Genomic DNA, 57,671 nt, shown 5'->3' on the forward strand with positions numbered 1-57,671 from the left:
TCTTGGTTTGAAAAAGAGACTTCTTTTTCAAAAGAACGACTGTAACCAGGGATTTTCGGTCTAGTTTTAAATTTACTTGGATTCATTTTGTATTCTCGTAAACTAGCATAAAACGATTTCCAGTTTTGAAATACAGTTTTCATAACCCCTTGACTGGATTGCGTTGGAAGAGAGCGATAATCTTGTTGAATCATCGATTTAAAAAGAGCATCCAGAAAATTGTAGTGAACATATGGATTTTCTTTTGAAGGTTCTTCAAATAAATGACACTTGATTTCTTTGCGTTTCTCAACGGGTTTTGCTTTTTCTTTATCAACTTTCTTTTGATAAATTAAAAGTTGATGATCGTTTATTTTTGGGACATGCTTTTGGATATTTTTTAAAACTTCCCGTTGGAGAGGTTGCAACTCTTTTTCTTGAGTTAAACCAGTGAAAATCTGGCGAATATAAAAGTTTGTTGTGTTGTGCATATTCTTTGCGTTTTGACACATCTCTTTGAAATATCCGTGCATGCGATGGCCTTTTTTGACCCAAATTTGATGCGTTTGATACATACATTTTCACCTCCGAACATAAGTTCCTATAAGTATATATTACCAAAATCGTTACAATAATCCTAGCGAAAAAAGAAAAAACGCCAATTCACCTCCCACCTAACATTCTAACGAATGTTTGAGGAGGGAGTCCTCTTGGCTGTAATGATAGACAAAATACGGCCAAATTTATCTGACTATGATTTAATATTTATACCAGGTGGGATGGGAACTAGAACACTAATTCATGATAATAAGTTTATTCAGTGGTTAAAAACGGCTAAAGAAGTGCAATACAAAGTTTCTGTATGTACAGATTCCTTGCTTTTAGGAGCTTCTGGTTTCTTAGAAGGAAAAAAAGCAACAACTCATCCTAATGCTCTTGACTTGCTTAGGCTATATACCCAAAGTGTTAAAACAGAGAGGATTGTAAGAGATGGAAATACAATAACTGGTGGGGGTGTAGCAACTTCAGTAGATCTTGGGTTATATATGTGTGAACTTCTTGCCGGAAAAGAAGCCGTAATGAAAATCCAAAAGCAAATGGACTATCCTTATTATAATGTAGAAGTAGTTACTCAATAGGGTCTAAAACCTTATAAAAAAGGTTCTTCACCACGTTCTGTGGTAGACGCACATTTCCTCTCTGTAAAACTTTTCATACAGTTGAATTCTACTTTTAGATTCTCTTGTACTCATTTATACTTTAATACAGTTTAATGATAGCTTGTTTTGTAATCTTAACTTAAAGCGATTTTGAACTTTCAGAAGTAACCATTTCTATAATTGCCCATTAAGAAAAACCCTTCCACCACTTCGGAAGGGTCTAGACACTAAGGCAGCTTACTTTAATTTCCCCTCTCCAACAACGTCACACTCTCCACCTGCGCCGTCCACGGAAACATATCCACAGGCTGAACGGATTTCACCACATACCCTTTCTTTCTTAACCGTTCAACATCTTTTGCAAGTGTTGATGGGTTACAGGATACATAGACGACACGTTTTGGCTTTACGTTGATGATCGTTTGTAAGAGCTGCTCATCACAGCCTGTTCTTGGTGGATCGACGACAACGACGTCTGGCTTCCATCCTTCTTTTACCCAGCGTGGTAGCCATGTTTCTGCTTTTCCGACTTCATATATCATGTTGCTGTAGCCATGTTTTTTAGCGTTTGCTCGGGCATCTTCTATTGATTCTTCGATAACGTCCATTCCCCGTACTTCTCCTGCCTGGTCAGCAAGCCATAGCCCAATTGTTCCAACGCCACAATAAGCGTCAACGACTTTTTCTGTTCCAGTTAATTGAGCTGCTTTTTTGGCAAGGTTGTATAGCTTTTCCGCTTGCTGTGGATTGAGCTGGAAAAAGGCGCGGGCTGATAAGGCGAAGGAGATGTCGCCGAGCTTTTCTTCGATGACTTCCTCTCCGTCTAAATGAATCGTTTCTTTCCCAAAAATAATCGATGTTTTTTGGCCATTTATATTTTGAATCAGTGATGTGACTTCTGGGAGTCTTCTTTTGATTTCAGCTACAATCGCTTCTTTACGAGGCAAGTTTTTGTCTTTTGTGACAAGAACGACTTGAACCTCTTTAGTGGCAAAGCCAACGCGTGTTACGATCGTACGAATATCACCTTGGTGCTTGCGTTCATTGTAAATGGAGACATTTAAGTCAGTTAAAATTTGCTTCATGACTTGAGTGACCTTGTTTGTGGTCTTATGTTGGACCATGCATTCGGTTAAGTCGATTAATTTATGTGAATTCATCGCGTATAATCCAGCAATGACTTCATTTCCTCGCTTCGCTACTTGAAGCTGACTTTTGTTACGGTAATACCAAGGATCATCCATACCGATTGTTTCTTTTATATCCAGTTTCTCTACATTTAATGTAGAGTGTCGTTCGAATGCTTGCTTGACAATGTCACGCTTTTCTCTGAGTGTTGCCACGTAATTCATATGCTGAAGCTGGCATCCTCCACATTTGTCGTAAATCGGACAAGGAGGCGTCACTCGTTCTGGTGATTTTTTGCGTATTTTTTTCACGATTGCTTCAGCAAAACGAGGGTTTACCTTAATGACCTCAGCCACAATTTCTTCGTTTGGCAGTGCACCATGAACAAAGACGACCTGTCTTTTAAAATAGCCTACACCTTCACCGTTAATACCTAGTCGTTTGATTGTTAAAGGGAATTGTTGCCCCTTCTCTATCGTAACTGCTTTATTTGCTTGTTTTTTCTGTTGGTTCATTTGATTCAACTCCGTCCGTTATATGCGCACCCATTATAGCACATCCTCTGTATCTTCCTAAACTTACTAGACCGAAAATGGTTATGCATCTGTTAAAATAGATTAGTGAAACAAACATTAGGGGAGAGATTACGTTGTCTATACCAACAGACCTAGCGTCCTTGAAGATAATGGCTCACGTATACAAGCGGGCTAGCTTGCAATCAATTTTCGAAAAGACGGTCGAAAGCTTAGTTGAACAAGTCCCATACATTGATTGGGTCGGCATTTATATGTATGAAAACGTAAATTACAATCTTGTTGCTGCTTCTAGCCTTGAGGATGATTTAAGATGGGAGAGTAATGGTGAATTAAAGTTTCCGATCACAAACTCAAACAATGAAGAAATCGGGATGATGATTGTCCGCAGTCTCCAGCCGATTGCTTTTGATGTGACCGATCTCAGCACACTAGAAACCATCGCTGCAGCCATTGGTCAAGAAAGTTTTGCAAATTAAATATAACAAAGAGGTCGACTCATGATGGTATGGGTTGACCTCTTTTTCATCTTTTATGGAAATGGTAAAGTTTGAAGCTGCTTTGTGAGCATGAGATCATCTAAGCTTTTGAACACATAGCCTTGCTTACGCGCATCATCGATCACCCGAGGAAGAGCTTCTGCATTATCGCTTGAAATAGAATGGATGAGCATAATCGCTCCAGGATGAATTCGTTTCATGATTTGGTCATATGCGTACTGACCGCCTTTTTGATTATTCACTTCCCAATCCTTATAAGCCATCGACCAAAAAACATTCGTGTAGCCTAGTTTATTGGACAGCATTAAAGACCTCTCACTAAATTGACCTCGTGGTGGACGAAGGTAGTTCATTTCCTTAACACCAGTCAATTCATTAAACTTTGCCTTCACTGTATTCAATTCTTCCATCAAATGACCATCACCTACTTCAGCTAAGCTCGGATGATGATAGGAATGGTTTCCAACGATATGGCCTTCTTCAACCATCCGTTTAATTAAATCTGATGCTGTTTCCAAATAATGACCCGTGACAAAAAAAGTAGCAGGAACCTTCTTCTCTTTTAACACATCGAGAATCCTCTCGGTATAGCCATTCTCATACCCATTATCAAAGGTTAAATAAAGTTCTTTTTTTGATGTATCCCCTATAAATAAACCGTTTGATTTCTCAAGCATTTCTCTAAAATGGGGCTCAGTTGTGACTGGCTTATTGTCTTTTTCGGGCTTATAACTCCAATTATAAGTCTGGCTACTGGCAGAAACAGAAGTTGTACATACACAGGCAATAATTAGACTAACAAGCAGGATGAGTTTTGAGGCTGTTTGATACATATAAATCCATCTCCCTCATTTTTTTATTAGTCTTTCACTTCCTTTTAACCAATATGTATCTTCGTTTTATCTTCTATTTTCAACATTCATTAAGGTTCATTTTTAAACATAATGGGTAAATAGATGGATATGATTGTTTACTTTTTCTAAAGGAGAATGGGAATGATAAAAAAATGGCTAGTGAAATTACAGGATAAAATTTGGTTAATTCCTGCTTTATATAGCTTAATCGCCATATCACTTGCGAGCGCACTCGCCTTTGTTGACTTCTATTGGTCACAGAGTTTAACGAATGTTCTTCCGTCCATTTTCTTTACAGAGGTTCCGCTTGCACAAACGATATTAAGCGGTTTATCTACTTCCTTATTAACGATGACGACTTTTACATTTTCAACGATCATGGTCGTTCTCACTACTTATGCTTCACAGTTTTCACCACGTACATTAAAAAACTTTATTACAGACAAGATGACATTACATGTGTTAGGGATCTTTCTAGGTGGATTTATTTATCCAACTCTTTCACTTCTATTCATGAAAAATTCCTTAGATGGGCAATTGATGCTTTCAGCCACTGTCGGTGTCCTAATTGCCATCATGTGCTTGGCTTTCTTTGCCATTTTTATTCATCACGTTGCGACAAGTATTCAAGTGAGTAGTTTGATAGACAGGTTAACGACGGAGGCCGATGGAGTAATTCGCTATTATTGTGATCTCCAAGAAAAAGATGATATTTCATTTTTTTCAAAAGAATACGCACCCGTTGCAAAAACAAGGGTTGAGATAAAAGCAGGGACTAGTGGCTATATTCAATATGCTGATTATGATAAGCTTTTTAGTTTGGCAAAGGAGCATCAGATATATGTACATGTAAATTGTCCAATTGGTACGTATGTGAATGATTCAAACTCTCTACTTACAGTCACGACAAAGAAGGGTCAAACAAGCTTAATGAAAGATATAAAACATGAGCTATCTGGTTGTTTTAACATTGAAAAAGAGCGAGACATACGCCAAGATCCAGTGTACGCCTTGCAGAAGATCGTTGAAGTAGCATTACGTGCCATCTCACCTGGAATCAATGATCCTAACACAGCCAATGATTGCATTCGTCATTTAGGGAAATTGCTAGGTCAAATTAGCCAGCTTCCCGATGAGGGTTGGGTTTATATTAACGAGGATAAAGAGGCTTATGTCAGATTCTCATTGCCTCCATTTAAAGAGATCCTATATCGAACATTTTTTCAGCTTCGTCATTATGGGAAAGCAGATGTATCAGTACTTGAAGCGATGTTAGATTCTCTTCATTTTGCATTAGAGAATTCGTCGAAAAAGCACCATCAAGACATTGTTGATATGCAGCATTATGTAATGGAGACCATTGACTTAAGCAATTTCCCAACGCTTGATCAAGAGCTTATTAAGCAAAGAATGCAAGAGACCCAACGTTTGTGTTCGTTTTGATTGCTGACAATCTTCACACAAAAAGAGCGGCATCATAGCCGCTCTCTTATTAGTTATAAACTCTTTCTTTAAATTGCTCTAGCTTTTCAAGTGAGGTTTTTGCAACATCAGCATGCAAGCTATTGCCATGTGAATCCATTGTCACAATTGCGGCAAAGCCTTCAACTTCAAGATGCCACATTGCTTCTGGAATACCAAATTCCATTAAATCAACGCCTTGAACTTGTTTAATACGGTCAGCATAATATTGCGCTGCTCCACCGATTGCATTTAAGTACACGCCACCATGCTCTTGAAGGGCTTTCAGTGTTTTAGGACCCATTCCACCTTTACCCATGACTGCGCGGATACCGAATTTTTTCATAATGTCACCTTGGTAAGGCTCCTCACGAATACTCGTCGTTGGCCCAGCAGCCTTCACATGCCATTCACCTTGATCATCCTTTAACATAACAGGACCACAGTGGTAAATGATTTGACCATTCAAATCAATTGGCGCATCATGATCCATTAAGTGATGGTGGATCGCATCACGGCCTGTGTGCATGATACCATTGATGATTACAACATCCCCAACCTTAAGTTCACGAATCTTTTCTTCTGTAATTGGTGCTTCAAGAACGACTTCACGTACTTCCTCTTGTACTTCAGCAGCATCCGAAATTTCTTTTGATGATACGTTAAGGTCAATCGTCTCACCATCTTTATATAGCCACTCTTTGATATCACCTGTCTCAGGGTTAATTTCCACACCTAGACGGCGGTATGCCCAGCAGTTATAGGCAACAGAAACAAAGAAGCTCGCAGGTAAACGGTTCATCACTCCGACCTTACAGCCAAGTAATGTTGCTTCCCCGCCAAATCCCATTGTGCCAATGCCAAGCTTGTTCGCATTTTCCAAAATATAATCTTCAAGGTTACGCAATTCTTCAATTGGATTCACATCGTCAACTGTACGGAATAATTGTTCCTTTGCTAATGTGTAGCTTGTTGTACGGTCTCCACCGATTCCAACACCGATGAAGCCAGCACTACAGCCTTGTCCTTGTGCTTGGTAGACAGAGTGAAGAATACATTTGCGAATCCCGTCAAGGTCACGACCTGCACGACCTAACCCTTCAAGTTCAGCAGGTAGACTGTATTGAATATTTTTGTTTTCACAGCCACCACCTTTTAAGATCAGGCGAACATCAATATAATCTTTTTCCCATTGATCGAAATGAATCACTGGAGTTCCTGGTCCGAGATTGTTACCAGAGTTTTTACCAGTTAGTGAGTCAACTGAATTGGGACGTAGCTTACCGTCAGCTGTTGCGCGTTCCATCGCTTCGTGAATCGCTTTTTTAATTTCAAGCTGATTGACACCAACTGGCGTTTTAATCTTAAAAGTTGGCATTCCTGTATCTTGGCAAATAGGTGATACTTTATCATCAGCCATTTCAATATTTTCAGTAATAGTCGAGAGTGATAATGCCGCACGTGTACCTGAATTCTCTCTTGCTTTTGCCGCAACAATCGCACGACGTACATCATTTGGTAGATTCGTAGATGTTTCAACAATCAATTGATACATACTTTCTTGTAACTTTTGCATAATCTCCATCTCCCTTTCTTTGTAGAAAAGCTTGGCTAAAGCGCTCTATCTGTTACTATTCAACAACTATTATTATAACGCTAGTCTAAACATTCCGAAAGGGTAACGTGGAAGCGTATGCAAATCTATCTAAAAATCACATAGAAAAAGATACATCTGCCTCTTTTGAGGTAAACGTATCCTTTTTAATATCTAAAGTAATCCCATTTTCGGACTTATATCATTCATTGACTCTAAATGCTGCGTTCGATTCATATAATGAATGAGCGGCTTATTGCCTTCTGTCCATTCAATATGTGTAAAGCTCGTATTACCGATTTGAAAGGGTCTGTGGAAGGTTGACCATTGTTCACCTGTTAAAATATACATCAACAAAATACTAATGAAGCCACCGTGTGAAACAATCGCGACATGATCCTTTTTATGAACATGCAATAGCTGTTCAATAACGTGCTGACAACGTGCTGTTAATTGTTCCACTGTTTCCGTGCCTTCAACACCAGATGTTAAAATCGATTTCTCTTTTGTTACGGGGTAACGTTCATAAATTTCCGCACGAGTCAAGCCTTGAAGGGGCCCAAGATGGACTTCACGAATTTCATCCCAAATATGGACGGTTAAATTCTTCGCATGTCCAATAGCCTGTGCCGTGTCATAAGCCCTTTTTAAATCACTGCTGTATAAATAATCGAGATGAATATCCTTTGAATAAGTAGCCACAGAATGAATTTGCTTCTTACCAAGATCTGATAAGGGAAAATCCATCCATCCTTGTATCTTTCCTTCAAGGTTCCCTTGCGATTCTCCGTGGCGAATAAGATATAAGTTCACGTACTCAGCTCCTTATTCTTCCCAGTCACGGCGGAATTGCTTACACTTCATTTCGATATCATCTAAAATTGATAATAAACGGTCGATTTCTTCAACCCCTGCTTGTTCTGGATCGATTGATTCAAGAACATTCATCACCATATCAAATCGATTTTGTAAATATTTCATTTGTTCCTTTTTATCATGAATTGCTCCACCCAATTGCGTTCGCTCCTTAAAGACGTATTCTATCTAAAGTGTAACAGATTCACATACCCCAGACAATCAAGAGAAGGAAGTAGATCAAAGTCCTTTTGAATCTCAGCTAGATGCGTTATGATGATTGAAGGAATTAAAGAATCGGTAGACGGAAGGCACTTAATTCGCTGATCATGACCAGAAAGGCGACACATTTTGTTTGTCACTCTTTGCCGACCGCGCCCCGAATGATCTTTATTAAAGAAGGAGAACGATCTTTGTGATACACACATTACCACCAATAACGCCAACCTTCGACCCTTGGGAAGCGTATGAAGATATAAAAGAATACGGAAGACTTAAATTAACCAATGTTGAATTTACAACAACGACTCTTTGTAATATGCGTTGTGAGCATTGTGCGGTTGGCTACACTTTACAGCCTAAGGACCCAAACCCACTTCCTCTTGATTTGCTTATTCAGCGTTTAGAGGAAATTCCAACATTACGCGCCTTTAGCATTACGGGTGGAGAACCGATGCTTTCCATGAAATCAGTTGATAACTACGTTGTTCCGTTGCTGAAATATGCTCATGAACGAGGCGTACGTACTCAAATAAACTCAAATTTAACTCTTGATTTAAAGAGATATGAAAAGATTATCCCATACCTTGATGTTCTGCATATCTCTCATAACTATGGAAGTGTTGAAGACTTTGCAGAGATTGGCTTTGCAGTAATGGACCGTAAACCTAGCTTCGAACAACGAGCAAAATTATTTAATCAAATGGTTGAAAATGCAAAAGCCTTAACAAGTCAAGGTGTGATTGTTTCAGCTGAAACCATGATTAATAAACGGACATTGCCTCATCTTGAACAAATTCATGAGCAAATTGTCGAGATGGGCTGTCAACGTCACGAAGTACACCCAATGTATCCAAGTGACTTTGCTAGTAATCTAGAAGTTGCATCTCTTGCTGAAATCCGCGATGGCATTCATCGCCTTTTAGATGCTCGTCACAAAGATGTATGGATGCTTTTTGGAACGCTACCGTTTTATCCTTGTAGCGCAAATCAAGAAGATCTCGAGTTACAAAAACGCTTATTTGCTGAAAAAAATGTCACGGTTCGTAATGATCCTGATGGCCGCTCGCGTTTGAATGTAAATATTTTCGATGGAAATATTATCGTCACTGATTTTGGAGACACTCCTCCATTAGGAAATATTGCGGATACAACATTACAACAAGCATACGACACATGGAAGGAATCACCAATTTCCCAATCTCTAAATTGTCACTGTCCATCTGTGCAATGCCTTGGACCAAATGTTCTCGTCAAAGATGCTTATTATCAAGATGTTGATTTCACAAAGAGAAAGACGAATATATAAGAAAAAAGCTGACTTCAATGCACTCCCTTCTTTCTAAAAGGGGAGCACACTCATAAGTCAGCTTTTCCTATTTATCTTGGTTGGTTCGCTGCCATAAATGAAAATGTTAAATGATCTTGAACAGGAATCCAAGCTCCTACTCCTTGTTGTGTAACATTTTTCACTTCTAATTTCGGCTTACCACCCTTAAAAATTAAATACACTTCACCGTAAGTCACTTTCCCTTTTTCGTTCGCTGCGGGTACAAAGCTATACAAATAGCCAATTTGTTTTGGGGCAATATTATACGTATTTGTTTTACGCGTTCCCTGGCCAATCACTGTCTCAAAAGACAAAGGCAAATTCGTATGCTCGGTTGCTTTAATCATCATCATCTTTTTTACCGCTTCACTATTTGGAATTTTTGCCGTTAGACCTCCACTTACTTTCTTCTGCTGCTCTTGATTATAGTTTAATTTTTGAGGAGATCGCCCTCCGCGGTTATCAATATAATTGGTGTTCACTTTTTGATACTCCCAGTTCACTTCAGTACCAGCAGAATCATAAGATAAAGGCCACTCACCTAAGTAAATAGACGCACGAAAACCTAGTGCTAATTTCGAGTCATTAATCGTGGATTCATTTAAAATTCGTATTAAGTCAGGATTTTCAATTTTAACATCTGTTGACTCAAGAAGTTGTTTCGCAAGCGTACTAGGTTGCAAATAAGGTAAGTCTTGTGTTGGGTTCGTGTACGTATTTTCTTTTGAAATGTTTAAAACAGAGTCAGGAATTTTAAAAACCTTATTCTCTTTCTTATCGTCTTTTTCTGCAAATACATGAAAAGATGTTGTGAACAAAAGTAATGTAATGAGCATGATGACGATTCGTTTCATTTTCTCTACCTCCTCATATCTTTCGTTTCCTTTATTAGGCTTAGTATTTGTCTTCTGACAAATATTATCCGACGCTACCGTAAACAATATATTTCTGATAACGTAAGAGAGAATAACAAAAGGGGAGATACACAACATGAATAACGTACATATTCTTTTTATCGGAGCTGGCCGCATGGCTGAAGCGATTTTCTCTGGAATTCTTACTCATCAGCCAGAAATTATGATTACTGTTTCCAATCAATCGAACAGCGCTCATCTTGACCTTTTACAGTCAAACTACCCTATTCAAACAACATCAAGTTGGACAGAAGTAATCGATCAAGTAGATGTCATTTTACTTGCTTGTCCTCCTGGTGCTCATTCAGAGGTCCTTCAGAAGATGAGTTTACTATTAAAAAAGGGGCAGCTCGTTGTAACAGTTGCAGCAGGGATCGGACCATCTAAGCTAGAAGCTGCTTTGCCAAAAGGAACACCAGTTGCTTGGTTGATGCCTAATACAGCTGCAGATGTAGGAAAGTCAATGTCGATTTATGCTTATGGTTCGGCTATCACTGATACACACCGCAATATATTTGAGAAGGTAGTTTCAGCCATTGGACCGTCTGAAGAACTATCTGAGGAGCAAGTTCATAACCTAACTGCTGTCACTGGTAGTGCTCCTGCTTTTCTATATTCTTTTGTTGAAGCACTTGAACAAACAGCAACCAAATACGGGCTAACAGCTGAACAAGCACGAAAACTAGTCATTGAAATGGTCATCGGCAGTGCTGCGATGCTAGCTAAGCACCGTGATCCAGCTAAGCTAAGAGAACAAGTCACATCCCCTGGCGGCGCCACAGCTGCTGGCTTAACTTCACTTGCAAATGATCAATTTTCAGATAGTATTATTCGCGCAATCCATGCGACAAATGCCAGAGCAAAAGAACTCGGCTCCTAAGAAAAACGAATGCGTCTTGACCAGCGCGACAAGTGCTGGAAGACTGTCAATGCGTTGCTAGGTTTTAGGTACCCATTTACTGGCTGAAGTAACCTCGAGCGGCTAGGCGATGGAGCTAGACATCAGCGAATTTTATCCCTTCTTATCTTCTAAAAAAACAGCTCAATGATTTGATCATTGAGCTGTTCTCCAATTCACTCTCTTTTTAACATGTGGATAAAATAATTGAATAAGTGGACCAATTAAAAAGGTCACGACAACTGTTCCTATACCAATTGGACCACCAACTAGGAATGCTGCCAACAGCGCGATAACTTCTGCGACCGTTTTTGCAAGCATGACATTCACTCCAAGTAAATCCTTTAAGACAAACATAAAACGGTCTATCGGGATAACAGCAAACTCAGCTTGTAAATAAACCGCAATTCCAAATGCAATAATAACCGCTCCAATAAGTAGGACAACAATTTGTAAACCTAACCCGCTAAACAGGCTATTATCAAAGACGACTAACAACCAGAAATCAATAAAGTATCCCAAAATTATAACCGTCACAAGCGCCAGTAATTCAGGTTTTGATTTTGACAATAAGGCGTTTATCAGAATCAGTAGAATTCCGATAAAAATAACCCAATTTCCGACTGAATACACTGTCATACTAGCTAACCCGACATTTAACGCATCCCATGCCCCAGTGCCAAGTCCAGCTAATATTGTTAAGGTAATACCAAATGATAAAATGAGCAATCCACCAAGATAACTCATTATTCTAATCAAAACAGGCTTCATTCCTTACCCTCAATTCTGTTCTTGTTTTTTATTCACTTTCCTTCTCTTTTTTCTCTGTTTTTTCAGCGACTTCCTCACTCATTTTCCTCCAATTTCCGAGGAAATAATATCCTGCAGCAATGACACTACTCACGACAAAGCTAACGCCCATTCCAATCGCAATTCCGCGTTCTCCAAACCACATTGAGAACAACGCTGCTAGTGGATAACGGAGAATCCAAAATGAGACAATGTTTAACACTAAGACTGGTAACATAGCTCCAGCAGCTCTAGCTACTCCGTTTAAGACAAAATTCACACCAAGGAACGGATAAAAGAAGGCGATCGTTTTGACATACATCGTTCCAAAAGCAACTGTTTCTTCATCTTGCACAAACATTCTCACAAACGTTTCTGCACCAAGGAAAATGATCGTGCTAATTATTAGTGATACTCCCACAATAAGGATAATCGCTTGCTTAGCAATTTCGTTGACTCGATGCCAATGCTTCGCGCCAATATTTTGACCAGCCATTGCATTTACAGCAGATCCAAGTGTTAGTGCTGGCAGCATGATCAAGCTATCTAATCTTTGTGCCGCACCAAATCCAGCTACTACCTGTTCCCCGAAGCTTGTTACAACTGTCATGATCGCCAGAACCCCTGCTGAGATCGCCATCATTGACAAGCCAGCAGGTAGTCCCATTTTAAACAACACAATAAAGTATCTTCTCTCAGGAAGAGTTGGCATTTGAAAAGGAATCCCTACTTTTAAAATTGAATATAACAATCCATACAAAAAGGCAGTCCCTTGTGAGATGACCGTTGCAAAGGCCGCTCCTTCAATACCTAATTGAAAAACATGAATAAAAATCGGATCGAGTATCGCATTAAGAATTACCGCCAGCAAAATAAATCGAATCGGCGTTTTACTATCACCCATTGCCCTAAGTACGGTCCCGATAAAATTATAGCCAAATAAAAATAGAATCCCAACAAAGTTTATTTGCAAATATGCTTGCGCCATCGGCAAAATATCTTCAGGGGTTCCCATAAAACGAAGGATCGGTCCTGACAACAAAAAACCAACTATCCCAAGAATAATAGCAAGCGATCCAAGCACAACGACAAATGCATTCAAAGAATCTTTTAATCCTTCTTCGTCATTGGCCCCTCTTCTCTGACTTAGAACCGTTAATGTCGCTCCGTTTAATCCAATAATAAAGGAAAGAATCGTAAAAACGACTGTAGCCGAAATAGAAACAGCTCCAAGTGCACTAGCCCCAAGTAAATTCCCTACCCAAAGAGCGTCAACAAATTGGTAAGAGGCTTGTAATAGATTGCTTAAAAAGATTGGCCAAGAAAACAAAATCATTTTTTTGGCTATGTGACCTTCAGTAAAATCGATTTGATTTGAATGTGTTTTCATAAGAAGCTCCTTGTCCATTAAGCAAAAGAAAGACAAACACCATTTACATTGAATAGGAGGTGTCTGTCTGATGACTGTTCCTTTTATATAAGATAACCTGATTTATCACCTTTGAAGATATCCATTGTGTTCCAAGCGCAAATAGAAATAACTGCCAATCGACAATCATCGCAATGATCGCGAAGATCGATATATTCATCCAGAACATTGATTTACCAGGTAAGATACCTGTCACTTTATAAAGAATATGTGCAATAATTGCAAATCCACCCGAGGAAGCCCCGTGACGAAATAAGATCCCAACGCCTATTCCAAAAATGATAGCTCCAAATAAGCCACTTAAATAAATAGGAAATAATACTTCAAATTGAAAAGAACTAATGATTCCAACTGTGACGGATGTAACCGATACTGTCAAGATGGTTTTTAACGCACTCTGGTATCCAATCCATCTAACTGCAAGTATTAGAAAGAACGCATTTAGTCCCCAAAGTGACCAACTATGCTCCCAACCAAACCAGACCTCAAATAAAATCGCTAAACCCGCGGCACCGCCTGAAGCAATTCCATGCGGAAAGAGAAAGCATGCCATTGCAACCCCTTGTAACATTGCAGCAGCAGTTAAAAAAAAGAGTGAAAGGATTTCGCTCTTTTTCTTATTTTTTTTCAAATGACTCAGTCACCTTTATACTGTCTTTAACTGTTTGTACAATCGTACAATTTTTTCTCGTCACTTTAAGAGCTTTCTCGATTTTCTCATCAGTTGCATTTGTTCCAGTAATTATAAAATGAAGATGAATATCCGTTACTTCATTCACTCCTGCTTCGTTACGCTTTACATCTGCTTGAATTCGAATATCTTCAAACTCTATACGTTGTTTTTGTAACACTTTGCGTAGAACTCCCCCACTACAAACAGCAACAGAAGAGACTAACAACTGATACGGGCGAAAACCATACTCAGCATTGCCAGATACCTCAAGTTGCCCGAATTCAAATTCACCAACAAAGCTATTTTCTTTCATTTTAAATTCCATCATTCATTCCTCCTCTTAATCCATTCTCCTATTGTATCAGCCTTCTCAAAGAACGTCATGCTCTTTTGCTTATCCTGTATATGGCTAAGATCGACAGAAAAAGCTAGAATGGAAAAGTCTACTTGAAAAAGAGAGGGATATGATGAACAAATTTCATTTTTGGATTTTAATTAGTATTGTCGCCATTAGTGGTTTTAGTCAAGGCATGCTGCTTCCGCTTATTGCGATTATTTTTGAACAAGACGGCGTGTCCGCTACTTTAAACGGACTTCATGCAACAGCTCTCTATATTGGTATCTTGATTATTTCTCCTTTCATGGAACAACCATTGCGAAAATACGGCTACAAACCCGTTATCATTATTGGCGGGCTTATCGTTGTCGTTGCACTTGCTCTATTTCCTTTATGGAAATCATTATGGTTTTGGTTTTTCTTAAGATTAAGCATTGGAATTGGTGATAATGTCCTTCATTTTGGGACGCAAACGTGGATTACGTCCTTTTCTCCTAAAGAGAAACGCGGACGTAATATTAGTTTATATGGTCTCTTCTTTGGAATTGGATTTGCTGTCGGTCCACTGATAACACCATTAATCGCCATCCTTGAAGCTTTACCCTTTATGATCTCGTCGGCCCTCTGTTTCATCTCCTGGCTATTCTTACTGTTTTTGAAAAATGATTTCCCAGAGCAAGCTGTCGAATTTACCTCTTTTAAGGATACAGCCAAACGGTTTAGCAAAGTGCTAAAATATGCCTGGGTTGCTTTCTTACCCCCACTTGGCTATGGCTTTCTCGAAGCTTCTATTAATGGAAGCTTTCCCATTTACGGGTTACGGATAGGTTTTAATATTTCTGATATCTCGATCTTACTTGCATCATTTGCGATCGGAGGGATCGTTTTTCAGCTTCCACTTGGAATGATTAGTGATAAGTACGGGCGAAAACGAGTTCTACACACAATCTTACTGTTTGGAAGCCTCAGCTTTCTTGGCGCAAGCTTTCTTGAGCACACAGTCATCGGCCTTGCCAGTGCGCTTTTTGTTGCTGGAATGCTTGTCGGCTCGACTTTTTCACTTGGCATCAGCTATATGACAGACTTAACACCCAAATCCTTACTCCCAACCGGAAATATTTTATGCGGCATTGCTTTTAGCATCGGCAGCTTGATAGGACCTTATTTAGGGGGACTATTCATACAAAAGGCAGAGGGGATGAGCTTCTTTCTTATTATAAGTGTGATGCTGTTGGTCATTTTCTTCTTTATTAGCAGAATCCCTTCAGCTAAAACAAAAGGATGACTCCTAGCCTTGCTTTATGGAGTCATCTCTCATTTTTCAAGCTAAAAAGAAGGTGACCAGCGCAATGTGGTCACCTTCTTATCACCATTCACCTAAATACAAGTATCATCATTCAATGATAATCTGGGGTCGAAACGATATTTGTCTTTTGGAGACACCTACTTTCATTCATGTTAGAAACAATCTTGAAATTTCTTAGCACTCTCCAATGTAATCACCTCATTTAAGGTACTTACTACAGTCACGTTACTTGCCTATTACATCTTTGAATATCAACTTGAAGGCTTCTGGTGTGAGGAGTTGTTGCCATCCTCAATACTTATTATGGTCCGTAATTTGTTTTATATACATGGCGGCTTTTTAATTTTTCATTTGAACGCCATTTTCTTAAAAAAGAAGGTGACCAGCGCAATGTGGTCACCTTCTTATTACCATTCACCTAAAAAGTATCATTATTCAATGAACAATCTGGGGTCGAAACGATATTTGTATGCTGGAGACACCTACTTTCATTCATGTTAGAAACAATCTTGAAATTCCTTAGCACTCTCCAATGTAATCACCTCATTTAAGGTACTTACTACAATCACGTTACTTGCCTATTGCATCTTTGAACATCTACTTGAAGGCTTCTGGTGTGAGGAGCATTGCTGCCGTCCTCACTACCTATTATGGTCCGTTTCTTGTTGTATATACTCGATTATTTAATTTTGTTTTAAATTTTTCATTTCTGTCGCAGCATCCTTCGTTGCTTTCACAATTTCTTCTGAGCTTTCCTTAAGGTGAGCTGCCGTTTCTCCAATTTGTCTAATATCCTCACTAATATCACGGATCACATTTGATACTTCACTTGCAGTTGATCTCACTTGTTCGAAAATTTGTTCACGATTATCACGGATAAACCCAAGCACTTCACTCGTGCCGTCTTTCGCTCTTTTTAATTCTGTTACAAGCATCGTCCGTCTTTCTTTATTAGCAAGGACAATCGAAAGTGCTACTGCCCCACCTATCCACAATCCTTTGCATACTGTGTTACACTTTTTATCCATTGTCACCCCTCCTCTATGTTCACTTACTATTTATTTTATAATTAAAGCTAGAAAAAGGAAAGGACAGGAAAAGCTACTTGAGTGAATATTCATTCATTTTTAAAATATATTAATCCATCTACTTCTTCTACGATAACCTCTTGACGTTCAACCAATAAATCCAAATGACCGAATGTTTCTGAAAAGGTTAGTTCAGGTTGCTTGATGTGCTTTTCCTTAAATAGCTCAAAGCTGATGTCATTCGCACTCATTTTGCGATCAGAAAGAATTTTTTTAATCGCCAACGCTCTTTTATCATGAGCTTCTAAGCGCTGATCAACAAGGGTACCCACATCTTTAATAAGAGTACCATGCCCTGGCATCAATGTTGAAATCCCTTCATCCTTTAATAGCTGCAAAGAACGGCGATATTGCAGTAATGTTTTTGGTCTAACTGTCCCTTCCATTGGAGCTTCAAGTAGGGCATTCGATGAAATTGTAGCTAACAAAACATCTGCTCCAATCGCCACTTGATCCTGTTCACGAACAATCATAATATGATCTTGAGCGTGACCTGGAACCTCCATCACCTTCCATCCACTAAGTCCAGGAACCTGATCACCATGATTTACAGTAATATGAATATCTGTTTTTTCAACAAAACTCATATAGCTCTTACTTGTTTTTTTCATTTTTTCTAATACCGCTTCTTCCATTCCATGTCTTTGATAAAATTGACCAAAAAAAACTTCATACTTCTTAAAAAAAGTAGGATCCTTTAATAACCAAGGCCGCAAATAACGATGTCCAATTAATGTGGAATGTTCTTGAAATAACCCTGCAAGACCAACATGATCAGGATGATGATGAGTCAAAATCACTTGTTCAATATCTTTCATTTGATAACCAAGCTTTTTAAGTTGCTCAACTAGTGAGCATTTTCCTTCCTCTGTTAAAGGACCAGTGTCAACTAATGTTACCATTTCTCCTTCAATTAAATAGGCATGAACCGGTCCTACTGGAAAAGGTGTTGGAATGGTTAACTGATGAATCGTTTCTGTCTTCACTCCCAATTTGATTCCTCCTTCAATGAAATCGCTTACTTGTGTGAGTAAAGAAAAAGATGCTTAACCTTTGTTAAACATCTCCACATAAGCAATTAATTATAAGCTTGTGTTAGAAAATCGTCTGTTTCAAGGTGCTCAAACCCATCATGACTAGCCTTCTTTAAGTCCTTGATTTCACTTGCTAGGCGTTCTAATTTTTTTTCCATTTCCTCAATCATTTTCTTTTCTGATACTGTCACGTCTTCTCTCTCCCTTTTTCTTGTTGTTATTTTTTGAAGGCCAGCAAGCGATCGAGCACTCGCTCATTTTTTATCTATATTCAAATGCTAACCGAATTTAAATTATAAAAATATTCTAACAATATAAACAATCCATGTAAATACCTTTTCTCGAAAAAATATGTACAAATTGTTTCCAAAAAAAGAGCCACTCAACAAAGATTCTAGAGAGTGGTTCGTTTCGTTTATTGAAATCGTTCAAGTTGACGTAGAAATAATCCTTCGTACTTAAATTGATTAATAATGATTTGTAAGTACTGAATGACAATCAGATTTGTTGCATTTGCGAGTAGATTTTGCAATTGCTGTAGACGATTTAGATAATGTCGAATTTGATCTTGCAGCCCTAACTGATACGATTCTGGCCGTTTAAATGTTTCTTGATCCACTTCTGGGTACATACCTGTTAGATAATAATATAGTCCTCTAAGCCAGTCGTAATGCTCTCTTCGTCTTTGAAACAATTGTTTCCATAAGTAGCGCTTTTGGTCTGTATTTGCTAGTACAGATAAGTAATCAAGTGTGATGACATCTGTACTCTCTGTCGTCATCATATCTCGAATCTGCTGTGGATTGGTTACACGTTGAAAAAATGGTTGATTCACACCATCCCCACCTTTGCCTAGTCTTCTCTAACTTTATGTTGTCATAATGCAAGTTAGAAACATTCGACAGACTTCTACAAATACATCCGTTGTCGAAAAATTGTAACAATTTTATCATCTTTTTTTACAAAAGCTTGATATAATAAGGTTGTAGCAAACATTACTAATATGAATGAAGGTAGGTTATCATGAGAAGACAAGTAATATCGTTTGAAGATCTTGTTTTAGAAAATAAAAAGCAACTTTTAAATGACCCTGAAGCCTTAGCGAAAATTGAGAAGCGAATCGATGATCGTTCAGTGGAGAAGCTTGAAAAGGAACGTAAAAAAGCTCAATAACTAACAATGATTCACAGAGCGAACAGGTGTGATTTTGAACGACAGACTATTTGATCAACCTCAATTCGAGGTCTAAATATTCCCAAAAGAGTCAGCTTACCGCCCAATGGTAGGTTGGCTCTTTTTTTATTGTAAAAGTTGGTTAGTTCATATGATGTGCATAGAATGAAAAAGTTTACACACAGTAAAGCAAGAAAACAATTCCACTTTTGAATCGTTTCATGAAAGGAAGATAAAAATTGGATAATGTTATGCTGGCACGTACACTTTTTGGTTCTTCAATGGCTTTTCATATTATTTTTGCCACGCTTGGAGTCGGCATCACGTTTATGATTCTCTTAGCAGAAATCATGCGGATTGTTCGCAAGGATTCTGATTATGGAACACTTGCAAAGAGATGGACAAAAGGAGTGGCGATTTTACTTGGAGTGGCGATTCCATCTGGAACCATTGTTGCTGTGATGCTTTCTCTTTTGTGGCCTGGCTTCATGGAAATCGTCGGCCAAGTTATTGCTCTCCCCTTTCAGATTGAGATTTTTGCATTTTTTTTAGAAGCTTTATTTTTGTCGATTTATGTGTATGCAGCTGATCGGCTTTCCTCAACGATGAGGATTGTCAGTGTGTTTTTTGTAGCATTAGGGGCGACGGCATCGGCTGTATTGATTACAGATGCACACGCTTGGATGAATACACCACGTGGCTTCAGTATTGTGAATGGTGAAGTTACGAATGTTGATCCATTAGCTGCCGTTTTTAGTCCAAGTATAGTCGTTACCGCCTTTCATGTCGTCGGAAGCGCCTATCTCACTGGAGCGTTTGTTCTTGCGGCAGTAGCAGCATATAAGTTACTTCGCGGCAACCTTAGTAAACGTGAAACGGCATATCATCGCAAAGGCATGATGCTTAGTCTTGCTGTCGCATTGGTTATGTCGATCTTTACAGCACTTAATGGGCATGAGACAGCTGTCATGCTACATGAGTACATTCCTGTAAAACTTGCTGCTGCGGAAGGATTATTTGAAACGCAATCAAATGCGCCATTATCCATTTTTGGAACACCAAATCCAGAAGCTGGAAGAGTTATAGGAGGCATTGAAATTCCTGGCATGTTAAGTTGGATTGCGACTGGATCAACAGATGGCGTGATTCAAGGATTAAACGATTTTCCACGAAATGATTGGCCTCCTTTATTTGTCCATACTTTGTTTAATGTCATGGTTGGAATTGGCATGATTTTGCTAGGAATTGCAGGAATTGCATGGTTGTTTTGGTTCATTCAACGCAAAAAACAACAATCATTCCCAAAATGGTTGTTAGCTGGAATCGCGATTTCTGGTCCTTTAGCGATTATTGGAATTGAAACGGGTTGGATTTTCAGTTGCACTGGTAGGCAGCCCTGGACAATCCACGGCATTCAACGGACATCTGAAGCAGCAACGAATTCTGGGCACTTAGGAATGTTGTTTATCTTATTTATAGGTTTGTATATCATCCTTCTTGTAATCACAGCTCTTGTTATGTATTTCTATTTCAACCGTAATCCTGTCTCAAACGATTTGGGTATTGCAGCAGACTAACGTAAACACAAAGGTAGGAGTACACTTATGGAAAATGTATATATTGCAATCACGATTATTTGGGCATTTTTATTTATCTATGCAGTGGCTGGCTCCATTGACTTTGGGGCTGGATTTTGGGCGATGTATTACCGTAAACGAACTGATACAAAAGCAGCAAGCGTAGCGAATCGATACTTATCTCCCTCATGGGAAGTCACAAATGTGTTTCTCGTTTTGCTCGTCGTTTCGTTAGTTGGCTTCTTTCCTGGAGCAGCTTTTTCACTTGGAACATTAATGATCGTCCCTTTTTGCCTCGTCTTAATTTTACTGACGATTCGTAGCGCCTTTATGGTCTATTCTTATTCAGTACAAAAGTATACAGATATGCTCGTTGTCATATCTGGAATCACTGGGCTCCTCATTCCAGCTTTACTCGTTAGTATCTTACCTGCAGCTATTGGTGGATTTGTCGAGACCATTGGAGAGACTCAGTACATTTTAGTTGATCAGCTCTTTATCAGCCCAGCCTTTTATACTCATTTAGGCTTTGGGCTTAGTACTGAATTATTTTTATCTTCCTTGCTCTTGAGCGACTATGCTCGTGAAGCTAACTCGGAGGAAACCTATCATGTGTACCGTCGAAATGCGATTATACTCGGACCGATTACGTTATCATTTGCTGTAGCTGCTATATTTACGCTCATTCCCGAGGCTTTTTGGATGTTTGAAAACATGGCCAATGAATGGCTGCTATTCTCTCTTTCTTTACTGGCCTTTGCTATTGGTTATAGTGCCCTTTGGTGGCCCTCAAAAAAAGCTAGCGTCGGACACCCGCGAATAGCTGTCATCCTGATTGCTCTTCAATTCGGCTTAGCTAGTTTTGCTTATGGTTCCGCACACATGCCTTATTTTTTATATCCTGATTTAACGATTTATGATGCTTTTACAAACGATACAATGTTTCGATCTCTTATGATTGGATATGGTTTTGGAATGGCCATCTTAATTCCTGTCTTCATTTGGTTCTGGCGTTTATTTATGAAAGATAAGCGTTATTTACGCCAAGAGGAAGCTCCGCATTAATAAGAAAAGAGGTCGACTTAGAAAGTATCGAGTTTAGTTTAGGGAGGGTGCGTATCTTTAAAAAACTTGCCTCTATCAGTACTATTACATCCCCATATCATGAGAAAATATAAATAAATATACTGGAGATGAATCATATAAAGTGGGATGATGCTTTGATTTGGAAGGTATCATCGGACTAGATTTATTACAACAAATGAAAGCAATAATTAATATAGACAAGTTGACTTTAGAATCTGGTTGTGAATGGCAAGTATAGAAGAATGATCTCTATACCTGCCATTTGTTTTAAACCAGCTATTAGAGAAGCACTGCTCTTCTTAAGCTATAAAGTGCTTTAATGGAATAAAAATTAAATAAAGTAAAAATGCTCAGATATTGATATCCGAGCATTTTTGTATGTTAAACATATGACCAATTATGATGGTATTTAATCTTAATCTTATATTTAACGTTTTCCCTTCCAAAACTGAACTCGTTACTCAGTAAGTCATCCTCTTCTTTTCCTATTCTACTTTAAACTTTCGAATAAGCTCTTGCAATTCTTCTGCCATCGTCGTTAATGCTATTGCAGATGAAGACACTTCTTCCATTGAAGCTAATGTCTCCTCCGTTGCCGCACCAACAGACATCGTATGCTCAGACGTATGCTTAGCAATGTTCGTCATGTTGTTCACGGTGTTCGTTACTTCTTCTGATTTCTTCGCAATATCTTGTGCTGTGCGATTCATCGTTTCAATTTGCGAAGTCATTTCCTGAATCGATGAAATAATGGAATCAAAACGCTGTCTCGTTTCTGTAGCCGTTTCTAGACCACTGCTTACTTCTGTTTTCACTAAGCCCATCATCTCAACAGAGTTGGTCGTTTCTTTTTGCATTTCAGCGATCAGATCGTTAATTTTCAATGTCGAACCAGCAGACTGTTCTGCTAACTTGCGAACTTCATCGGCTACGACGGCAAATCCTTTACCATGTTCACCTGCACGCGCGGCCTCAATCGCAGCATTAAGAGCTAATAAATTCGTTTGATCGGCAATCGAGTGAATCACATCAAGGATCGACCCAATCTCAGAGGCACGATTTGATAATAACTGAATCGCTTTATCTGTATCTTGAACCGTTTGATCAATGGAGTTCATTCGCGTCACTGTGTCACGGACAAGCCCGCCACCTTCATTTGCGTAAGAGAGTGAGTCAGTTGAGAACTTCTCAACTGTTGCTGAACTTGATGCCATTGACCTTACACCTTCAGTCATTTCAGAAAGCGTACGCGAACTTTCATCGGCAGCTCTTGTTTGCTGCTCAGACCCTTTTGAAATATCTTCAATCGCCGCTGCGGTCTGCTCTGTTGCCCGTGACGTTTGCTCGGCACTAGCAGAAAGCTCTTCTGATGAAGCAGCTACTTGATTTGAATTGATTGAAATTTGCTGAATAAGCGTACGAAGATTTTCCTTCATTGTCATGAAAGAAGATGTTAGCTTAGCTACTTCGTCTTGCCCCTTTGGCTCTTGAATATCAACGGTTAAATCACCGTCTGCTACTTGTTCAGCGATTTTCGTCATTTGTTTAAGAGGACGGCTGATATTTAATGAAAGCACTACACCTAGTCCAACAGCAACAAGCAATGCGACAATACTAACGATCACTGAAATAAGCATCGTTTGACTCACCTGCGCGTCTAAACTCGCTCGTTCTGTAACTAAATATTCTTCGATCGTCTGCACAAAGGACACTGCTTCGTCTCGCATTTCACGACCAATTGGAATAACATTAGAATTCGCTGTTTCAATAGCCCCTTCTGGATCTTGGGAATATTGATTAATGGTCATATTTGCACTTTCTAGATACTCTGCGTTTTTAGCTTTTAGTCCTTCCAATAATTCTTTGGAAGTTTCTCGCTGTGACAGTGCTAACGAAGCATCAATATACTCGTTAATTTCCTCGTTAGATCTATACAAAGTGTCTATCATCGTTTGATCTCCATTTAATAAATAGCCGCGGATATTACCATTTTGACGATTGACATTCGACTCAATCCTCAGGGCATTTGCTCGAAGCTGTTCGACACGATCAATTAACGAGCTATATGTCTCATCGACCTGCTTTAAACTATAGTATGAAAATCCACTTGCCACCCCGAAAAGTATTGACACAATAATAAAGGCAGTCACAATCTTTTGGCCTATCGATCCTTTCATCAATGTTCCCCCTTATTTCGACCTAGTAAGATCCATTTTAAAAAATTTATATACGAAATATGTAGAATATAGTTAAATATTATCATATAGGGTATAAGATACATAGAAATAAGAATGACTTTAAACGGTAATTTGTTCTTTTCTAATTTAAAATATGACCTTTGAACCAATAATTCAATATTTTGAGCAATTGTAAAGGGACTGGCAGGAGAGGACACTATGAAACATTTCCACAATAATGTTATGAGTATTTACCTACTTTTGGTCATCATTCTCCTTATCATCACAAGTGTCAGTAGTTATATCTCTATTACTCAAATTGAAAAAGAAACCAATCAAATTCTTGTTGACGCCATCCCTTTTTCTCGTGCAGCAGAAAATCTACTCACTCAACTAGTCAACCAAGATACGGGCGTAAGAGGTTTCATTTCTACAAAAAATGAGGATTTTCTAGCACCATATAACATAGGAAAAGCTCGGTTAGTGGATCATTTAAAAACAATCAGACTACACCAAGACAATCATCCTATTATGAAAGATATAATGGAAGAAGACGCTTTGCCACAAATTGAAATAATCCAAGAATATTTCGATTCTCAAATTGCTCTAGTCAAAGACGGTAATGTCGATACTGCTAGAGAAAGATTAGATTATGGAAAAGTTTTAATGGACAGGTACAGGGACATTCATACTGTTGTCGAGCAAGATATTACAAATATCATCAATCATGCTTGGAACAAATCAAACATAGCCACTAATCGCTCAAAAGTAATTATTTTAACAAATCTCAGTTTAATGCTTATAATCGGGATTGCTGCTACTGTTTATTTTATGAAACTAAATGAACTAAATAAAAAATTAGTCAGTATGGTAACGATTGATGCATTAACCCAACTTAATAACCGCTTTTCTTTTGATCAGAAACTAAAAAAAGAATTTGAGCAATCTCAAAAAACACAAGAGCCAATCTCATTGCTTCTCTTTGATATTGACCACTTTAAACGGTATAACGATAATTATGGTCATTTAAAAGGTGATGTCTGCCTTCAACAATTAGCTGCTGAAGTAAGGCGAACATTTCAAGATTTAAACGCATATCCAGCACGCTATGGCGGTGAAGAATTTGCCGTTATTTTACTAAATTGTATGCTAGGTCAAGCCACTGATAAAGCCGATCAGCTACGTGCAAACATTGAAGCTTTGAAATTAACACATGAATATTCACCAACTCATTCCTATGTGACGGTTAGTGTCGGTGTGGCAACACTTACTCCACTTCCCAATCAGCGACCTCAAATATTAATTGAGCAAGCAGATCTAGCACTTTATAAGGCAAAGGAGACGCGCAATACAGTAGAAGTATTTGAAGGATAACTTTCTATATGACACATAACCTTTCACAAACATATTTTCATCTGACTCCATTCAACAATGGATTTCCAACTATGATAAAATACTAACCAAATAGACAAAGTGGGGCATGCATATGAAAATAGATGCGATTGATCGTAAAATATTGGAGCTATTAACTGTGAATGGGCGGATGTCCTATGTTGATATCGCAAAAGAACTCGGTCTCTCTCGAGTAGCGATTCGTGAGCGGATTAACAATTTAATAGAAGAAGAGGTTATCGAAAAATTCAGTGTCGTGATCAATTCTGATAAAGTTGGAAAGAAGGTATCTGCTTTTTTTGAAGTTGACTGCGAACCAACCTCACTCGTCTCTGTTGCAGAAACTCTAGTCGAAAATCCTAAAGTCGCAAGCTGCTATCAAATGACAGGCCCAAGCACCCTTCATATGCACGTGCTCGTCGAGGATTTTGAGCAGCTTGAACATTTTATTAATGAAGAACTGTATGCACTTAAAGGCATTACTCGAGTAGAGAGCCACATTTTACTCAGACGCTTCAAAAGTAGAAGCGGGCTTAAATTATAAACATACGAAAAAGCTAGGATCATCATGCTATCCTAGCTTTTTTTGAATATTGTTCAGTTACGATGAAGGTGACAACCTTGAATCAAGAACTTTATACTAATATCAATATCACTGAAAGTAGGTTGACATAAGTGATGATTACATTAAAAGATGTAACCTCAGACAACTGGCTCCAATGCCTTTTACTTACAACGAATCCAAGTGGCGATCACACCCTCTTTGAAGGATTTGTCGTTTCAAATGCTGTATCACTGGCTCAGTCAAAAATAGAACCGCACTGGAAAACAAAAGCGATCTATCATGAAGATACATTGATTGGATTCACGATGTATGGATTTGATTTTAAACAGAATTATTACGAAATTTGCCGACTGATGATTGACTTTAAATTCCACGGAAAAGGGTACGGGAAAATGGCGTTGCTTCAGATTATTGAAGAAATGAAAAAGGAGTTTCAATGCGAAGAAATTTATTTGAGTTTCGATAGTGAAAATGTCATTGCAAGAAGATTATATGAAGGAGTTGGCTTTCAAGATACTGGTCAGATTGTAAAAGGAAATATAGAAGAACGATTATATTGCTTAAAAACACAAAATGCTTGAGTACATTCTCAAGCATCCTTTTTACTGCACCAAGCTATTTATAATAATAAAATCACCTGTTGTAACTGCTCGTTCAACTTGTCGATGAGTGAAAATAGAATGATCATGATTCATTCCCTTTACTTTTTGGTCCCAAGTAATTTTGTACGACATGGCACCGTCAAATTTAGCCGTAAATACAACTCCAAGACCTAAACCATTACATTTTTCAATCAGAGTGTCTGACAATATAAAGACAAATGTATCACTTAAACGTTTACTAGAATGCTGGCATTGTCCACACAAATTTACACCTTCCTCCTTGCTTTATTCATTTATTACGTTGTCCCCTTATTATTGCCACTATCCATAAAGATCTTTCACTCTTTTTTGCAATCAAAAAAGCAGACCCCTGTGTCACAAAGGTCTGCTTCATTTATTATTCACCTAAATCTACATTGTGGTACACTTGCTGAACATCTTCTAGATCTTCTAATACATCCACCAATTTTTCAAACTGCACTTGTGCATCTTCTGGAAGTGTAACATCATTTTGCGCAAGCATTGTTAGCTCGGCAACTGTAAATTCAATAATTCCAGCATTCTTAAATGCTTCTTGCACAGCATGGAATTGATCAGGTTCAGCATATACGATGACTGACTCGTCTTCTTCTATAATGTCACGGACGTCTACATCTGCTTCCATTAAAAGTTCAAGCACTTCATCTGCTGTTTTCTCTTCAACCCCAATAACAGCCGTTGCATCAAACATAAAGGATACAGATCCACTAACTCCCATATTCCCACCGTTTTTCTTAAATGCTGAACGTACTTCTGCAGCAGTACGGTTCACGTTATTTGTCAATGTATCGACGATCACCATTGATCCATTTGGTCCGAAGCCTTCATAACGAAGCTCGTCATAGTTCTCTTCAGAACCACCTTTAGCTTTTTCAATCGCACGGTCAATAATCGCCTTTGGTACGTTGTACGTTTTGGCACGCTCAAGCACGACTTTTAACGCTTGATTTGACTCAGGATCTGGCTCACCTTGCTTAGCTACTACATAAATTTCGCGTCCAAACTTGGCATAAATACGACTCGTATTGGCATCTTTTGACGCTTTCTTTTCTTTAATATTGTTCCACTTACGTCCCATTATGAACACTCGCTTTCCACTTTGACTATACAGATAGAATGAATTTGATCAGAGCTGGTGCTTGAACATTTTGCTCACGACAATTTCATAAGAATAATAAACAATGATTCACTAGAATTATATTATACATGAATGGCATCGTTTTAGTATTAACGTTTTTCCATTAGCTAACGCTCCATTATAATTTTACATGGTAAAGCGAAAATCATCAAATCAATACGGTTTTAAGAGTGAAACAGAAGTGATCTGGACACTATATAACAGCATACTTATTTTTTATGAAGGAGGCATGAGTACAAATGAGAAAAGAACTCGAACAAGCTGTCCAACATGCGAACGAAACAAACCCTGGCTCTCGTTCTGGTGGAAAGCCAGGTCAATCGAAAAAAAGTAAAATGAAAAAAACGAACAAGCACTCCTAATCCCCTTCATCTTCTATTGAGAAAGCAACTGACGAGATCCCCCTCATCAGTTGCTTTTTATATACTTAGCCAATCTCTCATTTTCCCGTTTAACAAATGTTTATGCTGGGAAGAGTAAAATAACTACTTTTAAAAAGGAGTTTGATAGAATGAAACAATATAGTGTTGCTCCAAATGCTGATGCATCGCGATGGATTGTGAAAATTGAAGATGTTGCCCCCGAAGAGTCCTACCCTACTAAGGATGCGGCAATTAATGCCGCACTGGACATCGCCAAAGCCAACAATCCAAGTAAAGTCCTCATCCTTGATAAAGAACATAACGTCATCGAAGAAAAATCATTTTAAATGAAAGACGGTTTCCAATTTCTACTTTTGGAACCGTCTTTCTCACTTTACTCTACCTCAAATTGTTGAAAAATAGTATCTGATCGTACTGGATATACATCTTCTCCAACAATCGTATTTAAAATTGCTTGATTACGTTGGACAGATAAAGCTAGATTTGTGGCACTTGCACCATGAGAATGTTCTAGATTTGTTAAAGTGAAAAAATGATGCGGACGTTGTTCCTTCCACTCTAGGCGGTAATCATGTGAGACACGGAATCGCTTTTCGTCTTCCCATTCAAGCTCTTCGGACATATTCATGAGCCAAGACGGAATTAGAGGCTTGTAGCCTGTTGCAAGAATTACCTTTTCTGACGTATGAGTAAATTCCTTCTCCTGCTGCCACTGTTTACATGACAGCTTATAAAACTGTTCATCTACTGGCTGAATGTCATTCACCTCGGTCATCGCTTGAATTCGCACTGGTAGTCCATCGTGTCGAATTGTTCGATGATAAAGCAAATCATAAATATTTCGTAGCGTCTCCGCCTCCACTCCGTTGCGAAGACCTCCTAGTGTCGGTAATGCCTCTTGTCTTTGCTCAAATGATAGCTTATGAAAATAATCAACATAATCAGGGGAAAATACTTCTTGTCCAAGCTTTCCAGATTCCAGTTGAAAGAAGCCTGGAGAACGAGTCAGCCAAGTCAACTCGAAACGATTATCTGCTTGTTTTTCAAGTAAATCATAGAAAACCTCTGCAGCACTTTGACCTGAGCCAATGACCGTTACGGACCTCGCTTCTTTGATTTCATCTGCATGGTGCAAATAGCGACTCGTATGAATCACATCTTCGTTCAATTTCTCTTCAAGTGGCGGCGGGATCAGAGGACTGCTTCCTGTGCCGAGGATAATATGTGTAGTCATCACCTTTTTCTCCTCACCACTTTGAACATCTTTAATTGAAACAGCGTATCCCCCATGCTCGGGCTCATAGGTACAATCAACCACCTCTTGCCCGAAGTGACAGTTATCTAGCTGTGAGGCCACCCATGCACAATAATCACTATATTCACGCCGCGGGATGTCAAATCGCTTAAAAAAATAAAACTGAAACATTCGATTTTGTTGATGGATATAATTTAAAAACGTATAATGACTCATCGGATTAGCAAATGTGACCAAATCAGCAAGAAATGGCACCTGTAAATCAGATCGCTCAAGTAACATCCCTGGATGCCATTGAAACACTTGAGTCTTATCAAAAAAGGCCGTTTTTAATGACGTCCCTTCTTCAGCGAGTGCCGCAAGACCAAGATTAAACGGTCCAATTCCAATGCCTACCACATCATACTGTTCCCAATCGTTCATATGCTTCTCCACCATTCTATTAGATTGTATTCTTACTGAAATAGTTTACGTAACAGCTTCATTGTCAGTCGTCCTTGCTTATAGCGTAGAGGTAAATCAAACGATGTCGATTGCTTCAGGATGCTTTTTCGATGAGTAAAAGCAGCAAAGCTCTCATAACCATGATAAGCCCCCATTCCACTCTCTCCTTTTCCGCCAAATGGTAAATGTGGAGTTGCCAGATGCATCACCGTATCATTTACGCATCCTCCACCAAACGGTAATCCCTGTACTAGTTTTTCTTCTACCTTTTTATCCTCTGTAAACACATATAATGCTAATGGACTCGGACGCTCACGAACAACCGTCATCACTTCGTCTAATTTCGAATATGAAAACACGGGTAAAACCGGCCCAAAAATCTCCTCCTGCATGATCGGCTGATCCCACTCCACATTTGTCATCACACTCGGTGAAATCACTAACATATCCCGCTCGTGCTGTCCACCAATGACCACATCACCGTCCTGCAAAAAGCTTAGCAGGCGATCAAAATGACGTTCGCTCACAATACGTGGGTACTCACCCTTCTCTAGCTTAGAACGAAATAAATCCTGAATATGATAATCGAGTCGTTTTATAAATTGATCCTTTACGTCTTCATGAACATATACATAATCAGGTGCGACACATGTTTGTCCTGCATTTAAAAATTTCCCCCACACAATTCGTCTCGCTGCCAGATCAACCTTCGCCTTTTTATCAACAATCGCTGGGCTTTTCCCACCTAGCTCTAACGTAACAGGGGTCAAATGCTTACTCGCTGCTTCCATTACAACTTTCCCAATCGCTACACTACCAGTGAAGAAAATATAATCAAATCGCTCAGCAAGCAAAGCCTGACTCGTTTCAACAGCTCCTTCAACAACTGCAATATACTCTTCTGAAAAAGTCTCACTCACTAATGCCGCAATCATCTTTGACGTATGTGGCGTTAATTCTGAAGGCTTAATGACCGTACAGTTTCCCCCAGCAATCGAACCCACTACTGGAGCTAGTGCAAGCTGCAGTGGATAGTTCCAAGGTGCAATCACAAGCGCAACACCATGAGGCTCGTGATAAATATAGCTTTCAGACCCTATTTGAGACACAGGCGTTTCAACCTTTTTCTCCTTTGCCCACTTAGGCAAATGCTTGATTATATGCCCAATCTCTTGATAGAGGGGACCTAATTCCGTTAAAAATGCTTCCTCTTTTGATTTATTTAAATCCATTCGCAGTGCATCCATTAATTCCGTTTCACGCACTTCAACAGCTTTTTTCAATTTCTTTAGCTGCTTAATACGAAATGCCACATCTCTTGTTTCACCCTGAAAAAAATAATCACGCTGTTTCTTTAATAATCGATCATCCATGACGTTATCCCCTTACACAAAATAGAATCCCGAAAGCTGTTTTCAGCTTATTTCCGCCCATAATCAGCCTTAATCTCGCCCCATTTTTCCGTTTGCCATTTCAAAATTTTATTTTCATACGTATTCGTTTGCAGCCATCTTTCCGCTCTGTCCATTAAAGACCATATGTAGGCAGTTTGTTCCGTCCGCTCAAGCGTTGACTTTGCTTTTTTCTGCTTTACCCATTTAATTGCGGTCATCGAATCAGAGTAGATCGTTTTTGTGCTATTTTGCTGCTTCAAATAAGCTAAGCCGTGAACAATCGCAAGAAATTCACCCATATTATTCGTGCCAATATGTATTTCATCATGGGAAAAGAGAATTTCGCCTGTTTTTGTATCAACGCCTTTATACTCTACAACTCCTGGGTTTCCCCTGCAGCCAACATCAACCGAAATACTATCCCAATCCACTTCTTCATTGATATCTGTGTCATTCTTCTTCGTCACTGTTGTTTTCGTTTTTGCTGTCGTCGAAGCACCTGTTGCAAATGCTTCTTCGGCTTCTTCCTTAGACGGGAACGATTTGAATCTCGCTCCTGTAAACCCCTTCACCTGAGCTTCACATTCAGCCCAGGAAGTAAAAATTCCCGCTTTCCGACCTTTCCAAACGACATAATGCTTCTTTTTCGCCATAAGGACACCTTCTCTGAATAAGTTTTCGTTCTAAAGAAATAGTAACAGTGAATCGATTTATAAACAACGGAAAGGAGAGAGACAATGAAAAAGCGCGATCGCCAGAAAAACAAAGCAGCAACAAACAACCAAACTCCAACAGAAACCTTGTTCAATCAAGAAGTAGCAAGTGAAATGATCGACAACGGTCAAAACAAGGCCAATCATAAGAAGAAATAGTTCCTAAATGAATAAAACCTCTTCAATGCTCCCATAATGGAGTAAAAAAGAGGTGATACGTCTATGAATATCACGATTAATCGAAAACGTTCTGTCCAAGAAGCGGGTGACCTTGTCACGACAAAGAACAATAAAATTTATGCGATTATTTGTGACGTCGGCGAAAAATATCCCTATCATCTTCTCTGTCTTGAAACCTTTACAATTGTCGAAAGCTACGACGCACTTCCAACTAATCAAGAGATTGAAGAAGATGTCGGTGACCAGCTAGATGGCGTGTATCAGCATAAGGATTCTCATATCACGTTGAATTAAAAACAGGGAGCCAATTATTACAGCTGCTGAAAAAGTGTTTTCATAAGAAATAAAAGACGATACTCCCTCGTTTAGAAGGTGTAGTCGTCTTTTATTGTGATATAAGATGTAAATCAATGACAATATCCCGAACTCCCATAAAAATCTCTTAGTATTTGCGTGATCATTAGAAAAACAAGTGACTTCAGGTTTCTTATCATTTCAATGGGATTTCCACTCACCATCTTTTTTCCTTCTTCTGACTGAATTTTGGTCCCTTTAGTTAAATATTTTCGATGTGGATTTTTGAATTGTACTCTTCCATTTTTCAAGGAGCCCGACCTTTTTAAACTCCATTTCACTAAGCTCAGGCGAATATAACTTATAACCGTTCTTACCATGATTTTTGGCAAAATACATCGCTTTGTCCGCATGTTCAATTAGTGTTTCCTTATCTTCGCCGTCATCAGGATACACACTAACTCCGATACTCAAGGATATTTTGGCTTCTTTCTCATCAATGCTATACGGAAGGGAAACCCCTTCGATAATTCGTTGTGCAATATTTTCAATTTCATCTGTACTCGTTTCCTCAAACACAACAATAAACTCGTCTCCACCAATTCGCGCTACCAAATCCTCTTCTCGAATACTTTGGTTCAGTCTTTTTACGACTTCCTTCAGTAATTCGTCACCAGCATCGTGGCCTATCGTATCATTAACAATCTTAAAATCATCTAAATCAATAAACAATAAGATGAAATTATGATTATGACGTTTTGATCTTGCTAACGCTTTTTCAATATGACGATCTAATGATTTTCGATTTGGTAAATCAGTTAAATCATCAAAAAATGCCATTTGTTTGAGTTCATGTTCTAACTGTTTCCGCTCAGTTATATCAAACATTTGTCCATTAATTTTCACAACAGTTCCATCTTGATTTTGAATCGGCACAGCCATTCTCATAACCCATTTTTCATCATAGACAGAGTCAATGATTCGATATTCAACTTTCGATGATTGTCCTGAAAGCAACTGAAGATCATCTTTATTTACTTTTTCATAATCATCTGGGTGGATAACTTTTTTCAAAAGATAAGGGTTATTAAAAAACGTAGCATCCGATTGGCCATATAATTGTGCCATTCCTTTTGAAGAATACATACGATGATTTAGAACATCATAAGAAAAAATGCCTCCATCCAGTGAATCAAGAAGAAGCTCATAATCTTCATTTTTTTGACTTATCGTCATCGATTTCTCTTCTATTTGTTCTTTTTCCTTTTTTAGTTGTAAATGTTTGTAGAAAAGTTCATCGTATTGTTTACCACTCCACCACATTAAAGGAAGAATCAATATAATGATTAATAAATGAAGTATGTTCTCATGATCAAATGCCGTATAATCGTAAATGATAAAAAGAGCCATAATGATTATGATTAATAACGCTATGAATCTACCTTGCCATTTCATATATCAACACCTAATTTTCTTTCAGTTGGTATTTTAGATAAAGATAATCTTATCGACTATACTCATACTACCTTATAACTAGAACGCAAACAATTCTAATCATTCACCTTAAATATGAATAATTTCAAAACGATTTGGCAAACTATTTTCAACATGTACAAAAGGTGGGAAAACCAATGACACAATCAAAAAGTCAACAGGAGAGACAATTTAGAGCACGTAAAGAATCTCAAAATCCTCATCACGGAAAAATTAAATCACTTAAACGACTTGCTGATGAAGACAAAAAAGAATAGCGGAGGAAGCTTCGCTATTCTTTCTCACTTATAAATATGCGTTGTTCAGACACTCTATTTACTGTATTTTTGAGTTAAACACTGATGCCTTTTGTGCAAGAAAATACAAACTTTAGCTCCGTTCTGTACAGCTTTAAGTCTCATAGCTACTATTACATCCCAGTTAAAACGAACATACTGACAACAATTACTGAATAATAAATAACTCTCATACTCTCCTTCGATCATCTTACCTTTAACGAGAAATATTACTCTAAGCTATTTCGCCAAATCTGCAAACTGTCCTTTTGTTATTTCAGCTAAATTATCGACCTTTAATTCAATCTGTACCCCGATTGCCCCTCCGCTTACAATAATGGTTTCAAGTGTTTGAGCACGTTCATCAATAAAAGTCGAAAACAATTTTTTCATTCCTACTGGTGAACAACCACCGCGAACATATCCAGACACTTTCGTAATGTCCTTTACGGGAATCATTTCAATTTTCTTTTCTCCAGCAGCTTTGGCAGCCTTCTTTACATCAAGCTCAGCTTCAACTGGAATCACAAACACATAATAGGCCTTGCTAGTGCCTTTAGATATAAGCGTTTTATACACCATCTCTATGCCTTTACCGATTTTATTCGCAACAGATACCCCATCAATTTTTCCATCATCTGAAGTATAGGTCATCATCTTATAATCTATTTTTTCTTTATCTAATATACGCATTGCATTTGTTTTAGCCTTTTTCATCGTTTACTCCTTTTCTAAGTCTATTTTTTAAAAAGTCAAATTCAAGAATTCATTAAACTTACACATTTCCCAATTTCAACATATCAACTCACCCATTTGGGTAATTTAGGAGATTCAACAATTAATTTTTCATTATTTCTATTTACAAAAGTGGTTAAAAAATACTGGCAAAATCCAAAAAACAATTGATCCAACTCATTATTGGACAAATTCAGTCTATAATACGAAAACTGATTCCTGACATTCAGTGGAATCAGTTTTTTTTATCACGTACGATCTTCAAAAGAAAGGGCATTACTCCATTTAGCTTATTCTGGAATTTATACCTTGTCAATCCAACAGAAAAGAACCTTTCTTTTATAAAAAAGGTTCTCTACTATATGATCATCATAGTCCAATTGACTTACCTAGTCTCATAAAGAAAGAGATTTAGATTTCCCACTCTCCTTTGGCTACTAACTTCACATTTCCATCAACTTCGATACGTTCTCTTTCTACCAAGCTCAGCCTGCTATCCTGGGGAAGCTGAGCAGCATCATATGAGAATTTGTTTTTCTTATATGAATGAAAAGAAGTTGGAAGAAGGGATCGTTATATTATGCAATCTTCTAACTGAAGCTATGAAAACTGAGCAAAATACCTTTCCGATTATTTAAAGTAGCACAGAAAACTGTGCTACTTTTTCAGAAAGTTTCCGAGCATGTGATCAATCTAATAATCCAACAGGATTTTCTCCTCGCTCATGTTTAATGTTTTTCATCCATATTCCAAGCTCATCTAAATCTTCTATAATTTCAGTCTGAGCTGAACAATAGTCTGTTAGATCATAGTAATCAATAATTCTTCCCCCAACAAGTATGGTAGGGTTAGATGCCAAAGTAGAAAAGCTTTCAATATATGATTTTAATTGAGGTAAGTGATAAACAATTGAAACCGAAAGTCCAATAACGTCTGGCTGCCATGTTTCTGCTTTCTTCATTGCATACTCAAGCGGTAAATTTGGACCAAAATAGAGTGTATCCCAGCCTTCTTCTTCAAATAAGCTGTTCACCATTTTTAGCCCAAGATAATGCTGTTCGCTTTCTAGACATAAGAACATTGCTCTTCTCTTAGATTGTTCCTCATCGGAAAGCGGGTATAGACGTGATAATAAAAAATCACATGTTGCTGTTGCGACATGTTCATCTGCTACTGTAATTTCATTTCTTTCCCACAGCTCTCCTATATATTGCATGGCAGGTGTAAATAACTCTCTGAAAAGCTCTATTCTCGGGTAATGAACCGCCGCTGTCTTCACATAATCCATTGCGGCTCTTTCATTCCCTTCTAATAAATAAGAAGCTAGCTTTTGAATACTTTGATTCATGTTATCACCTCATTTATACTAATTTCAAGCTAATTATTCAGTGCTTTCCTACCAGCTCTAAGATACGAAATGTACTTAAGCTGCATGTCTGAATGATCATCCATTTCTAATAGAACGTCTTCAATAATGAGGAAATTATCGAGTAAATGCTGTCTACTCATCCCATGCTTTACTAGTATTCCATTAAGCCATAGGGCATAGTCAATAAAAACCTGTTCACTGTCTAACTCATAGGCAGTATGAAGATGCTTCAGATGATGATGGTTATCTTCTGTACACTTCTCCTTGCCTCTTTCACCAAAACGATCTACAAGAGAAGGATCTTTTTCATAAATTCGATCCGTCACAATTGCTACTAATTGTTCCGTTGAAAATGAGCTCATGTTGCCACCACCTTATGTTGGCTAACCTTTGGTATAATCGCAGCTAATTCTTGATCAGGATACTTCTTTTCGAGCTCATGAATTTTTTTAAAATCTTCACTTCTAACCCAACTTAGGTACTCTTCCTTCGTTTTGAAAATTAATTGCACTGTTAATTCTCCAGGCCTTTTATCATTTTGTAACAGTAGAAAATTAACAAAACCTGGGGCAACATCCACGGAGCGTGACCGATTTTTGTATATGTTAATCACTTCTTCAGCTTTTTCTTGCGGCACATCAAACGTAGAAAAAACGGTATACATATTATCATCCTTTGTGTATTGCTCGTATAGTTTATGATTAAACGAACCTTGCCAATATGCTATAAAGCGAGAATATCGGTAATAATCCCTACTCTATTCAGGTTTACGCTTTTAGTTCTATTTGTTTCAAAATAATTGTCATCTATTTCTAGAGTACAATGCATTATGCGTTGATTGACAACTATTTTAACACATGATGCCAGTAAATGCTTATATTCCCTCCATTTCGACAAGGTACATATTAATCAATCAAAAAAGTGTGTGTCCAAAGGTCAACTAACAACCTATGAACACACACCGACGTTATGACTCTTTTCCTCACGAACCTTAACTTTTATTTAACACTTGTCTTAATGACCCGTAAGATTCAATTGATGAGAAGTCTATACCTAATTCAACAGCTGTTTGGGCCATACTAGGATGTACACCTGTTATAATCGTCTTTGTTCCAATTAATTCTAGAGCATGAATTAAATTGAATAGACTTTTCGCTATATACGTATCGAAGGCGGCAATTCCTGAAAAATCTAAAATGATCGCTTCCACATTTTTCTCCATGACTTGGGCCAATGTACGATCGACTAAAGACTGGAGTCTTCCAGATGTAAAATCACCAACTAAAGGCAAGACAGCTCTCTTGTCATCAATTAAAACGACTGGCACTGAAATCTTATCTAGTTCTTTTTCCATATTCTTTTTGTTTTTATCTATTTGATTATTAAAATTTTGAGTCGTCGCTCGAATAGCTTCATCAAAAGCAAAAATGATTTCCTCAAATACAATAAACCCCTCATGTATTTCAGAACCATCGATTAAATCAGATTGACGTAAATATTTCAACAAAGACAACCGAAAAACACATAGAACATTCACCGTTTCTCTTAGCATGACACCTCTATTAAAAAAGTAGTTTGAAGTGTCGTACCCTGTTTCACTTGCTACCGTTTCCTCTTTAGTAGAAACTAAACTATTTGATACCCTGTACAGAAGTGAATTTAACATTTCAAAGTGGTACTCAAGATCCTCTTTTGAAAAATCCAGGTTGAGTTCATTTAAAGTCTTTGGAAGTAAAAGGTTGGTAATTTCAGTTCGTTCAGCTTGAAAATATTGCGCGACCTTATCATTTAGTTGGCTCATATCCTATCATCTCCCCTACTATACTTCATTCCCCATATCTAAAAATTTAACTCCAAAAATTCATATTTTTCATATTATCGATGATTGATTAGAAAATATTTGCTACAGTTATGCTTTAAAAATAATTTAACTAATTTATACATGTAATTTGAGTTTTAAATTATATTTGACGGGAAGAGAAGAATTGTAAGATAAATTTTAAAAAAATTGGAGGTTTTTAAAAATGAGTGAAAGTAAAGTAGAAAACAAGGTTGAACAAGAATTACAAGGGATTAACTCTGAAGAGAAAGAAGATATTTTACAAAATTTCGATCGATTTAAAGACTATTTAGGTGATCAAGTGTCCAAGGGAGAAAAACTCGGATTAGGTGAAGAAGCTTTAGCAAAGGGTGCAGAAAAAGTTGCAGATTATTTAGCAAAAAATGAAGAACCTAGAAACCGCGAAGAAAAACTTCTTCAAGAACTTTGGAAGGTTGGTGACAAGGATCAAAGACATCAACTGGCACATCTTCTCGTAAGACTAGCTCAATCAACAAATTAATAATAAGTTAAAAACACTTCTTAATTCGTTTAAAATACCTACGAATTAAGAAGTGTTTTTTAAATAGGTACAGAGTTTAAACGAAAGATATCAAACTTCTAGCTTTGTCTTGCGCACGATGTAATCCATCAAGACGTACAATTTCTGCATTTTGGTTGATATAAATTAATAAACGAATGAAATCATTGATTTGAGATACAAAACCTCTCTGAACAGTGTTTTGTATCTGTTGTGCCTCTAAATTAAAGACAATCAATCCTTAATTATCAGCAACGCCAAGGGCGATTTTTGCATACCGAGACATTTTGTCCTTTGACCACGGTGGACTCCAGACGATGTTAATGTCTACCTCGCCGATTTCCTTAATTTCCTGCAATTCGGCGAGAGCTTTTTTTATGTCATGATGAATAACACCTGCAAGCGGACAACCCATTGCGGTTAATGTCATCACAACCGTCACGTTGTTATTATCATCAATCTCAATATCATAGATGAGACCTAAGTTAACAATATCAATGCCAAGTTCAGGATCGATCACATTTTCAAGCTGGGCCATTACCCTATCTTTTGTTTCTTTCTTATCTTTTTCTGTAGTCATGCAACATCACCTCACTTTACTATACCCTTTCCATTATATGTTTAATCATCTTGTAATGTTTTCAAAATGGGTACCCTTTTTTGAAAACACAACTCCTTTTCGATCTCCAAATACTTTTTTAAGATTTCATTCTCCCGCTTTAAGTGATTCATTTGGCGTTCTTTTTTCTCTTCATCACTTGAACGGTCAGGTCCATGCCCATATGAATATTGTTTTCCTATCGGTTGGTCGAATCGATGGACTTGATTTTCAAGATACCATTTCATCCACGTTTTGATTTGAGACACATTTTTAATCCCATACTTCTCCATGATTTCTTGATTCGTAAACTGACCACTCATCTTATCTTTAACTACTGCCCATTTAACCTCAGTTGAATATACGTTCTTGCCCATGCAAAAACACCTCCGAATTAGTACGTTGTTTAAGTGTACCATTTCGAAGGTGTTTTATAGTGTCTCATTAATTTAGGTTAGTCTACACGCAAGAAAGCGTTCCAAGCTTTTTTTATTTAAATGATACAGCAATTCATTGGTTTAATAAATGCTTTTAATTCACAATTCGCTCAATGTCTCTTCCGATTGATCCTAGGTTTCTGTTTGCATGATTACTTAATAGAATCAGCGTATTACCTTGAGCTTCATTTCGTCTAATATAACTCGTGAAACCAGTTGTTGAACCTGCCAATTGAGTGATTAGACCACTAGAGGTAGGAAATACTTGCCATCCATACCCCCATGAACCATAATGTGGACGTAACATTTTATTAGTCGTTTCTTTTGATAAGAGCTGCTCCGTATGAAGAGCTTGGTCTAATCGATACAAATCTTCAGCGGAAGAATACAATCCCCCTGACGCTCCTCTTAACGAAAAGTCTCTAGTAACTTCAACCAATCTATTATGTTGAATGTTATATCCTCTTGCCCGACTAGCAAGAGATGTGCTAGCAATATCAAACCCTGAATGTTCCATATCGATCACAGAGAAAATATTTTTGTTCACATATTGCTCGTATGGTAGTCCAGAGACTTTCTCAATGATCTTGCCTAATAGCATGTAGCCCGCATTACTATAACGTTGGCTAGTTCCTGGTTGGTAAATTAACTTGATATCCTTGAAATCTCCTGTTTTTTCCCAAGGAAAGCCTGCTGTATGTGTTAATAATTGCTGTATCGTCACTTGTTTTGCATACGGCAGATGAGGATAAAAACGATCGACTGTATCAGTAAGCTTTAATTTATTTTGCTCTTCTAGTTGTAAAATAGAGATACCCGTTAGCCCTTTTGTAATGGAAGCAATGGCAAACTTAGTATCTGGCGTATTCATCCGCCCTGCTTGTTGGTCTGCAAATCCATATCCGTCCGCAAAGAGTAAATCATTGTCTTTCGCAACTAAAGCAACACCATTAAATTGTTTCGTTTGTTCTAACCTATCTAGAAATTGTTCGGCTATCCTTGATTTAATATCAAGAGATGCACCACTGTTCATTAAGATAATGTCTTTCGTTGTCCCTAACCATATGACCTGATAATTAAGTAATTGGGCTGTTTCTCGCATTGGGATCATAGTTCTATTTTTAATCATAAGAGGCTTAGCTTGGAGAGGGTGAACAATACCATTATGTATATAAAACGATGTATTAAATGAATAGGCCAACCTTTCATTATTCCCTAAGCAAGTTGCTTCTTTGTTTGATTGATTCCATTGAACCTTGTAACCCAATGACGTACACAAGCTTCTAAATTCAATATATGTTACCCCTTTTTCAATAGTCGGGGCGACATTAAACGTAAGCTTTTTCGTATCTAAAAAGACAGCAGGGGTAGAAGATGCAGAAGCGTGTCCTTCGAATAATGACAAAAAAAAGAAAAAGAAAAATAACATAAAACTCGCTAGCTTTTTAACGTTCCTCACCTCATAAAATCTCAAATGATCTTTTTATAGTTTAACGATGTAAAAATACTCGTTTTCTAAAAGACAATATACCATTTATTCTCCAAAAAATCATCGTTCTCATTCATAATTAGTTCCTTAGCATTACCATTCTTTTTCTTTTTTTGAAGCAAGAATTTCGAAACATTATATCTTCTTAAGTATATGCATAACCTTTTTTCATGATGTAGAAAAAGCAAATAACAGCCACCATCACCTTAACCAAAAATGTTTAAAGGCGCTCCTACTTAGGGTAGAAGCGCCTTTATATAAACAGTTTTCTAAGAAGGGACGACCTGTCCTCGTTCAACCCTCTTTTGAATGACATATAATCTCCACAATAATGCCGTTGCCCCTACAGCAAGCCCTGTTATTAGGCCAATCCAATAACCAAACGGACCGAATTCTGTATAGTTCGCAAGGATATATCCCGTTGGCAGACCAATAAACCAGAATGAGATAAGTGCTAATATAAATGGGATATTTACGTCCTTATGTCCACGTAATATTCCTTGAATCGGTGTCGCAATCGCATCTGAAAGCTGAAAGAAAATCGAGTAGATCAAGAAATGCTGAATCAGCATCGCCACCACAGGGTCAACCGTATACAACCTTGAAACTGGCTCACGTAGAACAAAGATAATCAGCCCTGCAACAAGTCCCATCATTATCGCAATGGTCATCCCAAGATAGCTATACTGTTTTGCATCCTTGATTCTCTTAGCTCCAACCTCATAGCCAACGACAATCGTCAACGTGAAAGCCATACTAAGCGGAAGCATATACAAAAAGGAAGCAAAATTAATCGCAGCCTGATGAGCGGCAATTGTCGCTGTATCAAATGTACTCATTAACAATGTAACAGCTGCAAAGATACTCGTTTCGAAAAAAATCGTGAAACCAATTGGCAACCCTAACAAAAGAATTTCTTTCCATTTTGAAAAAGAAATTTTAAAAAACGTTGTAAAGATACGGTACTCAGCAAAAGGCTGTACTCGAACAACGTAATAAATCGTTATAAAGAAAATCAACCAATACGTAATCGCCGAAGCATAACCAGCGCCTATCCCACCAAGACGCGGAAAACCAAAAGCGCCGAAAATAAGAACATAATTAAAGAAAATATTTATCGGTAGAGCAAGTAGTGTAATAATCATCGTTACTTTCGTTTGACCTAAGGAATCAATAAAGCATCTAAGAGCAGTGTGCATAAAAAGTGGTAATATCCCGAACCCCAATCCAACTAAATAATGAAAGGCTATTCTTTCCACCTCTGCCTCAAGTGACATCAATGATAAAATTGGGTTTAACACAAAAGCACCAATGACGATAATCACAAATGACATGACAACAGATAAATAGGCTCCTTGCTGGACCGAAAAGGGGACATCTTCTCTTCTACCTGCCCCAATGCTTTGAGACAAGATCGGTGTTAACGCAAGCAGAACACCGCTTAACCCTGTATATATTGGAACCCAAAGGCTTGAGCCAATCGCTACACCTGCTAAGTCCTCAGCTCCTGCTTGTCCTGACATTGTTGTATCAAAGAAATTCATTGCATACAGTCCTAGCTGTGTGACTAATATTGGCATCATCATCACGAGAAACAGACGTACTTTCTCTTGAAGTGTATGTGTCAGCTTCATCTAATCCCTCCTAGCAGCATGAGCTAAATTATTATATCACGAGTATAAGAACTTAACAGATATTTCAATTCATCATCCAAAAGAAAAAAGCCATAACACGATGTTAGGCTTTTAAAAACAGGTCAAATGGTACCTTTCCTTCTGCATAATCTTTTAAATAGGTGGTCATTTTAGTTGCTGGAAGTGGTTTAGACAAATAATATCCTTGAATTTCATCACAACCTTTTTCCTTCAAGAAAAGGAGCTGTTCCTTCGTTTCAACAGCTTCACCAACAACACGTAAATTTAATGCATGTGCGAGATAAATCGTTGCGTTCACGATCGCTTGATGTTGTGAGTCCTTTTCAAGCTCACGAATAAACATTTGATCAATCTTCAGGGTATTGACTGGAAAATCTTTTAAATAAGCAAGAGAAGAATAGCCTGTCCCAAAGTCATCTACAGATATTTCAATACCTATTGCCCGTAGCTGTTCAAGAATGGAAATGACGAGCTTTGCATCGTTCACACTAACAGTCTCGGTGATTTCTAGATTTAATAAAGAAGGAGGCAATCCCGTTTCTTTTAATGTATTGGATATTAAATCCGCAAGATCATGCTGAAGGAACTGCTTAGCTGATAAATTAACTCCGATTTTAATTGGTTCATAGCCAGCATCAATCCACATTTTCCCCATTTGGCATGCCGTTTTCAAGACCCATTCCCCGATTTGCATAATCAAATTCGATTCTTCCGCAATATCTAAGAAAACATTTGGCGATACAATGCCAAGCTTTGGATGATTCCAGCGAATAAGCGCTTCTACCCCAACAACTCTTCCTGATTCAACTTCTATTTGCGGTTGGTAGTAGAGTTCGAACTCATCATAATCCAACGCTTTATTCAAATAACTTTCCAACTCAAAACGTTTCATTGCATCTTCATTCATACTAAATTCGTAAAAGACAGCTTGATTTTTCCCTTTACGTTTGGCAACATACATCGCTGCGTCAGCATTACGAATGATATCCTCAAGCGACTCACCATCATTCGGATAAATCGCAATACCAATACTTGCTTTTATATAGACTTCAAATCCGTCGATCATATACGGCTTCTTAAAGATCTTTTGAACTCTTTTTGTAAGCATCTGAAGGACATCATGATCTTTCACCGCTGGAAGAAATAATAGAAACTCATCGCCACCCATTCGACAAACAAAATAGTCAGGAAATGCTGCTTTTAAATCTTTACTAATATCTTGTAATAGCTTATCTCCTGTTCGATGCCCTAAGCTATCGTTAATATATTTAAAATCATCAAGATCAAAGTAAATGATCGAATACCCATCTTCTACGGATTTTTCTAATTTAGATAAGTATCCTTCTAAGAAATAACGATTATACAAACCTGTAAGGGAATCACGAATCGCAACTGATTGTAGTTCTAATGCATAATTCAAGAACCTCGTCACCGTTTTTAGCGAATGCATCTGTACAGATGATAGCGTGCTATCTATTGGAATAAGAACAGTCAAAGTACCAAATAACTCTTCCTCTGCAAAATACAATGGCTTACAAATAATCTGCCTATTATTACGAAAGCCTTCTACGCATCGTTCTTCACAAATCACCCTTGAATCAGTCCAATTAATTAATGAAGAGGCATACTCGTTTTCAAACAAGTCATCGACTGTTGAGTATTGAATTTTGTTATGATCGTCTAGGCCATATAAAAAGCTAAAACCATTACCTTCTCTTTTGGTTATATAAATCTTGGAGGAATCTATCATCCCACCTAACAATTCCAATATATCATGGGATACTGAACGAAAAGTCATTTTCGTCATTCCTCTCACCTCTATGTCAAAACTCTGTTGTATTTTCGATAGGTTCATGGTAGCAATCGATCAAAGCTACCTAATACAAATATCGATATTCTTCATACTGAACTTGAACACGTTTCTTTACATTTTATAGTATTATAGAAGAATAGCGGTCTTCAACCATTTCTCTCAAAACCTATAGCTCTATCTATCGAAAGACAACTAACCCCCTAAGACTTAAAATGCTTAGGGGGCTGTTACTATTCGTTTTTAGATGGTTCCGTTTCTAAATTTTCCTGTTCTTCATACCAATTGTCTAACACCTTAGCATCTAGCACTCTGCCTTCTAAAAAAGATGCTTGCTTATCAAGGAATAAGCCCTTCCATTCCACATTCAAATCTTCGGCAATTTTCACTACTGTTAAAAGCTCTTGCCAAGCAACATAACGCTTATACCAAAAAAACTGTGGCTGTTCCGTCATATATGGGTAAAGATCATCAAACTCTGTATGCTTACAGTCTACTGTTCTCTCAAATTGACGTTTTGCTTCTGTTAATCGTCCTTCAAAATAAGTGTCTATTTTTTTCTGTTCCATCTGTAATCCCTCCCAAAATCTATCAAATCACAAATCAAACTGGTAAAAGTGAAATTACGTTACCTTATGCCACATGTTCACATGTCAGACTAGCAATCTTACCTTATTACCATCATAACACGACAATTGCCTAAGCTAAACGAAAAAAACTTAGAAAATTCTGTTACTCTAAAAAACGACTTTTTTCATCTACTGTTGGTAGTCGGCATGTCTCGCGTTTTCCAAACCAACGATAACGATTTTTAGCAAAATGCTTATACCCTTTATTTCGCCATTTGGTTGGAATGACTCGAAATATCCTCATCCACCGTAAGTACCAAGGAAGGACACGAGCAACTTCAAAAACAGCATCCGAATAAAGATAAACCCGCCCGTCAATAAGCACAATGACAGAGTCTACATTTTCTGGAATATCAAAGTCCGCAACAAGCCGTTGTCCTTCTTTTGACTGCAATGAAGCAAACAAAAACCACTGCTTTCGTTCATACCTCAACATAAAATCAACCAAGTGATTGCATACATTGCATTCTCCATCAAATAGTAATATTGGTCGCTGATGAGTGTGTAACTGCTTCAAGCAAAAACACTCCCTTCGATTACTGTCTACATTTATTTTATAGAGGAAACACGCTTTTTTTATTTCATCATCCTATCTAATTCTTCTTTTAAAAGAATAGGTAAATAATTCACATCTGCTGCATCCGCTGGATAGGAGAACCCTAGATCAGAATCGTTTACGACTTCTAGAATCTCTTGAATCACCTCATCCATTCCTTGAACATAGAACGGATGCATAAATTCATAGCTTAGTGCTTCTTTCGGCAATCGTTCTTCTTTACATACAAGTGGGTCCGCATAATTAACATACGTCCGACACGGAATTGGTCGAACCTCATAGGCCATACATGTATTTGTCTTCATATCGAGCATAATACAAGGTAACTCCATTTTTTTATACGTATCCTTAAATGTTGGATTAGACTTAAAATCAAGTCCTCTTAGCTGCTCAAGCTCAGTATTATGCTGTTGTAAATAAGTAGCAATATGCTCTGTAATACTTTGTCGTCTCTCATCAGGTAGACGTTTAATGAACATTAGTATGAGCTTCACTTCAAGACGCGTCACAACAATTGGAAAATAACAGCAATGGGCACAACCAAGCGCACAAGTCGGCTTTAAGCTCATTTCCTGCTCAATTGTATTGATTTCCGTACTCACTTGAGAAAGAAGCTTCTCAAATGCTTCCATCAGTACTGTTTCTACATGCTTGCCTTCACTAGTATCTAACACCTCATCGACCTTATCGAAAAAAGGTGTTTCGTAATCATATTTACGACTATTTATCTTGGTTACGACCTTTATCATGTCGTTATATTCTAAATGATTTTGCAATCTAGACAACTCCTTACATTCATTCAAGTTACATAGTAGAGGAATTTTTGTAAAAAAGCGACTCTTTTTCTGAAAAGAATATGACAAAGCCTAGTATTTCACGGTTTTTCAATTGACGACCTCATCATTTATCGCTATGATGAGAGCTACAAAAACATTCGACCATAACGAGCATTTATATGGGAGGAGGAACGCTTTGTTAACTGTCAAAAAAGTATTAAACAATAATGTTCTAATCGCAGACCACCCAGAATACGCAGAAGTTGTCTTAATCGGTAAGGGACTGGGTTTCGGAAAGAAACCAGGCGAACAGGTAGCTGGGGAAATTGCGGAGAAATTCTTTGTCCTAAAGGAAGCCAAAGAGCAGGAGCAATACAAACAACTGCTTGATTATGTCGATGAAAGCTTCATTGGATTAATGAATGATATTGTCGAAATCGTAGAAGAACGGTTTAAAGTTCGCCTGCATGAGCATATCCATATCGCTTTAACAGATCATCTTTTTTATGCGATAAAACGAGTGAAGCAAGGTCTCGATATTAAGAATCCATTTCTTCCAGAGACTGAACTTGCTTATCCAAAAGAATTTACTGTGGCAGCCGAGATCATTGAATATATTAGTAATGAATTAAATATCGCCATTCCTGAAGGTGAAATTGGTTTTGTCGCATTGCATATTCATAGCGCTCTCACACGTCGTTCCCTGCAAGAGGTGAATCGTCATACTCGCTTAATTAGTGAACTAGTACAAGTCATTGAAGACTCCTTACAGCTAAAAATTGATCGTAAGGATGTCAATTATTTGCGTCTAATCAGACATCTTCATCATGTGATCGAACGTATTAATAATGGGCAATATATGGATAATCAAGATTCTTTAAAAAAAGTATTGCAATCTGAATATCCTGTGTGCTACAATCTGTCTTGGAAATTGATTAAAATTATGCAACAGGCATTAAAGAAAGCGGTTCCAGATGCAGAAGCCGTTTACTTAACTTTGCATCTTCAACGTTTATCAAAACAATAAGTTTGCTATCATTTTCTTTTACCGTGTGACTGGTTATGCAGGCATGAGAGGAAAGGAAGCGATCGCACGTATGATGATGGGTTTGAGTCTACTCTTCCCCTTTCTATGTGCTATCCTTCTATCCACTCATGTCTTTTTTGTTGCATAAATCAAGCAGAGAGCTCCTGCTGTAAGGCTAGTTTTCTAAAAAAGAGCATGCAAATCGAGGATTACAGCCTATATCAATTTCTTAATATTCCCAAAAAATAATTAATTTATGAAGGAGGAACACATATGTTTAAACAATCGTTTGGTGTCTTACAACGTGTAGGTAAAGCTCTTATGCTCCCTGTAGCCTTGTTACCAGCTGCTGGTATTCTTTTAGCTTTAGGAGATGCCTTCCAAAACCCAGACATCACATCAAATCTCCCTTTTCTTGAAGCAACTTGGGTCGTGATGCTTGCGAGTATTATGCAAAGTGCTGGCGCCATTGTTTTTGCAAATCTACCATTACTATTTGCTGTTGGGGTGGCAATCGGTCTCTCTAACGGAGACGGGGTAGCTGGACTAGCTGCACTTATCGGATTTATGATCATGAATGTGACAATGGGAGTTACGGGTGGTATTACAGCTGATATGATTGGCCCTGATAACCCTGGTTATGCAATGGTACTCGGTATCCCTACATTAGGTACAGGTGTTTTTGGAGGGGTTATCGCCGGGTTACTCGGTGCTTATACGTATAAAAAATATTTTAATATCGAGTTGCCTTCTTACCTTGGATTCTTTGCAGGTAAGCGCTTTGTTCCAATTGCAACTGCTTTTTTCGCTCTTTTCTTAGGGGTTATTCTTCATTTCGTTTGGCCTACTGTTCAGATTGGAATGAATAGTTTATCGTATCTCTTAGTTGATTCAAACAGAACACTTGCTGCTTTTATATTCGGGGTTATTGAACGTGCTTTAATTCCATTTGGCCTTCACCATATTTTCTATTCACCATTCTGGTTTGAATTCGGGCAATATACGAATGCAGCTGGTCAATTAGTACGTGGTGACCAACAAATTTTCTTTGCACAAATTCGAGATGGTGCTGAATTAACTGCTGGTACGTTCATGACTGGTAAATTCCCATTCATGATGTTCGGTCTTCCAGCAGCTGCGCTTGCGATTTACCATTGCGCACGTCCAGAACATAAGAAAGTTGTTGCAGGTATCATGGGTTCTGCAGCATTAACATCTTTCTTAACTGGTATTACAGAACCACTTGAATTTAGTTTCTTATTTGTTGCACCTGTACTATTTGCGATTCACACAATCTTTGCTGGTCTTTCATTTATGATTATGGACATGCTTAATGTAAAAATCGGAATGACCTTCTCTGGTGGTGTTATCGATTTCTTACTCTACGGTGTATTACCAGGTAGAACAGATTGGTGGCTTGTCATTCCAGTCGGTCTTGCTTTTGCTGTGATTTATTACTTCGGTTTCCGTTTTGCGATTACGAAGTTTAACTTAATGACTCCAGGTCGTGAAGAAAAAACAGAAGATGAAGAAACTGTATCTACTACTTCTACATCTGAACTACCTTACGAAGTATTAAAAGCACTTGGTGGTCAAGAAAACTTAACAAACCTTGATGCATGTATCACTCGCCTTCGTGTTAGCGTGAAAGATGCGAATAAAGTTGAAAAAGATACATTAAAGAAACTCGGCGCTTCAGGTGTTATGCAAATGGGCGAAAACATCCAAGCGATCTTTGGTCCTCGTTCGGATCAAATTAAATCCCAAATTCAAGATATCATTGATGGACGTACACCTGTTCAAACAGAAGCTGCTGTCACTAATGAAGCTGTTGCAGGTGATGTATCATTTATCGCTCCGTTAGAAGGAAAGTTATTACCATTATCAGAAGTACCAGATCAAGTTTTCTCAGGAAAAATGATGGGTGATGGCTTTGCAATTGAGCCAACGAAGGGAAGCGTAAAATCTCCTGTATCAGGTACAATCGTTAATTTATTTCCAACGAAGCACGCAATTGGCTTGTTGACTGAAAACGGAAAAGAAGTACTCATTCATGTAGGTCTTGATACTGTTAATTTAAAAGGTGAAGGTTTTGAGACTCTTGTTGAACAAGGAGATACAGTGAAGCAAGGACAAGAACTCCTTCGCTTTGATCTAAATTTCATTAAAGAGAATGCAACCTCGACTATTACGCCAATTATCTTTACGAATTTAGCAGAAGGAGAATTTATTCAGCTTCATGATAAAGAAAATGTAAGCATTGGCGAAGCTGATATCGTCTCTATCCAACAAAAATAATTTACATTCCATGTTTTAAGTAAAGTATTAGAGGGTAACCATTATTATAAGGACGCAGATGGCATGTTCCCCAACACCACCTAGCGACTTACATGATGATCATTCATCATTGTTACCTTCCCCTTACTATGCGAAGCGCCTGACCATTGTCGGGTGCTTCGTTTTTTAAAAAGAAATTTGGCTCACCCTCTTTTTTCACGAGGCGAAAGACCTAGTCGTGGCATTTATTAGTAAATCCCTCTTATAAATTCGGACAAATGTTATATAATCTCGAAATTTGTCTCATATTCTTACATAGAAGATAAGTGTTCCGTCACTATGATTCAACGCTTATGACTGATAAAATGACAACCTATATAGGCAATGACTAAATAAAGTTGGTGATATTATGTGGACAAATGCTGAAATTGGAATTGATTTAGGAACAGCTAATTTACTTGTATATAGTAAAGGAAAAGGAATTATTTTAAACGAGCCGTCTGTTGTAGCCATTAACACTCAAACAAACGAAGTACTTGCTGTTGGAGCAGAAGCAAAAAGTATGGTCGGAAAAACGCCAGCGAACATCGTTGCTGTTCGCCCACTTCGCGACGGGGTGATTGCTGATTTTGATATGACGGCAAGCATGCTAAAAGTCATTATGAGAAAAGCAAGCAAAAAGCTAGGTTTATCCCTTAGAAAACCAAATGTCGTAGTATGTGCACCTTCTGGCTCGACTTCTGTTGAACGACGTGCGATTCTTGACGCAGTCAAGAGCTGCGGTGCTAAGAATGTTCATGTCATTGAAGAACCTGTTGCTGCAGCTATTGGCGCAGATCTCCCTGTTGACGAGCCTGTTGCAAATGTTGTGGTCGATATTGGCGGTGGAACAACAGAAGTAGCGATTATCTCTTTCGGAGGCGTCGTCTCGTGTAATTCTGTACGTGTCGGTGGAGATAAATTTGATGAAAGTATCATTCAATATGTTCGTAAATCCTATAATGTACTAATTGGAGAAAGAACTGCTGAACAAATCAAAATGGAGATCGGTTATGCCCCAATCGAACACCAGGAGTTAACAATGGACGTGCGCGGACGTGATCTCGTAAACGGCCTACCAAAAACGGTTACATTAAGTTCAAAAGAAATTCAGCACGCATTAAACGAACATATGTTACAGCTTCTTGAGTCAATCCGTTCTACTCTTGAAGACTGCCCTCCTGAATTAAGCGGTGATATTGTTGATCGCGGCGTTATGCTTACAGGTGGTGGAGCACTCTTAAACGGCATTCAAGAGTGGCTTGCAGAAGAAATATCTGTTCCTGTGCATGTTGCTCCAACTCCTCTCGAATCGGTTGCAATCGGGACAGGACGCTCATTAAAATTTATCGATAAGCTTCAAAAAGCAACGATGTAAATAATCAAAAGCTCGTCACCTGACGTAAGTCAAGGGCGAGCTTTTGTATTACGATCTTTCTCCAAGCTGTTTAATGATCTCAACCACCTGTGGATTTTCAAGTGAGGAAAGATCACCAGCATCTTTTCCTAAATAAGCAGCACGAATAGCCCGTCTCATCACCTTGGCATTTCGTGTTTTAGGCAAATCTGGTACGAAATGAATCGCTTTTGGTTTAAGCGCCTTCCCCATTTTTTCAGCGACTAAATCGAGTAATTCAAGCTGTAACCGCTCTGTCTCTTCCACACCTGTATTAAGTACAGCAAAGCAAACAGCCGCTTCTCCCTTCACTTCATCAGGAATCCCAATTGTCCCCGCTTCAATGACATCCGGATGACTAACTAGAATCGATTCAATCTCAGCTGGGCCTAATCGTTTACCTGCGACATTTAAAATATCATCAGATCGCCCCGTAATCGTCCAGTACCCTTCATCATCCTTCATGACCCAATCCCCATGTACCCAAACATTTTCAAAACGACTCCAATATGCTTCTTCATAACGTTCAGGCTCACCCCAAAAGCCATCCGTCATCCCCACCCAAGGCTTCGTTATGACCAGTTCACCGACTTCATTTGTAACAGGCTTTCCTTCCTCATTAAAAACATGAACCTCCATACCAGGAAGTGGAGAATTAAACGTAATGGGTCCAATTGGACGGATTAAAACATTTCCCAGAATCCCTCCTGATATCTCTGTTCCCCCTGAATAATTAAAAATCGGAATATGAGAATGCCCGACTTTTTCAAACAACCATGTCCATGGCTCAGGATTCCAAGGCTCACCTGTTGAAGCAATGACACGTAAGGTGCTGAGATCATATTGATTCGACCACGATTCACCATGTTTCATCGAAGCACGTACTAATGTGGGTGAAATGCCAAGATGTGTGACCTGATGAGTTTCAACGATCTTCCAAAGTCGACCCGGGTCGGGGAAATCAGGTGTTCCTTCATAGAGAAGAATCGTTGCCCCGTTTACTAATCCTCCATACACGAGAAACGGCCCCATCATCCAACCCATATCCGTGTACCAAAATAAGCAATCTCCTTTTTTTACATCCATCCCAATTCCCGCATCAAAAGCCGACTTTAAAGGAAATCCTGAATGAGTATGGACAGCTCCTTTTGGTCGACCCGTCGTGCCTGATGTATAAATAAGCATAAGAGGATCTGAGCTATTTAGTGACTCAGTCTCACATAATGGCTCTGCTTTTGCTACATCAACCCAATCGATATCCCTATCCTTTTTCCACGGAATGTCTGACTGCAAGCGGCGGTAGACAACGACTTTTTTAATTGACGGTGACATTGCCACGGCCTTATCTGCTTCTTCTTTCATTGAAACAGGCCGACCGCGTCTATAAAAGCCATCTGCTGTGATCAACATTTTTGCTTCGGCAGCATTTAATCGTGTCGCAACAGCATCAGCCCCGTACCCAGAAAACACTGGCGAGTAAATGGCACCAATTTTCGCTACAGCAAGCATACTTATCACCGTTTCAGCAACCATTGGCATGTATATCGCGACGATATCACCTTTTTGAATCCCTTGTTCTTTTAATCCATTAGCCACACGATTAATTTGCTCATTCAACTGTGAATAACTATACGTGAGCGTCTGACCATCTTCACCTTCCCAAATGAGAGCTGCATGATCTTTCATTTGCTCATCATCTGCCCATTTTCCAACAGAATTATAAGCAGCATTTAACTTTCCACCGATATACCACTTTGGCCATTTGATCCCCTTATCTAAATCTAATGTTCTTGTATAAGGCTCATCCCAATGAATACCTAATACTTTCTCGGCCTCCTGCCAAAACCAAGACACATCATTTGTTGCTGCTTGTAGGAAGGCATCATAATCGTCATAACCTAATTGCTTCATCCAACGGTACAGACGAGTCGATTTCACTAATTCTGGAGTTGGGCTCCAGGCTATCTTCGTCTTCATCATATCTCCTCCTTTCATTGCAAAAAATCATTCAACTTAAACTGGATACACAGGATGCTTACGTTCCGTAAACAAGACATATTTTGATTGATACGCATCCAAGCGTCTGATTAATTCATTTCTTAAATCATTCGGTTGAATTATGCCATCAACCACCATCTGAGAAGCTAGACGGTAAATATCAATATTTTCTTTGTACTCTTCACGCTTTTGAGCGATGAAATCTGCACGCTCCTCTTCAGGAAGCTCTGCGATTTTATTCGCATACACAGCATTTACGGCTGCTTCTGGGCCCATAACAGCAATTTGAGCATTAGGAAACGCAAGGCAGCAGTCTGGTTCAAATGCAGGACCTGCCATCGCATATAAACCTGCCCCGTAAGCCTTACGAACAATGATCGAAATTTTCGGAACGGTCGCTTCACTCATTGCTGAAATCATTTTAGCGCCGTGACGAATAATTCCTGCACGCTCCACTTTTGTACCGATCATAAACCCAGGAATATCTGCTAAAAATAAAACGGGGATATTATACGCATCACAAAGGTTAATGAATTTTGCTGCTTTATCAGCCGAATCATGGAACAGCACGCCACCTTTCATCCGCGGCTGGTTGGCAATAATTCCAATTGGCTTGCCTTCAATTCGGGAAAGACCTGTGATTAACTCTTGTGCAAATAATTTTTTCACTTCAAAGAACGAGCCTTCATCAACCACTCGATGAATTAAATCAAGCATATTGAATGGTGCATTTTGATTAGCGGGAATAATGTCTTCAATGCTTTTTTCAAATTCTTTTGCGGCAATTGGTTGATGGACTGGTGGTAGTTGCGCGAAATTAGCTGGGAAAAATGCTAAATATGTACGCGCCATTTCAATCGCTTCTTGCTCTGTTTTGGCTAAGACATCTCCGCAGCCCGATACCGAGCAATGCATCTTTGCTCCCCCCATTTCTTCAAGGGAGACCTTTTCACCAATGACCATTTCTGCCATACGTGGAGATCCTAAATACATTGAGGCATTGCCATCAACCATGATGACAATATCGCAAAAAGCTGGTATGTACGCACCACCAGCGGCGGATGGTCCAAAAAGAAGACAAACTTGTGGTACTCGACCTGATAGCTTCACTTGATTATAAAAAATTCGACCTGCTCCGCGGCGACCAGGAAACATCTCAATTTGATCTGTGATACGTGCCCCAGCTGAATCAACGAGATACAGCATCGGCACATTTAATTTCTCTGCTGTTTCTTGAATGCGAATAATTTTCTCAACCGTACGAGCTCCCCAAGATCCTGCTTTGACTGTTGAATCATTTGCCATCACACAAACCGTCTGACCGTTTATTTTTCCAATCCCAGTGACCACTCCATCTGCTGGCAAACCTGTTGCCATACAATTTGCAAAAAAGGCTTCCTCGATGTTTAAATCGTCATCAAAAAGCTGCTCAAGTCGCTCGCGAACAAACATCTTCCCTTTCGCTGCATTAGCCTCATGGTATTTCTCTGAACCACCTTTCTTTATTTCTTCCACTCTCTCTTGTAGTTGTTTTCCTAAAGACATCACGATCAGCCTCCTTTATTCTCCTTTATAATTCGGTTTTCTTTTTTCTCTAAAGGCAGTTAGGCCCTCGATTCGATCCTTTGTCGGGATCAGCACTTCATACGCTTTTTGTTCAAGTGCCAGTCCTGTATGGAGATCGACTTCCAATCCATTATTGATTGCATATTTTGCTTGCTGCATGGCAAGTGGTCCATTTCCGACCATTTCTAAAGCAAGCTTCTGCGCCTTATCTAGCAAGCGCTCAATCGGAACCATATACTCAACTAAGCCAATTCGCTCAGCTTCTAAGGCATTTATTCGACGAGCAGTATAAATTAATTCCTTCGCTTTCCCTGCTCCAATTAATCTTGGTAAACGTTGTGTCCCTCCTGCTCCTGGGATGATCGCAAGCGAGGTCTCCGTTAAACCGAGTAGAGCATTCGTTTGAGCTATACGAATATCACAAGCAAGCGCAAGCTCCAATCCACCACCAAATGCACTACCATTAAGGGCACAAATAACAGGCTGAGGTAAATTCTCGACATCATTTACATTACTGCGGATAAGAGCAACAGTACGTCTTACTTGCTGTTCATCCATCGTTGCTCTTTCCTTTAAATCTGCACCAGCACAAAAGACACTTGCACCAGCCGCCGTTAAAATGACGACACTCACTTCTTTGTTAAATTTAATGTCATGGAGAATTTCGTGAAAGTCATAAAGCATTTGCAAGGAGAAGGCGTTGGCAGCTTCTGGTCGATTAAGGGTGATCGTCGCAATTCTGTGCTCACTAACCTCTACATTCACTAGTTTATTCATAACCGTTTGTCGACCTCCTTTTACACGTGTTCACAACTGCTTAAAAACGCTTGCAAATTATGGCTTGGCAATGACTTTTCCAATTTGGTAGCGATCATTTTGGACGCTTTTAGTAACTTTCTCAGAAGAACACCAGTCTCAATTCCCATACCATTTAGCATATAGATTAAGTCCTCTGTTGCTGCATTTCCTGAGGCTCCAGGAGCATACGGACAGCCACCTAATCCTCCTACTGCCCCGTCAAACGTCGTCACTCCCATTTCAAGAGCAGCAACGACATTTGCAAGCGCAGTCCCTCTCGTATCATGGAAATGCATCGCAAGCTTCTCCTTTGGAAAATAATGCAATAGACGATCAAGAACCAGCTGAACTTGGAGGGGATTCGCCACCCCAATTGTGTCGCCAAGAGATAGTTCATCAATTCCCATTTCAAACAAACGCTCCGCTACTCTAATGACCTCCTCGATATCCACTTGCCCTTCATATGGACAGCCAAATACGGTAGAAATATATCCTCTCGTCGTCATCTTTTCCTGCTTTGCCCCTTCAACGACTTCTTTTAATATAGGAAAAGTCTCTACAATGCTTTTGTTGATATTTTTTTGGTTATGCGTCTCACTCGCAGACATAAAGATAGAAGCTTCATCAATCTTTGCTGCACATGCACGCTCTAATCCTTTTACATTCGGAATGAGCGCAGCATAAGTCACTCCTGTCTTACGCTCAATTCCAGTCGCCACTTCAACAGCATCTTTTAGCTGCGGTATCCATTTCGGATGAACAAATGATGTGATTTCAATATAAGAGAGACCTGTGTCTGACAATTGATTAATCCATGCAATTTTATCTGCTGTTTCAATTACTATTTTTTCATTTTGCAGCCCATCTCTTGGCCCAACCTCTCTAACATTCACACTTTTCGGAAAATTCATTAGCTACCTCCTCTTTTTCCGTTCTTACTCCAAGATGATTAACACTTCATCCTCATCAACAAAATCTCCTTCCTGCTTCTTCACTTCCTTCACCGTACCACCCTCTTCCGCAACGACTGGAATCTCCATCTTCATTGATTCTAAAATCGCTACATCTTGGCCTTCCTCAACTGTATCCCCTTCTTTCACCAACAATTTCCAAAGGTTACCTGCCATCATTGTTTTGACTTCACTCATCTCAATTCCTCCTCCTTTTATTTGGTTGCTTTGCTTCTTAAATGCTCTTGGACAAAGTTAGTTGTGTGCTCCCCACTTTGAAAAACAGGATGCTTAGCCACTTCGATTAACATCGGAATATTTGTTTTAATCCCTTCTACATGATAAGACTCTAATGATTCTATTAGACGTTCAATCGCCTCATTCCTGTCTACTCCAGAAATAACGAGCTTAGCAATCATCGGATCATAAAATGGAGTAACAACCGAGCCTGCATGTACAGCCGTTTCATTTCGAACATATGGAAAAACAGGCGTTTCATAAACTGTGATTTTTCCTGGTGATGGGAAGAATGTCAACGGATCCTCCGCATAGATTCTCACTTCAATCGCATGCCCTTCTCTCTTCACCTCATCTTGTGTAAAGGAGAGTGCTTCACCAGCTGCCACGCGTAACTGCTGCTCCACTAAATCCAAGCCTGTAATTTCTTCTGTTACAGGGTGTTCGACTTGCAAGCGTGTATTCATTTCAAGGAAATAAAATGCGTGATTCTCATCCACAAGAAATTCAATCGTTCCAGCATTCGTATAGCCAATCGATTTTGCAGCCTTTACAGCAGCTTCTCCCATGATCTTGCGAGTCTGTTCATCAATAAACGGCGACGGCGCTTCTTCTACTACTTTTTGATGACGGCGCTGAACGGAACAATCACGCTCCCAAAGATAAACCGTATTCCCTTTGTGATCTGCTAATATTTGAATCTCAAT

At 38.6% G+C, this 57,671-nt stretch carries 61 protein-coding genes and 1 pseudogene (1 of these 62 running past the window's edge); 21 read left to right on the forward strand and 41 right to left on the reverse strand.

Annotated features, from left to right (window positions below):
- Nucleotides 1-554, reverse strand: a pseudogene (locus IQ10_RS14520) (RNA-guided endonuclease InsQ/TnpB family protein); the annotation flags it as partial.
- A gap of 144 nt (nucleotides 555-698) precedes the next feature.
- Here IQ10_RS14520 and IQ10_RS14525 point away from each other — a divergent pair.
- Nucleotides 699-1,118, forward strand: coding sequence for a DJ-1/PfpI family protein (locus tag IQ10_RS14525; RefSeq protein ID WP_242009857.1), 420 nt, complete (start codon nucleotides 699-701; stop codon nucleotides 1,116-1,118).
- 263 nt (nucleotides 1,119-1,381) lie between these two features.
- On the opposite strand, the gene rlmD is transcribed toward IQ10_RS14525, so the two are convergent.
- On the reverse strand, nucleotides 1,382-2,782 hold the full coding sequence (rlmD, locus tag IQ10_RS14530; protein WP_144451224.1) for a 23S rRNA (uracil(1939)-C(5))-methyltransferase RlmD: 1,401 nt from the start codon (nucleotides 2,780-2,782) through the stop codon (nucleotides 1,382-1,384).
- A 134-nt stretch (nucleotides 2,783-2,916) separates the two neighbouring features.
- Between rlmD and IQ10_RS14535 the strand changes: the two genes are divergently transcribed.
- On the forward strand, nucleotides 2,917-3,279 hold the full coding sequence (locus tag IQ10_RS14535) for a GAF domain-containing protein (RefSeq protein ID WP_144451225.1): 363 nt from the start codon (nucleotides 2,917-2,919) through the stop codon (nucleotides 3,277-3,279).
- Between the two features lie 53 nt (nucleotides 3,280-3,332).
- Here IQ10_RS14535 and pdaA read toward each other — a convergent pair whose 3' ends face one another.
- The gene (gene pdaA, locus IQ10_RS14540) at nucleotides 3,333-4,133 is read right to left on the reverse strand and encodes a delta-lactam-biosynthetic de-N-acetylase (RefSeq protein WP_144451226.1); all 801 of its coding nucleotides are present in this window, start codon (nucleotides 4,131-4,133) and stop codon (nucleotides 3,333-3,335) included.
- Between the two features lie 162 nt (nucleotides 4,134-4,295).
- Here pdaA and IQ10_RS14545 point away from each other — a divergent pair, with 162 nt between their 5' ends.
- The gene (locus IQ10_RS14545) at nucleotides 4,296-5,597 is read left to right on the forward strand and encodes a DUF2254 domain-containing protein (protein WP_158640054.1); all 1,302 of its coding nucleotides are present in this window, start codon (nucleotides 4,296-4,298) and stop codon (nucleotides 5,595-5,597) included.
- Between the two features lie 49 nt (nucleotides 5,598-5,646).
- On the opposite strand, the gene IQ10_RS14550 is transcribed toward IQ10_RS14545, so the two are convergent.
- The 3 genes from IQ10_RS14550 to IQ10_RS14560 all read right to left on the reverse strand — a co-directional run bounded on the left by IQ10_RS14550 (nucleotide 5,647) and on the right by IQ10_RS14560 (nucleotide 8,223).
- Entirely contained in the window at nucleotides 5,647-7,191 is a 1,545-nt protein-coding gene (locus tag IQ10_RS14550; RefSeq protein WP_144451228.1) for a fumarate hydratase, read from the reverse strand.
- A 192-nt stretch (nucleotides 7,192-7,383) separates the two neighbouring features.
- Nucleotides 7,384-8,022 carry a histidine phosphatase family protein gene (locus IQ10_RS14555; RefSeq protein ID WP_144451229.1) on the reverse strand — a complete coding sequence of 213 codons (639 nt, stop codon included), beginning with the start codon at nucleotides 8,020-8,022 and terminating at the stop codon, nucleotides 7,384-7,386.
- A gap of 12 nt (nucleotides 8,023-8,034) precedes the next feature.
- Nucleotides 8,035-8,223 carry an SE1561 family protein gene (locus IQ10_RS14560; RefSeq protein ID WP_144451230.1) on the reverse strand — a complete coding sequence of 63 codons (189 nt, stop codon included), beginning with the start codon at nucleotides 8,221-8,223 and terminating at the stop codon, nucleotides 8,035-8,037.
- 259 nt (nucleotides 8,224-8,482) lie between these two features.
- Here IQ10_RS14560 and yfkAB point away from each other — a divergent pair, with 259 nt between their 5' ends.
- Nucleotides 8,483-9,592, forward strand: coding sequence for a radical SAM/CxCxxxxC motif protein YfkAB (gene yfkAB / locus IQ10_RS14565; protein WP_144451344.1), 1,110 nt, complete (start codon nucleotides 8,483-8,485; stop codon nucleotides 9,590-9,592).
- A 71-nt stretch (nucleotides 9,593-9,663) separates the two neighbouring features.
- Here yfkAB and IQ10_RS14570 read toward each other — a convergent pair whose 3' ends face one another.
- A complete protein-coding gene (locus tag IQ10_RS14570; protein ID WP_144451231.1) occupies nucleotides 9,664-10,467 on the reverse strand; it encodes a YfkD famly protein in 804 nt (267 codons plus the stop codon).
- A 136-nt stretch (nucleotides 10,468-10,603) separates the two neighbouring features.
- Here IQ10_RS14570 and proC point away from each other — a divergent pair, with 136 nt between their 5' ends.
- Nucleotides 10,604-11,407, forward strand: a complete 804-nt coding sequence (proC, locus tag IQ10_RS14575) for a pyrroline-5-carboxylate reductase (RefSeq protein WP_144451232.1) — start codon at nucleotides 10,604-10,606, stop codon at nucleotides 11,405-11,407.
- Between the two features lie 174 nt (nucleotides 11,408-11,581).
- On the opposite strand, the gene IQ10_RS14580 is transcribed toward proC, so the two are convergent.
- The 4 genes from IQ10_RS14580 to IQ10_RS14595 are packed head-to-tail and all read right to left on the reverse strand — an operon-like array spanning nucleotide 11,582 to nucleotide 14,641.
- Complete coding sequence (locus IQ10_RS14580; RefSeq protein ID WP_144451233.1) at nucleotides 11,582-12,196, reverse strand: YczE/YyaS/YitT family protein; 615 nt, start codon at nucleotides 12,194-12,196, stop codon at nucleotides 11,582-11,584.
- A gap of 28 nt (nucleotides 12,197-12,224) precedes the next feature.
- A complete protein-coding gene (locus IQ10_RS14585; RefSeq protein ID WP_277878039.1) occupies nucleotides 12,225-13,640 on the reverse strand; it encodes an MATE family efflux transporter in 1,416 nt (471 codons plus the stop codon).
- Between the two features lie 7 nt (nucleotides 13,641-13,647).
- Nucleotides 13,648-14,274, reverse strand: a complete 627-nt coding sequence (locus tag IQ10_RS14590; protein WP_144451235.1) for a YitT family protein — start codon at nucleotides 14,272-14,274, stop codon at nucleotides 13,648-13,650.
- Nucleotides 14,261-14,641 (reverse strand): OsmC family protein, encoded by a 381-nt coding sequence (locus IQ10_RS14595; RefSeq protein WP_144451236.1) that lies wholly within the window; start codon nucleotides 14,639-14,641, stop codon nucleotides 14,261-14,263. Before IQ10_RS14595 ends, IQ10_RS14590 begins: the two co-directional genes overlap by 14 nt.
- Nucleotides 14,642-14,783: 142 nt before the next feature.
- Here IQ10_RS14595 and IQ10_RS14600 point away from each other — a divergent pair, with 142 nt between their 5' ends.
- Entirely contained in the window at nucleotides 14,784-15,938 is a 1,155-nt protein-coding gene (locus IQ10_RS14600) for an MFS transporter (protein WP_242009849.1), read from the forward strand.
- Nucleotides 15,939-16,642: 704 nt separating this feature from the next.
- Here IQ10_RS14600 and IQ10_RS14605 read toward each other — a convergent pair.
- The 4 genes from IQ10_RS14605 to IQ10_RS14615 all read right to left on the reverse strand — a co-directional run bounded on the left by IQ10_RS14605 (nucleotide 16,643) and on the right by IQ10_RS14615 (nucleotide 18,916).
- The gene (locus IQ10_RS14605) at nucleotides 16,643-16,987 is read right to left on the reverse strand and encodes a hypothetical protein (RefSeq protein ID WP_144451238.1); all 345 of its coding nucleotides are present in this window, start codon (nucleotides 16,985-16,987) and stop codon (nucleotides 16,643-16,645) included.
- A gap of 89 nt (nucleotides 16,988-17,076) precedes the next feature.
- Complete coding sequence (locus IQ10_RS14610) at nucleotides 17,077-18,033, reverse strand: MBL fold metallo-hydrolase (RefSeq protein WP_242009858.1); 957 nt, start codon at nucleotides 18,031-18,033, stop codon at nucleotides 17,077-17,079.
- A 92-nt stretch (nucleotides 18,034-18,125) separates the two neighbouring features.
- Entirely contained in the window at nucleotides 18,126-18,272 is a 147-nt protein-coding gene (locus tag IQ10_RS18205; protein WP_199757433.1) for a hypothetical protein, read from the reverse strand.
- Nucleotides 18,273-18,496: 224 nt separating this feature from the next.
- Nucleotides 18,497-18,916, reverse strand: coding sequence for a hypothetical protein (locus IQ10_RS14615; protein ID WP_144451240.1), 420 nt, complete (start codon nucleotides 18,914-18,916; stop codon nucleotides 18,497-18,499).
- Between the two features lie 188 nt (nucleotides 18,917-19,104).
- Here IQ10_RS14615 and IQ10_RS14620 point away from each other — a divergent pair, with 188 nt between their 5' ends.
- From IQ10_RS14620 to IQ10_RS14630, 3 genes are all read left to right on the forward strand, one after another.
- Nucleotides 19,105-19,254, forward strand: a complete 150-nt coding sequence (locus tag IQ10_RS14620; protein WP_199757434.1) for an FbpB family small basic protein — start codon at nucleotides 19,105-19,107, stop codon at nucleotides 19,252-19,254.
- Nucleotides 19,255-19,493: 239 nt separating this feature from the next.
- Nucleotides 19,494-20,831, forward strand: a complete 1,338-nt coding sequence (locus tag IQ10_RS14625) for a cytochrome ubiquinol oxidase subunit I (RefSeq protein WP_144451242.1) — start codon at nucleotides 19,494-19,496, stop codon at nucleotides 20,829-20,831.
- A gap of 27 nt (nucleotides 20,832-20,858) precedes the next feature.
- Nucleotides 20,859-21,896 (forward strand): cytochrome d ubiquinol oxidase subunit II, encoded by a 1,038-nt coding sequence (locus IQ10_RS14630; protein WP_144451243.1) that lies wholly within the window; start codon nucleotides 20,859-20,861, stop codon nucleotides 21,894-21,896.
- A 506-nt stretch (nucleotides 21,897-22,402) separates the two neighbouring features.
- On the opposite strand, the gene IQ10_RS14635 is transcribed toward IQ10_RS14630, so the two are convergent.
- Nucleotides 22,403-24,094, reverse strand: coding sequence for a methyl-accepting chemotaxis protein (locus IQ10_RS14635; protein ID WP_144451244.1), 1,692 nt, complete (start codon nucleotides 24,092-24,094; stop codon nucleotides 22,403-22,405).
- A 219-nt stretch (nucleotides 24,095-24,313) separates the two neighbouring features.
- Between IQ10_RS14635 and IQ10_RS14640 the strand changes: the two genes are divergently transcribed.
- The 3 genes from IQ10_RS14640 (at nucleotide 24,314) to IQ10_RS14650 (ending at nucleotide 26,632) form a co-directional block, all read left to right on the forward strand.
- Nucleotides 24,314-25,468, forward strand: a complete 1,155-nt coding sequence (locus IQ10_RS14640; RefSeq protein ID WP_144451245.1) for a sensor domain-containing diguanylate cyclase — start codon at nucleotides 24,314-24,316, stop codon at nucleotides 25,466-25,468.
- A 112-nt stretch (nucleotides 25,469-25,580) separates the two neighbouring features.
- Nucleotides 25,581-26,030, forward strand: coding sequence for an Lrp/AsnC family transcriptional regulator (locus IQ10_RS14645; protein WP_144451246.1), 450 nt, complete (start codon nucleotides 25,581-25,583; stop codon nucleotides 26,028-26,030).
- 134 nt (nucleotides 26,031-26,164) lie between these two features.
- Nucleotides 26,165-26,632: a GNAT family N-acetyltransferase gene (locus IQ10_RS14650; protein ID WP_242009850.1), complete on the forward strand. Its 468-nt coding sequence runs from the start codon at nucleotides 26,165-26,167 to the stop codon at nucleotides 26,630-26,632.
- A 21-nt stretch (nucleotides 26,633-26,653) separates the two neighbouring features.
- Here the strand turns inward: IQ10_RS14650 and IQ10_RS14655 are convergent, their stop codons facing one another.
- Both IQ10_RS14655 and IQ10_RS14660 read right to left on the reverse strand, forming a co-directional pair.
- Entirely contained in the window at nucleotides 26,654-26,917 is a 264-nt protein-coding gene (locus IQ10_RS14655) for a hypothetical protein (protein WP_144451248.1), read from the reverse strand.
- Between the two features lie 133 nt (nucleotides 26,918-27,050).
- Nucleotides 27,051-27,770 carry a YebC/PmpR family DNA-binding transcriptional regulator gene (locus tag IQ10_RS14660; RefSeq protein ID WP_144451249.1) on the reverse strand — a complete coding sequence of 240 codons (720 nt, stop codon included), beginning with the start codon at nucleotides 27,768-27,770 and terminating at the stop codon, nucleotides 27,051-27,053.
- A gap of 299 nt (nucleotides 27,771-28,069) precedes the next feature.
- Between IQ10_RS14660 and IQ10_RS18600 the strand changes: the two genes are divergently transcribed.
- Nucleotides 28,070-28,192: a hypothetical protein gene (locus IQ10_RS18600; protein ID WP_277878040.1), complete on the forward strand. Its 123-nt coding sequence runs from the start codon at nucleotides 28,070-28,072 to the stop codon at nucleotides 28,190-28,192.
- Between the two features lie 149 nt (nucleotides 28,193-28,341).
- Complete coding sequence (locus IQ10_RS14665; RefSeq protein ID WP_144451250.1) at nucleotides 28,342-28,539, forward strand: DUF2188 domain-containing protein; 198 nt, start codon at nucleotides 28,342-28,344, stop codon at nucleotides 28,537-28,539.
- A gap of 47 nt (nucleotides 28,540-28,586) precedes the next feature.
- On the opposite strand, the gene IQ10_RS14670 is transcribed toward IQ10_RS14665, so the two are convergent.
- The 3 genes from IQ10_RS14670 to rnhA are packed head-to-tail and all read right to left on the reverse strand — an operon-like array spanning nucleotide 28,587 to nucleotide 31,959.
- On the reverse strand, nucleotides 28,587-29,891 hold the full coding sequence (locus tag IQ10_RS14670; RefSeq protein WP_144451251.1) for a lysine N(6)-hydroxylase/L-ornithine N(5)-oxygenase family protein: 1,305 nt from the start codon (nucleotides 29,889-29,891) through the stop codon (nucleotides 28,587-28,589).
- Between the two features lie 32 nt (nucleotides 29,892-29,923).
- Nucleotides 29,924-31,285, reverse strand: coding sequence for an aldehyde dehydrogenase (locus tag IQ10_RS14675; RefSeq protein ID WP_144451252.1), 1,362 nt, complete (start codon nucleotides 31,283-31,285; stop codon nucleotides 29,924-29,926).
- 47 nt (nucleotides 31,286-31,332) lie between these two features.
- The gene (rnhA, locus tag IQ10_RS14680; protein WP_144451253.1) at nucleotides 31,333-31,959 is read right to left on the reverse strand and encodes a ribonuclease H; all 627 of its coding nucleotides are present in this window, start codon (nucleotides 31,957-31,959) and stop codon (nucleotides 31,333-31,335) included.
- 84 nt (nucleotides 31,960-32,043) lie between these two features.
- Here rnhA and IQ10_RS18605 point away from each other — a divergent pair, with 84 nt between their 5' ends.
- Both IQ10_RS18605 and IQ10_RS14685 read left to right on the forward strand, forming a co-directional pair.
- On the forward strand, nucleotides 32,044-32,178 hold the full coding sequence (locus IQ10_RS18605; RefSeq protein ID WP_277878041.1) for a hypothetical protein: 135 nt from the start codon (nucleotides 32,044-32,046) through the stop codon (nucleotides 32,176-32,178).
- Between the two features lie 63 nt (nucleotides 32,179-32,241).
- Entirely contained in the window at nucleotides 32,242-32,493 is a 252-nt protein-coding gene (locus tag IQ10_RS14685) for a hypothetical protein (RefSeq protein WP_144451254.1), read from the forward strand.
- A 258-nt stretch (nucleotides 32,494-32,751) separates the two neighbouring features.
- Here IQ10_RS14685 and IQ10_RS14690 read toward each other — a convergent pair whose 3' ends face one another.
- Nucleotides 32,752-33,948, reverse strand: coding sequence for a sensor domain-containing diguanylate cyclase (locus IQ10_RS14690; protein WP_144451255.1), 1,197 nt, complete (start codon nucleotides 33,946-33,948; stop codon nucleotides 32,752-32,754).
- Between the two features lie 176 nt (nucleotides 33,949-34,124).
- Here IQ10_RS14690 and IQ10_RS18455 point away from each other — a divergent pair, with 176 nt between their 5' ends.
- Nucleotides 34,125-34,244, forward strand: a complete 120-nt coding sequence (locus IQ10_RS18455; protein WP_242009851.1) for a DUF6254 family protein — start codon at nucleotides 34,125-34,127, stop codon at nucleotides 34,242-34,244.
- A 258-nt stretch (nucleotides 34,245-34,502) separates the two neighbouring features.
- Here the strand turns inward: IQ10_RS18455 and ybaK are convergent, their stop codons facing one another.
- The 5 genes from ybaK to IQ10_RS14715 form a co-directional block, all read right to left on the reverse strand.
- Nucleotides 34,503-34,979, reverse strand: a complete 477-nt coding sequence (ybaK, locus tag IQ10_RS14695; protein ID WP_144451256.1) for a Cys-tRNA(Pro) deacylase — start codon at nucleotides 34,977-34,979, stop codon at nucleotides 34,503-34,505.
- Nucleotides 34,980-35,685: 706 nt separating this feature from the next.
- A complete protein-coding gene (locus IQ10_RS14700) occupies nucleotides 35,686-36,345 on the reverse strand; it encodes a cobalamin B12-binding domain-containing protein (RefSeq protein WP_144451257.1) in 660 nt (219 codons plus the stop codon).
- Between the two features lie 29 nt (nucleotides 36,346-36,374).
- Nucleotides 36,375-36,728 (reverse strand): hypothetical protein, encoded by a 354-nt coding sequence (locus tag IQ10_RS14705; protein WP_144451258.1) that lies wholly within the window; start codon nucleotides 36,726-36,728, stop codon nucleotides 36,375-36,377.
- Entirely contained in the window at nucleotides 36,725-37,030 is a 306-nt protein-coding gene (locus tag IQ10_RS14710) for an antibiotic biosynthesis monooxygenase family protein (RefSeq protein ID WP_144451259.1), read from the reverse strand. Before IQ10_RS14710 ends, IQ10_RS14705 begins: the two co-directional genes overlap by 4 nt.
- Nucleotides 37,031-37,357: 327 nt before the next feature.
- Nucleotides 37,358-38,167 carry an STAS domain-containing protein gene (locus IQ10_RS14715; protein ID WP_144451260.1) on the reverse strand — a complete coding sequence of 270 codons (810 nt, stop codon included), beginning with the start codon at nucleotides 38,165-38,167 and terminating at the stop codon, nucleotides 37,358-37,360.
- 223 nt (nucleotides 38,168-38,390) lie between these two features.
- Here IQ10_RS14715 and IQ10_RS14720 point away from each other — a divergent pair, with 223 nt between their 5' ends.
- Complete coding sequence (locus IQ10_RS14720) at nucleotides 38,391-38,708, forward strand: DUF3243 domain-containing protein (protein ID WP_144451261.1); 318 nt, start codon at nucleotides 38,391-38,393, stop codon at nucleotides 38,706-38,708.
- Between the two features lie 259 nt (nucleotides 38,709-38,967).
- Here IQ10_RS14720 and IQ10_RS14725 read toward each other — a convergent pair whose 3' ends face one another.
- The 8 genes from IQ10_RS14725 to IQ10_RS14760 form a co-directional block, all read right to left on the reverse strand.
- Nucleotides 38,968-39,306 carry a metal-sulfur cluster assembly factor gene (locus tag IQ10_RS14725; RefSeq protein WP_144451262.1) on the reverse strand — a complete coding sequence of 113 codons (339 nt, stop codon included), beginning with the start codon at nucleotides 39,304-39,306 and terminating at the stop codon, nucleotides 38,968-38,970.
- A 41-nt stretch (nucleotides 39,307-39,347) separates the two neighbouring features.
- Entirely contained in the window at nucleotides 39,348-39,701 is a 354-nt protein-coding gene (locus IQ10_RS14730) for a transposase (protein ID WP_144451263.1), read from the reverse strand.
- A gap of 154 nt (nucleotides 39,702-39,855) precedes the next feature.
- A complete protein-coding gene (locus IQ10_RS14735) occupies nucleotides 39,856-41,220 on the reverse strand; it encodes a serine hydrolase domain-containing protein (protein WP_144451264.1) in 1,365 nt (454 codons plus the stop codon).
- A 299-nt stretch (nucleotides 41,221-41,519) separates the two neighbouring features.
- Nucleotides 41,520-42,884: an MATE family efflux transporter gene (locus tag IQ10_RS14740; RefSeq protein ID WP_144451265.1), complete on the reverse strand. Its 1,365-nt coding sequence runs from the start codon at nucleotides 42,882-42,884 to the stop codon at nucleotides 41,520-41,522.
- Between the two features lie 103 nt (nucleotides 42,885-42,987).
- Nucleotides 42,988-44,712: a putative bifunctional diguanylate cyclase/phosphodiesterase gene (locus IQ10_RS14745; protein WP_158640055.1), complete on the reverse strand. Its 1,725-nt coding sequence runs from the start codon at nucleotides 44,710-44,712 to the stop codon at nucleotides 42,988-42,990.
- Between the two features lie 236 nt (nucleotides 44,713-44,948).
- Entirely contained in the window at nucleotides 44,949-45,284 is a 336-nt protein-coding gene (locus IQ10_RS14750) for a hypothetical protein (RefSeq protein WP_144451267.1), read from the reverse strand.
- 163 nt (nucleotides 45,285-45,447) lie between these two features.
- On the reverse strand, nucleotides 45,448-45,861 hold the full coding sequence (locus IQ10_RS14755; RefSeq protein WP_144451268.1) for a thiol-disulfide oxidoreductase DCC family protein: 414 nt from the start codon (nucleotides 45,859-45,861) through the stop codon (nucleotides 45,448-45,450).
- Between the two features lie 59 nt (nucleotides 45,862-45,920).
- Nucleotides 45,921-46,676, reverse strand: a complete 756-nt coding sequence (locus IQ10_RS14760; protein WP_144451269.1) for a YkgJ family cysteine cluster protein — start codon at nucleotides 46,674-46,676, stop codon at nucleotides 45,921-45,923.
- A 196-nt stretch (nucleotides 46,677-46,872) separates the two neighbouring features.
- Here IQ10_RS14760 and glcT point away from each other — a divergent pair, with 196 nt between their 5' ends.
- The 3 genes from glcT to mreBH all read left to right on the forward strand — a co-directional run bounded on the left by glcT (nucleotide 46,873) and on the right by mreBH (nucleotide 51,397).
- On the forward strand, nucleotides 46,873-47,703 hold the full coding sequence (glcT, locus tag IQ10_RS14765) for a glucose PTS transporter transcription antiterminator GlcT (protein WP_277878042.1): 831 nt from the start codon (nucleotides 46,873-46,875) through the stop codon (nucleotides 47,701-47,703).
- 273 nt (nucleotides 47,704-47,976) lie between these two features.
- On the forward strand, nucleotides 47,977-50,001 hold the full coding sequence (ptsG, locus tag IQ10_RS14770; RefSeq protein ID WP_144451270.1) for a glucose-specific PTS transporter subunit IIBC: 2,025 nt from the start codon (nucleotides 47,977-47,979) through the stop codon (nucleotides 49,999-50,001).
- 388 nt (nucleotides 50,002-50,389) lie between these two features.
- Nucleotides 50,390-51,397: a rod-share determining protein MreBH gene (gene mreBH / locus IQ10_RS14775; RefSeq protein WP_144451271.1), complete on the forward strand. Its 1,008-nt coding sequence runs from the start codon at nucleotides 50,390-50,392 to the stop codon at nucleotides 51,395-51,397.
- A gap of 48 nt (nucleotides 51,398-51,445) precedes the next feature.
- Here the strand turns inward: mreBH and IQ10_RS14780 are convergent, their stop codons facing one another.
- The 6 genes in view from IQ10_RS14780 to IQ10_RS14805 are tightly spaced (at most 36 nt apart) and all read right to left on the reverse strand, a layout consistent with a single transcriptional unit that may run on beyond the window.
- Nucleotides 51,446-53,392, reverse strand: coding sequence for an AMP-binding protein (locus tag IQ10_RS14780; RefSeq protein WP_437177694.1), 1,947 nt, complete (start codon nucleotides 53,390-53,392; stop codon nucleotides 51,446-51,448).
- A gap of 36 nt (nucleotides 53,393-53,428) precedes the next feature.
- Complete coding sequence (locus tag IQ10_RS14785) at nucleotides 53,429-54,958, reverse strand: acyl-CoA carboxylase subunit beta (RefSeq protein ID WP_144451273.1); 1,530 nt, start codon at nucleotides 54,956-54,958, stop codon at nucleotides 53,429-53,431.
- Nucleotides 54,959-54,973: 15 nt separating this feature from the next.
- Nucleotides 54,974-55,756, reverse strand: coding sequence for an enoyl-CoA hydratase (locus IQ10_RS14790; protein ID WP_144451274.1), 783 nt, complete (start codon nucleotides 55,754-55,756; stop codon nucleotides 54,974-54,976).
- A gap of 20 nt (nucleotides 55,757-55,776) precedes the next feature.
- Complete coding sequence (locus tag IQ10_RS14795) at nucleotides 55,777-56,688, reverse strand: hydroxymethylglutaryl-CoA lyase (protein WP_144451275.1); 912 nt, start codon at nucleotides 56,686-56,688, stop codon at nucleotides 55,777-55,779.
- 24 nt (nucleotides 56,689-56,712) lie between these two features.
- Entirely contained in the window at nucleotides 56,713-56,925 is a 213-nt protein-coding gene (locus tag IQ10_RS14800) for an acetyl-CoA carboxylase biotin carboxyl carrier protein subunit (protein ID WP_144451276.1), read from the reverse strand.
- A 17-nt stretch (nucleotides 56,926-56,942) separates the two neighbouring features.
- Nucleotides 56,943-57,671, reverse strand: the 3' portion of a protein-coding gene (locus IQ10_RS14805; protein ID WP_144451277.1) for an acetyl-CoA carboxylase biotin carboxylase subunit. It continues 624 nt past the right edge of the window; 729 of the gene's 1,353 nt are visible here — the last part of the coding sequence; the start codon falls outside the window, past its right edge — the gene reads right to left on this strand; it ends in the stop codon at nucleotides 56,943-56,945.

The sequence above is a fragment of the Halalkalibacter nanhaiisediminis genome (genome assembly GCF_007830185.1).
GTDB classification, from domain to species: Bacteria; Bacillota; Bacilli; order Bacillales; family Bacillaceae_D; genus Halalkalibacter; species Halalkalibacter nanhaiisediminis.

Bases quoted from the DNA above. Each gene is read 5' to 3' on its own strand.
- IQ10_RS14630 (WP_144451243.1), top strand. From the start codon at position 20,859: ATGGAAAATGTATATATTGCAATCACGATTATTTGGGCATTTTTATTT.
- pdaA (WP_144451226.1), bottom strand. From the start codon at position 4,133: ATGTATCAAACAGCCTCAAAACTCATCCTGCTTGTTAGTCTAATTATT.
- IQ10_RS14605 (WP_144451238.1), bottom strand. From the start codon at position 16,987: ATGGATAAAAAGTGTAACACAGTATGCAAAGGATTGTGGATAGGTGGG.
- IQ10_RS14620 (WP_199757434.1), top strand. From the start codon at position 19,105: ATGAGAAGACAAGTAATATCGTTTGAAGATCTTGTTTTAGAAAATAAA.
- ptsG (WP_144451270.1), top strand. From the start codon at position 47,977: ATGTTTAAACAATCGTTTGGTGTCTTACAACGTGTAGGTAAAGCTCTT.
- IQ10_RS14550 (WP_144451228.1), bottom strand. From the start codon at position 7,191: ATGCAAAAGTTACAAGAAAGTATGTATCAATTGATTGTTGAAACATCT.
- proC (WP_144451232.1), top strand. From the start codon at position 10,604: ATGAATAACGTACATATTCTTTTTATCGGAGCTGGCCGCATGGCTGAA.
- IQ10_RS14690 (WP_144451255.1), bottom strand. From the start codon at position 33,948: ATGAAATGGCAAGGTAGATTCATAGCGTTATTAATCATAATCATTATG.
- ybaK (WP_144451256.1), bottom strand. From the start codon at position 34,979: ATGAAAAAGGCTAAAACAAATGCAATGCGTATATTAGATAAAGAAAAA.
- IQ10_RS14685 (WP_144451254.1), top strand. From the start codon at position 32,242: ATGAATATCACGATTAATCGAAAACGTTCTGTCCAAGAAGCGGGTGAC.
- IQ10_RS14700 (WP_144451257.1), bottom strand. From the start codon at position 36,345: ATGAATCAAAGTATTCAAAAGCTAGCTTCTTATTTATTAGAAGGGAAT.
- IQ10_RS14785 (WP_144451273.1), bottom strand. From the start codon at position 54,958: ATGTCTTTAGGAAAACAACTACAAGAGAGAGTGGAAGAAATAAAGAAA.
- mreBH (WP_144451271.1), top strand. From the start codon at position 50,390: ATGTGGACAAATGCTGAAATTGGAATTGATTTAGGAACAGCTAATTTA.
- IQ10_RS14525 (WP_242009857.1), top strand. From the start codon at position 699: ATGATAGACAAAATACGGCCAAATTTATCTGACTATGATTTAATATTT.
- IQ10_RS14645 (WP_144451246.1), top strand. From the start codon at position 25,581: ATGAAAATAGATGCGATTGATCGTAAAATATTGGAGCTATTAACTGTG.
- IQ10_RS14740 (WP_144451265.1), bottom strand. From the start codon at position 42,884: ATGAAGCTGACACATACACTTCAAGAGAAAGTACGTCTGTTTCTCGTG.
- IQ10_RS14545 (WP_158640054.1), top strand. From the start codon at position 4,296: ATGATAAAAAAATGGCTAGTGAAATTACAGGATAAAATTTGGTTAATT.
- IQ10_RS14745 (WP_158640055.1), bottom strand. From the start codon at position 44,712: ATGACGAAAATGACTTTTCGTTCAGTATCCCATGATATATTGGAATTG.
- IQ10_RS14730 (WP_144451263.1), bottom strand. From the start codon at position 39,701: ATGGGCAAGAACGTATATTCAACTGAGGTTAAATGGGCAGTAGTTAAA.
- rlmD (WP_144451224.1), bottom strand. From the start codon at position 2,782: ATGAACCAACAGAAAAAACAAGCAAATAAAGCAGTTACGATAGAGAAG.
- IQ10_RS14580 (WP_144451233.1), bottom strand. From the start codon at position 12,196: ATGAAGCCTGTTTTGATTAGAATAATGAGTTATCTTGGTGGATTGCTC.
- IQ10_RS14795 (WP_144451275.1), bottom strand. From the start codon at position 56,688: ATGAATTTTCCGAAAAGTGTGAATGTTAGAGAGGTTGGGCCAAGAGAT.
- IQ10_RS14640 (WP_144451245.1), top strand. From the start codon at position 24,314: ATGAAACATTTCCACAATAATGTTATGAGTATTTACCTACTTTTGGTC.
- IQ10_RS14720 (WP_144451261.1), top strand. From the start codon at position 38,391: ATGAGTGAAAGTAAAGTAGAAAACAAGGTTGAACAAGAATTACAAGGG.
- IQ10_RS14670 (WP_144451251.1), bottom strand. From the start codon at position 29,891: ATGAACGATTGGGAACAGTATGATGTGGTAGGCATTGGAATTGGACCG.
- IQ10_RS14570 (WP_144451231.1), bottom strand. From the start codon at position 10,467: ATGAAACGAATCGTCATCATGCTCATTACATTACTTTTGTTCACAACA.
- IQ10_RS14595 (WP_144451236.1), bottom strand. From the start codon at position 14,641: ATGGAATTTAAAATGAAAGAAAATAGCTTTGTTGGTGAATTTGAATTC.
- IQ10_RS14665 (WP_144451250.1), top strand. From the start codon at position 28,342: ATGAAACAATATAGTGTTGCTCCAAATGCTGATGCATCGCGATGGATT.
- IQ10_RS14600 (WP_242009849.1), top strand. From the start codon at position 14,784: ATGAACAAATTTCATTTTTGGATTTTAATTAGTATTGTCGCCATTAGT.
- IQ10_RS14715 (WP_144451260.1), bottom strand. From the start codon at position 38,167: ATGAGCCAACTAAATGATAAGGTCGCGCAATATTTTCAAGCTGAACGA.
- IQ10_RS14800 (WP_144451276.1), bottom strand. From the start codon at position 56,925: ATGAGTGAAGTCAAAACAATGATGGCAGGTAACCTTTGGAAATTGTTG.
- IQ10_RS14705 (WP_144451258.1), bottom strand. From the start codon at position 36,728: ATGAGCTCATTTTCAACGGAACAATTAGTAGCAATTGTGACGGATCGA.
- IQ10_RS18455 (WP_242009851.1), top strand. From the start codon at position 34,125: ATGACACAATCAAAAAGTCAACAGGAGAGACAATTTAGAGCACGTAAA.
- IQ10_RS14780 (WP_437177694.1), bottom strand. From the start codon at position 53,392: ATGAAGACGAAGATAGCCTGGAGCCCAACTCCAGAATTAGTGAAATCG.
- IQ10_RS14675 (WP_144451252.1), bottom strand. From the start codon at position 31,285: ATGGATGATCGATTATTAAAGAAACAGCGTGATTATTTTTTTCAGGGT.
- IQ10_RS14660 (WP_144451249.1), bottom strand. From the start codon at position 27,770: ATGGGACGTAAGTGGAACAATATTAAAGAAAAGAAAGCGTCAAAAGAT.
- rnhA (WP_144451253.1), bottom strand. From the start codon at position 31,959: ATGGCGAAAAAGAAGCATTATGTCGTTTGGAAAGGTCGGAAAGCGGGA.
- IQ10_RS14750 (WP_144451267.1), bottom strand. From the start codon at position 45,284: ATGGAACAGAAAAAAATAGACACTTATTTTGAAGGACGATTAACAGAA.
- IQ10_RS18600 (WP_277878040.1), top strand. From the start codon at position 28,070: ATGAGAAAAGAACTCGAACAAGCTGTCCAACATGCGAACGAAACAAAC.
- IQ10_RS14725 (WP_144451262.1), bottom strand. From the start codon at position 39,306: ATGACTACAGAAAAAGATAAGAAAGAAACAAAAGATAGGGTAATGGCC.
- IQ10_RS14650 (WP_242009850.1), top strand. From the start codon at position 26,165: ATGATTACATTAAAAGATGTAACCTCAGACAACTGGCTCCAATGCCTT.
- IQ10_RS14635 (WP_144451244.1), bottom strand. From the start codon at position 24,094: ATGAAAGGATCGATAGGCCAAAAGATTGTGACTGCCTTTATTATTGTG.
- IQ10_RS14710 (WP_144451259.1), bottom strand. From the start codon at position 37,030: ATGTATACCGTTTTTTCTACGTTTGATGTGCCGCAAGAAAAAGCTGAA.
- IQ10_RS18605 (WP_277878041.1), top strand. From the start codon at position 32,044: ATGAAAAAGCGCGATCGCCAGAAAAACAAAGCAGCAACAAACAACCAA.
- IQ10_RS14790 (WP_144451274.1), bottom strand. From the start codon at position 55,756: ATGAATAAACTAGTGAATGTAGAGGTTAGTGAGCACAGAATTGCGACG.